Annotated in this window: 46 protein-coding genes and 2 pseudogenes (1 of these 48 only partly in view); 19 read left to right on the forward strand and 29 right to left on the reverse strand. The window is 58.9% G+C overall.

The features are described 5' to 3' along the window. The 6 genes from QE385_RS19590 to QE385_RS19615 form a co-directional block, all read left to right on the forward strand. Positions 1 to 282, forward strand: partial view of a hypothetical protein gene (locus QE385_RS19590; RefSeq protein ID WP_307105153.1) — the 3' portion only. Its footprint begins 60 nt before the window's first position; 282 of the gene's 342 nt are visible here — the last part of the coding sequence; its start codon lies off the left edge, out of view; it ends in the stop codon at positions 280 to 282. A gap of 422 nt (positions 283 to 704) precedes the next feature. Continuing rightward, positions 705 to 890, forward strand: a complete 186-nt coding sequence (locus tag QE385_RS19595; RefSeq protein WP_307105155.1) for a hypothetical protein — start codon at positions 705 to 707, stop codon at positions 888 to 890. 400 nt (positions 891 to 1,290) lie between these two features. Next, a complete protein-coding gene (locus tag QE385_RS19600; RefSeq protein WP_307105157.1) occupies positions 1,291 to 1,872 on the forward strand; it encodes a hypothetical protein in 582 nt (193 codons plus the stop codon). After that, positions 1,869 to 3,407, forward strand: a complete 1,539-nt coding sequence (locus QE385_RS19605; protein ID WP_307105159.1) for a relaxase/mobilization nuclease domain-containing protein — start codon at positions 1,869 to 1,871, stop codon at positions 3,405 to 3,407. The genes QE385_RS19600 and QE385_RS19605 overlap by 4 nt, the downstream gene beginning before the upstream one ends. Further along, the gene (locus tag QE385_RS19610; protein WP_307105161.1) at positions 3,404 to 4,399 is read left to right on the forward strand and encodes a hypothetical protein; all 996 of its coding nucleotides are present in this window, start codon (positions 3,404 to 3,406) and stop codon (positions 4,397 to 4,399) included. Before QE385_RS19605 ends, QE385_RS19610 begins: the two co-directional genes overlap by 4 nt. A 15-nt stretch (positions 4,400 to 4,414) precedes the next feature. Further along, positions 4,415 to 4,642, forward strand: a complete 228-nt coding sequence (locus QE385_RS19615; protein WP_307105164.1) for an SDR family oxidoreductase — start codon at positions 4,415 to 4,417, stop codon at positions 4,640 to 4,642. Positions 4,643 to 4,710: 68 nt separating this feature from the next. Here QE385_RS19615 and QE385_RS19620 read toward each other — a convergent pair whose 3' ends face one another. From QE385_RS19620 to QE385_RS19695, 16 genes are all read right to left on the reverse strand, one after another. Further along, entirely contained in the window at positions 4,711 to 5,136 is a 426-nt protein-coding gene (locus QE385_RS19620; protein ID WP_307105166.1) for a hypothetical protein, read from the reverse strand. A gap of 576 nt (positions 5,137 to 5,712) precedes the next feature. Continuing rightward, complete coding sequence (locus tag QE385_RS19625) at positions 5,713 to 7,623, reverse strand: type IV secretory system conjugative DNA transfer family protein (protein WP_307105168.1); 1,911 nt, start codon at positions 7,621 to 7,623, stop codon at positions 5,713 to 5,715. Positions 7,624 to 7,638: 15 nt separating this feature from the next. Then, positions 7,639 to 8,661, reverse strand: a complete 1,023-nt coding sequence (virB11, locus tag QE385_RS19630) for a P-type DNA transfer ATPase VirB11 (protein WP_307105170.1) — start codon at positions 8,659 to 8,661, stop codon at positions 7,639 to 7,641. Positions 8,662 to 8,665: 4 nt separating this feature from the next. Next, positions 8,666 to 9,964 (reverse strand): type IV secretion system protein VirB10, encoded by a 1,299-nt coding sequence (gene virB10, locus QE385_RS19635; protein WP_307105172.1) that lies wholly within the window; start codon positions 9,962 to 9,964, stop codon positions 8,666 to 8,668. 1 nt (position 9,965) lies between these two features. Then, positions 9,966 to 10,973, reverse strand: coding sequence for a P-type conjugative transfer protein VirB9 (gene virB9, locus QE385_RS19640; protein ID WP_307105174.1), 1,008 nt, complete (start codon positions 10,971 to 10,973; stop codon positions 9,966 to 9,968). 1 nt (position 10,974) lies between these two features. Continuing rightward, positions 10,975 to 11,652 (reverse strand): virB8 family protein, encoded by a 678-nt coding sequence (locus tag QE385_RS19645; protein WP_307105177.1) that lies wholly within the window; start codon positions 11,650 to 11,652, stop codon positions 10,975 to 10,977. A 422-nt stretch (positions 11,653 to 12,074) separates the two neighbouring features. Then, complete coding sequence (locus tag QE385_RS19650; protein WP_307105180.1) at positions 12,075 to 13,109, reverse strand: type IV secretion system protein; 1,035 nt, start codon at positions 13,107 to 13,109, stop codon at positions 12,075 to 12,077. A gap of 68 nt (positions 13,110 to 13,177) precedes the next feature. Continuing rightward, positions 13,178 to 13,447 (reverse strand): hypothetical protein, encoded by a 270-nt coding sequence (locus QE385_RS19655; protein WP_307105181.1) that lies wholly within the window; start codon positions 13,445 to 13,447, stop codon positions 13,178 to 13,180. Positions 13,448 to 13,449: 2 nt separating this feature from the next. Beyond that, complete coding sequence (locus QE385_RS19660; RefSeq protein WP_307105182.1) at positions 13,450 to 14,172, reverse strand: type IV secretion system protein; 723 nt, start codon at positions 14,170 to 14,172, stop codon at positions 13,450 to 13,452. A 1-nt stretch (position 14,173) separates the two neighbouring features. Then, entirely contained in the window at positions 14,174 to 16,540 is a 2,367-nt protein-coding gene (locus QE385_RS19665; RefSeq protein ID WP_307105184.1) for a VirB4 family type IV secretion/conjugal transfer ATPase, read from the reverse strand. Further along, on the reverse strand, positions 16,533 to 16,868 hold the full coding sequence (locus tag QE385_RS19670) for a type IV secretion system protein VirB3 (RefSeq protein WP_307105186.1): 336 nt from the start codon (positions 16,866 to 16,868) through the stop codon (positions 16,533 to 16,535). Before QE385_RS19670 ends, QE385_RS19665 begins: the two co-directional genes overlap by 8 nt. 1 nt (position 16,869) lies before the next feature. Further along, positions 16,870 to 17,193 (reverse strand): TrbC/VirB2 family protein, encoded by a 324-nt coding sequence (locus QE385_RS19675; protein ID WP_307105188.1) that lies wholly within the window; start codon positions 17,191 to 17,193, stop codon positions 16,870 to 16,872. A gap of 21 nt (positions 17,194 to 17,214) precedes the next feature. Continuing rightward, entirely contained in the window at positions 17,215 to 18,519 is a 1,305-nt protein-coding gene (locus QE385_RS19680; RefSeq protein WP_307105190.1) for an LPD7 domain-containing protein, read from the reverse strand. Beyond that, positions 18,516 to 19,133 carry a lytic transglycosylase domain-containing protein gene (locus QE385_RS19685; protein WP_307105191.1) on the reverse strand — a complete coding sequence of 206 codons (618 nt, stop codon included), beginning with the start codon at positions 19,131 to 19,133 and terminating at the stop codon, positions 18,516 to 18,518. Before QE385_RS19685 ends, QE385_RS19680 begins: the two co-directional genes overlap by 4 nt. Beyond that, positions 19,130 to 19,483, reverse strand: coding sequence for a hypothetical protein (locus tag QE385_RS19690; RefSeq protein ID WP_307105193.1), 354 nt, complete (start codon positions 19,481 to 19,483; stop codon positions 19,130 to 19,132). Before QE385_RS19690 ends, QE385_RS19685 begins: the two co-directional genes overlap by 4 nt. Before the next feature lie 23 nt (positions 19,484 to 19,506). Next, positions 19,507 to 20,145 carry a muramidase gene (locus QE385_RS19695; protein WP_307105194.1) on the reverse strand — a complete coding sequence of 213 codons (639 nt, stop codon included), beginning with the start codon at positions 20,143 to 20,145 and terminating at the stop codon, positions 19,507 to 19,509. A gap of 348 nt (positions 20,146 to 20,493) precedes the next feature. On the opposite strand from QE385_RS19695, the gene QE385_RS19700 reads away from it, so the two are divergent. Continuing rightward, entirely contained in the window at positions 20,494 to 21,123 is a 630-nt protein-coding gene (locus tag QE385_RS19700; RefSeq protein ID WP_307105197.1) for a recombinase family protein, read from the forward strand. Here the strand turns inward: QE385_RS19700 and QE385_RS19930 are convergent. Both QE385_RS19930 and QE385_RS19705 read right to left on the reverse strand, forming a co-directional pair. After that, positions 21,103 to 21,267: pseudogene (locus tag QE385_RS19930) on the reverse strand (hypothetical protein); the annotation flags it as partial. The gene QE385_RS19700 and the pseudogene QE385_RS19930 sit on opposite strands and share 21 nt — an antisense overlap. Before the next feature lie 145 nt (positions 21,268 to 21,412). Continuing rightward, positions 21,413 to 21,652 carry a helix-turn-helix domain-containing protein gene (locus tag QE385_RS19705; RefSeq protein WP_307105199.1) on the reverse strand — a complete coding sequence of 80 codons (240 nt, stop codon included), beginning with the start codon at positions 21,650 to 21,652 and terminating at the stop codon, positions 21,413 to 21,415. A gap of 191 nt (positions 21,653 to 21,843) precedes the next feature. Here QE385_RS19705 and QE385_RS19710 point away from each other — a divergent pair. From QE385_RS19710 to QE385_RS19720, 3 genes and pseudogenes are all read left to right on the forward strand, one after another. Next, positions 21,844 to 22,052 (forward strand): annotated as a pseudogene (locus tag QE385_RS19710) (transposase); the annotation flags it as partial. A gap of 670 nt (positions 22,053 to 22,722) precedes the next feature. After that, positions 22,723 to 22,902: a hypothetical protein gene (locus tag QE385_RS19715; RefSeq protein ID WP_307105248.1), complete on the forward strand. Its 180-nt coding sequence runs from the start codon at positions 22,723 to 22,725 to the stop codon at positions 22,900 to 22,902. Then, the gene (locus QE385_RS19720) at positions 22,902 to 23,729 is read left to right on the forward strand and encodes a transposase (RefSeq protein WP_307105244.1); all 828 of its coding nucleotides are present in this window, start codon (positions 22,902 to 22,904) and stop codon (positions 23,727 to 23,729) included. The genes QE385_RS19715 and QE385_RS19720 overlap by 1 nt, the downstream gene beginning before the upstream one ends. Here QE385_RS19720 and QE385_RS19725 read toward each other — a convergent pair whose 3' ends face one another. The 4 genes from QE385_RS19725 to QE385_RS19740 form a co-directional block, all read right to left on the reverse strand. Next, complete coding sequence (locus tag QE385_RS19725; protein WP_307105201.1) at positions 23,730 to 25,094, reverse strand: hypothetical protein; 1,365 nt, start codon at positions 25,092 to 25,094, stop codon at positions 23,730 to 23,732. Positions 25,095 to 25,122: 28 nt separating this feature from the next. Then, positions 25,123 to 25,266 carry a hypothetical protein gene (locus tag QE385_RS19730; RefSeq protein ID WP_307105205.1) on the reverse strand — a complete coding sequence of 48 codons (144 nt, stop codon included), beginning with the start codon at positions 25,264 to 25,266 and terminating at the stop codon, positions 25,123 to 25,125. A 346-nt stretch (positions 25,267 to 25,612) separates the two neighbouring features. After that, positions 25,613 to 26,566: a fatty acid desaturase gene (locus QE385_RS19735; RefSeq protein WP_307105207.1), complete on the reverse strand. Its 954-nt coding sequence runs from the start codon at positions 26,564 to 26,566 to the stop codon at positions 25,613 to 25,615. Between the two features lie 65 nt (positions 26,567 to 26,631). Beyond that, a complete protein-coding gene (locus QE385_RS19740; RefSeq protein WP_307105209.1) occupies positions 26,632 to 27,588 on the reverse strand; it encodes a sulfotransferase family protein in 957 nt (318 codons plus the stop codon). 210 nt (positions 27,589 to 27,798) lie between these two features. On the opposite strand from QE385_RS19740, the gene QE385_RS19745 reads away from it, so the two are divergent. From QE385_RS19745 to QE385_RS19770, 6 genes are all read left to right on the forward strand, one after another. Beyond that, positions 27,799 to 29,355, forward strand: coding sequence for a B12-binding domain-containing radical SAM protein (locus tag QE385_RS19745; RefSeq protein WP_307105211.1), 1,557 nt, complete (start codon positions 27,799 to 27,801; stop codon positions 29,353 to 29,355). A 97-nt stretch (positions 29,356 to 29,452) separates the two neighbouring features. Further along, positions 29,453 to 30,685, forward strand: a complete 1,233-nt coding sequence (locus tag QE385_RS19750) for a glycosyltransferase (protein ID WP_307105213.1) — start codon at positions 29,453 to 29,455, stop codon at positions 30,683 to 30,685. Between the two features lie 13 nt (positions 30,686 to 30,698). Continuing rightward, the gene (locus QE385_RS19755) at positions 30,699 to 31,568 is read left to right on the forward strand and encodes a 3-hydroxyacyl-CoA dehydrogenase family protein (protein WP_307105215.1); all 870 of its coding nucleotides are present in this window, start codon (positions 30,699 to 30,701) and stop codon (positions 31,566 to 31,568) included. 11 nt (positions 31,569 to 31,579) lie between these two features. After that, positions 31,580 to 31,825 carry an acyl carrier protein gene (locus tag QE385_RS19760; RefSeq protein WP_307105217.1) on the forward strand — a complete coding sequence of 82 codons (246 nt, stop codon included), beginning with the start codon at positions 31,580 to 31,582 and terminating at the stop codon, positions 31,823 to 31,825. Then, the gene (locus QE385_RS19765) at positions 31,822 to 32,967 is read left to right on the forward strand and encodes an acyl-CoA dehydrogenase family protein (protein ID WP_307105218.1); all 1,146 of its coding nucleotides are present in this window, start codon (positions 31,822 to 31,824) and stop codon (positions 32,965 to 32,967) included. The genes QE385_RS19760 and QE385_RS19765 overlap by 4 nt, the downstream gene beginning before the upstream one ends. Next, entirely contained in the window at positions 32,960 to 34,033 is a 1,074-nt protein-coding gene (locus QE385_RS19770) for an HAD family hydrolase (protein ID WP_307105220.1), read from the forward strand. Before QE385_RS19765 ends, QE385_RS19770 begins: the two co-directional genes overlap by 8 nt. On the opposite strand, the gene QE385_RS19775 is transcribed toward QE385_RS19770, so the two are convergent. After that, a complete protein-coding gene (locus QE385_RS19775; RefSeq protein ID WP_307105222.1) occupies positions 34,023 to 35,030 on the reverse strand; it encodes a hypothetical protein in 1,008 nt (335 codons plus the stop codon). The genes QE385_RS19770 and QE385_RS19775 overlap by 11 nt on opposite strands. Positions 35,031 to 35,050: 20 nt before the next feature. Here QE385_RS19775 and QE385_RS19780 point away from each other — a divergent pair, with 20 nt between their 5' ends. After that, complete coding sequence (locus tag QE385_RS19780) at positions 35,051 to 37,288, forward strand: GSCFA domain-containing protein (protein ID WP_307105224.1); 2,238 nt, start codon at positions 35,051 to 35,053, stop codon at positions 37,286 to 37,288. Here QE385_RS19780 and QE385_RS19785 read toward each other — a convergent pair. Continuing rightward, complete coding sequence (locus tag QE385_RS19785) at positions 37,248 to 37,913, reverse strand: GNAT family N-acetyltransferase (RefSeq protein ID WP_307105226.1); 666 nt, start codon at positions 37,911 to 37,913, stop codon at positions 37,248 to 37,250. The two genes, QE385_RS19780 and QE385_RS19785, sit on opposite strands and share 41 nt — an antisense overlap. Before the next feature lies 1 nt (position 37,914). Beyond that, positions 37,915 to 39,492: an L-tyrosine/L-tryptophan isonitrile synthase family protein gene (locus tag QE385_RS19790; protein WP_307105229.1), complete on the reverse strand. Its 1,578-nt coding sequence runs from the start codon at positions 39,490 to 39,492 to the stop codon at positions 37,915 to 37,917. Between the two features lie 368 nt (positions 39,493 to 39,860). On the opposite strand from QE385_RS19790, the gene QE385_RS19795 reads away from it, so the two are divergent. Continuing rightward, positions 39,861 to 40,676, forward strand: a complete 816-nt coding sequence (locus tag QE385_RS19795) for a hypothetical protein (RefSeq protein WP_307105232.1) — start codon at positions 39,861 to 39,863, stop codon at positions 40,674 to 40,676. Between the two features lie 6 nt (positions 40,677 to 40,682). Here the strand turns inward: QE385_RS19795 and QE385_RS19800 are convergent, their stop codons facing one another. Together QE385_RS19800 and QE385_RS19805 are read right to left on the reverse strand one after the other, a co-directional pair. Then, positions 40,683 to 41,405 carry a 2OG-Fe(II) oxygenase gene (locus tag QE385_RS19800; RefSeq protein ID WP_307105234.1) on the reverse strand — a complete coding sequence of 241 codons (723 nt, stop codon included), beginning with the start codon at positions 41,403 to 41,405 and terminating at the stop codon, positions 40,683 to 40,685. A gap of 93 nt (positions 41,406 to 41,498) precedes the next feature. Then, entirely contained in the window at positions 41,499 to 42,551 is a 1,053-nt protein-coding gene (locus tag QE385_RS19805; protein ID WP_307105236.1) for an alpha/beta hydrolase, read from the reverse strand. A gap of 210 nt (positions 42,552 to 42,761) precedes the next feature. Here QE385_RS19805 and QE385_RS19810 point away from each other — a divergent pair, with 210 nt between their 5' ends. After that, positions 42,762 to 44,960 carry a TonB-dependent receptor gene (locus tag QE385_RS19810; protein ID WP_307105238.1) on the forward strand — a complete coding sequence of 733 codons (2,199 nt, stop codon included), beginning with the start codon at positions 42,762 to 42,764 and terminating at the stop codon, positions 44,958 to 44,960. 43 nt (positions 44,961 to 45,003) lie between these two features. On the opposite strand, the gene QE385_RS19815 is transcribed toward QE385_RS19810, so the two are convergent. Continuing rightward, positions 45,004 to 45,624: a polysaccharide deacetylase family protein gene (locus tag QE385_RS19815; protein ID WP_373424741.1), complete on the reverse strand. Its 621-nt coding sequence runs from the start codon at positions 45,622 to 45,624 to the stop codon at positions 45,004 to 45,006. 247 nt (positions 45,625 to 45,871) lie between these two features. Further along, positions 45,872 to 46,756 (reverse strand): TauD/TfdA family dioxygenase, encoded by an 885-nt coding sequence (locus tag QE385_RS19820; protein ID WP_307105242.1) that lies wholly within the window; start codon positions 46,754 to 46,756, stop codon positions 45,872 to 45,874. Positions 46,757 to 46,823: the final 67 nt, after the last annotated feature.

Below are 46,823 nucleotides of genomic sequence, written 5' to 3' on the forward strand. Positions count from 1 at the left end.
GACATCCCGCTTCCGACCCCAGCGCAGCTTGCTGCGGCGAAGGAGGCAGGGGAGGGGCTAGGCTTCCGTTCCGAGAAGCCATCGGCGCCGGCTCCGCAAACGCCACAGCGTCGTCCGCGCAAGGCGACCTACACCGACGCTATTCACGTTCGGGCTCGACCAGAGGACCGCGCGCGCTTCGAGGATTTTGTCTGGCGGAATCGGATCTCGAAGGGGGAGGCGATGACCCGTCTGTTGGACTATGCGGAGGCTGAGGAACGACGTCTTTCCAATTCTCAATAGCGCGACAAAGGCGGGCGGGGGAGGGGGCTCTCGACGAGTAAGACCACTCCCGCTCTACCCGGGGCGGGCGGCCGACTGGGAGCTGCAATAGGCAGTGGCCGACCGACGGCGTTTTCTCCAAGGGGTTCGCTATCCGAGCGTCGCTTGGTGCCGACCAGTTCCGCCGACCAGAACGACTTGCGGTGTCCTTCCCTGGCAGGGTTCGATGCCATGGCGTTCCGCATTGCCCTCGATCGGTCCGGGCGCGTTCGATCTCGTTGGGGGCACCTCCGCACTCGAGCGAAACGCGGCGCCAGCATTCCGTGGCGGCCGGTCGACGCGTCACGTCGCGCACACACCCCGAATGCCGCGAGCGAGAGCGGTGAAGTCGAACCAGACGACATAGCCGGCGCCTAAGTCTGAGCCTCGGCCATCGATGACAGATGTCTGGCTACAGCCTTCCCCCCGTGAGTTGCCAGAGCGGCCGCAATAGCGCGGGCGTCGGCGCGGTTGATCTCGGCGATCTTTATGCGATCGAGGGCAGCCAGCAAGACAGGCCGCCCAGCGTCGCGCGCCGCTTCCTCCGCAGCTTTCGCCTGCTCCTCGACGAGAGCGAGCTGCGCGAGTAGGGCTTCCCGCCGGGCGGTTATCGCGGCGAGGCTCGCCGGTTTCGCTTGAGTTCGTGGCATTCGGCATCTCCCTTCTAGATGCGGGTGACGGTAGCGGCATCCTTGGAACACAGAACCAGTAGTCCAACCGGTGCAAGGGTGGCCGTGATGCTCTCAATAGCATCGGCGATGACCAACCGTCGACTGCGAAGGTCACGTTGAAGCGGCCGCCAGAAGTAATGTGCTCGCGAATTTTTGAGTAACCTGCCAACTCATTCCCCCCACTCCGCGTTGGATTGATTTCATTCCAAATTGCTAGTTTTTTACTTGGTCATGTCTCCTTATGAGGGATGGCAGGATATGCCTCATGGCACCAATGTATACATTGGCACATGAGGCGCCGCTGCACGGGGCTCGAAGGATGATCGTCACCACGCGGATTTCCGATCAACTGGCTGAAGAGATCGACCGTGTCGCAGCGGCGAACGGCCAGACCCGTAGTGCCTGGATGGCGAACGCGCTGGCCCGCGCTGCGCTGTCGGATGAAAGCCTGGCGCTACCCGTGATGCCGGTGCAGGGGAGGGGCCATCCTGACGATCATATCCGCGTGACGATCCGGCTCTACCGAAGCGAGATCAAGAGCATCGACGCCGTTGCCGCGCCGATGGGGCTCACCCGGAACGAATGGATCAAGCGAACCTTGCGCTGGCAGCTTTGGGACAAGGCCGCGCTGCTCAGGCTCGCTCCCGCGACCCAGGCGGAGATCGGTAAGATTCGTAAACAGGTTCTCGCGATCGGGCGTAATATCAACCAAGCCGTCCATGCCATGAACGCTGCGAACCAGCCCGAAAGCTCGCTCGACATCGCCCGCATCGCCGAGCCGTTCATGGAGAAATGTGCGGAGGTTAAAGCTGTCCTCTTCGCGACGCGTCGTGTCCTTGCGGCATCGATCGGGGGTGAGATCGCCTACTGGACCGGGCGTCACGAGGCGCCGATCGAATGAGCTTTCGCTTCTCTCCTGGCACCATGGACTCCATGGCGGGCGTGTTCGCTCCGCCCAAGAAGTATCGCCTTGGCGCCGGGGGAGGGAGCCCGAAGGCACCGAAGGCGGGTGGCACGATCCTCGGATTTGCCGTCGCCTCGATGTTCCCGAAGCCGGCAGCGTCGGGTGGCACTTCGCGCCCGAGCTATCAGGCAAAGGCGGCGTTTGGTGGTGGCCCGCAAGTGCGCATGAGCGGCCGCGCCGTCATGACCGCCGAACGCACGGCGCGTCGCGTTCCGGAGGCTGTCGTACGGGTCACAGGTCGCCAGCACGGGGGCGGCCACGTCCTCGCCAACTTCGCCTACATCAGTCGACTTGGTCATGCCGACGGCAAGGAGCTGGGCCTCGAAACGAGCGAAGGCGATGTGCTGCGCGATGGCCGGGACTTGCAGGAGCTCGCCAAGGAATGGCACGATTACGAGATGGATGGTGATGCCCGAAGGAAGGGGGCAACCTCGATCTCCATGATCCTCTCGATGCCGACCGGCACCGATCCCGAGCGACTGAAGAGCGCCGCCCTCGACTTCGCACGCGAGGAGTTTGCGAACCGCTCGTGGGTCGCATCGCTCCATACCGATCGCGACCACCCGCACGTCCACCTGACCATCGCGCGGCGCGATCATGACGGCCGTCGCTTTCATCCCAATCGTGACGACCTGTTTCGTTACCGTCAGCGGTTCGCCGAAAAGCTCCGCGGCCGTGGGATCGAGGCGAACGCCACGCCTGCACGAGCGCGTGGGATCGATCCCAGGCATGAACCGATCGCCGCCATCAAGATGCGCGGGAAAGGGCTCGTCCCCCAACTCGACAAGTCACGCGCGCAGCGGGCGCAGCGGTTTCATGCGCTCAGTACGCCCGACCCGGTCAAGGCATTCCTTGCCGAGCGTCAGGCTGTGGTTCTCGCTACCTATCAGCGCTCGATCGATGAGCTTTCGGCGTCCCCATCCGCAGCGGACCAGATCGTCGCGCAAAGCCTGGCTCGCTTTGTGGAGACGATGCCCGCCCCAGAGCCGAACTGGTCTCGAGCAATGGCAGCGACCGAGGCGCTTGACCGGGATGGCCAGGACGAGCCATCGGCGGGAAGGTCCGTCGCGCGTGGCACCCGCCAGCTCGAGCAGCGCGATCGCGAGGATTCGATGGCCGAGCGGCTTCGCGCACTTAGCGATTCCCTATCCTCGCCACTCTCGAACAATGTCGTTCTCGAGCCACGCAATCCCGGCAGGGAAGATCCGGTTCGATCGAAGCCAACCTCACGGCTGGGCGAGGATCGTTCGCGAGCCGACGATCCCGGCGGTTCTGATGGCAGGGGAGGGCGTCAATCCCGTCCGCCGGGGCTCATGACAGACCGTCTTCGCGCATTATTGGATGAGAAGATCGAGCCGACGAAGCCGCTGGACGCCAACCAGGCGAACGAAACACTGCGGCAGTCCGAGGAGCGTGATCGGGAACGGCGGGAACGGGATCGACCGACCCACAGGGGAGGGCCGCGTCGATGAGTGCCAGCACCGATGAGGTCGCCATGGCTGTTCTATTGGATGCTGTTTCCCTGTTGCGTGGGGAGGTCGCAGCACTCGCACGCAGCAACGAAAGGGTCGAGGCTTCGCACCAGGAGCTGCATCGGCGCCTCGATGCGATCAACGCCGGACAGGCTGCCGTCACCGATCTCGTTCCTCTCCTCGAACTGATCGCGGCACGCATCAACGACGCCCACAGCGCGTCGCAGGAAGCTTTGGCCGGCGTGCGAGACGGCGTCGGTGACGTCCGCGGCGATCTCGCCGGCGTCGCAACCCTGATCGAAAGGCTTCTTTCGGACGCCCGCGTCGACCGGAGGCAGCACCGATCCGATCAACAGTCGACCGCGGCGCTGATCGCCTTTGCCAGATCGGCCATGCTCGGCAACCATGCTCCCCTTCCGGTGAACGTCGAGGACGATCCGCTGCTCGAGCACTATGTCCTGAACCAGCCACCCGATATGGCGTCGACTGATCGAGCGCTGGTGGACTGGCGCGCGTCGGTTGCTGCGGCCGACACCGCAGAGCTTATCGTGCTCCTGAAAAAGCAGGAAACACCATCGCCAACCGACACGCCCCATAGCCGCCTTCTAAGATATCGCCTTGCCGCCATTACCCGGGCGCAGCTCGAAGCGCGCAGCGTTCCCGCGCCAGCTCGGCCCACCACCACGCGGGCGGCGGATCGCTCGGCCGCCAGTTGCCTTGAGCGTTCCCTGGAACTTGCCGATCTATGGCGTGCAGGCGAAAGCCGCGCACTGTACGCCGAAGCGGAGCTGGCTGGCGCGATCGATCTTTTCGTGGCCGCGGAACGACTGGCAGACTCCTCTACGGAAGGTGTCTCACCACCGGAGCTGGTTGCCCTGCATCGCGAATTGGCGGATCGCATCGAGGCAGGCGATAGACCCAAAGTCGGTGTCGGTCGCACCTCCGCATGCTACGAGCCGACAGCCGCGGTCGGTCGGCATCAAAATCGCTAGATCCGTGTCTCCGCATTGGATCGACTTGCAACCCCGCACCTATCCGGCACAGATTCGTCAGGAACTCAGAGAAGTGTCGTCCGTCATCCAGCGTTCGAAACCTGGGCCGTGCAGAACGCACCAGCCGGACGGATCGGCGAACCTGAAGACATCGCTTCCGTTGTCGGCTTCCTTGCCGGGCCGGACGCCGGTTATGTCAATGGCGTCAAGCTATTCGTGGATGGAGGCCTCGCACAGATATAAGCGGATGCTGGCGGCCGGACCTTTGGTCCGCCGCCTTCCCATCGGGATCAAATTCGGGAAGGGGACGGTCAAACGGTCAGCCAGTCGATGACGTCCGCACGACTATAGGTCTCATCAGCAATGAAGTGCCCTTTTCCAGGTAGCTCTTCATAGTCAATCGCCACGCCGATCCGACTGGCGTGACCGCAGAAGTCCCGCATTTCAGACGCGGGCTGATGGTCGTCCGCAGCGCCATGTATAACTTTGATCTGCGTGGCCGGTAATGGCGCGCTTAAAAGGTCCGGTGCAGTTCGGCCGGCCACGATCAAGGCGCGACTGACGAGCGACTGCCCAGCAGCGATCCACGCACCGCGCGCTCCCATGCTGAAGCCGCTGATGGTCAGGCTCAAAGCGTCCTGGCGTGGCGCGAGCAGCGCAAGACTTGAGAACGCTGCGGTAACAAGAGCGCGTTCGCCCCAGTCCCTTCCGATTGGGCAGATGGGTGCCGCGACCATGAATGGCAGTTCCAAACCGCGATCAACGAGGCCCGGCAAGCTCCAGCGCCGGAGCTTGCTATCATCATCCCCGCGTTCTCCGCTGCCATGGAGATACAAATGTGCGCTGGTGTACGGTCGGGCAGGTATCGCCAACCAAGTCGGGAGCGGCGTCTCCTCTACCAGCCTCATGTGCATACAGGTTTATCGCGCCCTTTTGCTCATGGAGCAAGGCTTCCCAGCCTCCCGATTGGGACTGGCCTGCGAGACGGCTGACGGGAGCAAGGCCCATTCGGTAGCAACGAGAGTGACATTTTCCCGAAATCCGTTCCCGATTGGCTCTTCTCGAAACTGGCCCGTGCAAATGAAGAAACGGCTAACTCATGGCTGCCTGATCGGCTTGTCGCTGGCGGTCGGAGCCGTTGGCAGCCAGCGCGAGTACAACGCCTCGTTTGCGAGCAGCGTCCGATGAGGGCGAGCACATTAGCAGCTAGTTTGGGCACGGTCCTACGCGCCAGTGTCAGGTGCTGGACGGTGACGTCATTGAGCCCAACGCCTGCCTTCATCACGTCGGGCATCGATGACGCCCAATATCATTCACGCTGCCTTCTTATGCACCGTGACGATATTCTCGAATAGTTTGGCGACGCGCTGTTTCGGTGGCACAGCCAGCGCCGCTTCTATCGCCACTCGATTCAATAGCGATTGGCCCTGTGTGTTCGCCGCAACGCCAGTGATTTCTTCGATACGGGGCGGAGCACCGGGTGAACCTGATATGGATTCGGCCTGGCTGGCTTCGATCACGCGGAGGCTGTTCGCCGCAACGGCGGGATCAGGCTGGATTTGGGGCATTTGCGGTGCCGGGATGCTGGTGCGGTCGGCAAGCTTCTTTTCGGCGTAATAGCGCACCTTCCTACCGTAGGTCGCGTACATGCCGCGCCGGAAAACAATCAGGTCGTTCTCCGGGAGCAACTCGACTTCCTGCGGGAGCATGAGCGGTCGGCGTTGATCCGAATCCGAGGTCGACCCACCACCGCCACCCCACGTGCCCATCGAACGCGATCGCGCCCTGAAGGTGTAGCTGCCGAGCTGATCGGAGATTTTCTTCGCCTCCGCCAGGCCGGCGGGACGCAGGACGAGGCGAACCGCGCAGTTGCGCTCGATATCGGCCGCCACCTTGTCACCATAGACGCCCTGGATCTGCTCGATTGACTGAAACGCCGGCAGCATCCGCAGACCGTAGCCGGCGACATAGCTGAATGCGTTCGCCAGCACGCTGCATTTGCCGAGGCTGGCGAACTCGTCGAGCGCCAGCAGGACTTTGACCTGGTGCCTGTCGCCTTTCGGCAGCTCGCGCACGTTGCGATCGATGAGTTGCTGGAACAGCAGGCCGTAGATCGGGGCGACGCGGTCGAGATCGTCTGGCGAGACGCCGAGGTAGAGCGAGATCCGCTTGTCGCGAAACTCGCTCAGATCGAAATCGCTCTCCGAGGTCGCGGCATCGACATAGGGGTTCAGCCAGCCATTGATCCTGGAGGTGACGGACTGCCGGATGCCCGTGAACGTGTTGGCCGATGACGAGGTATAATCGAGAATGGCCGACACGCACCCGGTCGACAGTGGCTTGCCGGCCTTCTGGCGGGCGGCGATGATTTTGGGAAAGCGCTTCTGCGCGTCACCCGCGGCGAACTGGCGGTACACCTCGCCTAGCGTGAACGGGAGCGCATCCTCGCCGTCATCGACCGTCGCGGCAATGTATGCCGTGATGCCGAGAAAGGCCGTTCGGGCACCCGCCGCCCAGAATGGGTCGCCCGTCAGCGGGTCGGGATAGAGCATCGCCGCGATCTTCTGTAGCTCGTTGATGACCTCCACCGGGTCACGCCGATCGATATAGCTGAGCGGATTCCAGCGCACCGTCCGGCCGTTCGGGTCCAGTGGATTGAACAGGAGCACCTGCTGGCGCAGCATGTTCATCCGGTAGCCGGCGGTGTTGTCGTAATTCTCCTGCTTGATGTCGAGGACGACGAGAGAGTCGGGCCAGTCGAGCAGGTTCGGGATGATAACCCCGACCCCTTTGCCGGCGCGGGTAGGTGCCTCCAGCATGACATGCTCGGGGCCACCAAAGCGCATGACCTTGCCCCCGAACTTGCCCAGGACAATGCCGCTGGGAGCCAGCAGGTTGCCCTTCCTGACTTCGCCGACCCGCGCCCAGCGCGCCTCGCCATGCAATTTCTGGCGGGTGAACAGCGTCGAGATGATGGTGAAGATCGTCAGCACGATGCCGATGCCGAAGCCGATCAGGAACGGCTTGTAGACGATCGGATAGCGCCTCATGGCCCAGAGCGCGCCCGGCACCTTGTGCCACGGCGTATGGATGTTGAGGAGGTGCGAACTCCACAGGACGACGACAGCGCCGATCGCGGCGCTCATCGCCAACCCGACGATCGCGAGGAACAGGATCGCGCCCGGCTGGGATCCTTCAGTGCTGCGCACCCATTTACCGCTCATGGCCCGCCACCTTTCTCAATCGCGAGCTTTGCTCGCGGGATCGAACCACATCCCGGTCATGCGATAGCGCGCCGATTGCCCATCTCCCGGCGGGATGCGGTGCATCTGCACGACGATGTCCACGAGCGATCGCAACAGCGCCCGGACGTCTTGGCGATCGAGGTCGTTGCCACCCTCGGATTCCTTCACCAGCAGCGTGAGCTGCTCGAACGCGCCCTCCGGCGTGTTGGCATGGATCGTCGTGATCGAACCCGGATGACCGGAGTTGACGTTGCGGAGATAGAAGAAGGCGGTGCCGTCGCGCAGCTCCTGCAAGAGAATGCGATCGGGCCGCATCCGCAGCGCCGATTCCAGCAACTCCTTCGCGCCCGCCTTCTGGAGGCCCTTGCCGTCCTTCGCGTACATCATGTGGACGCGGTTGCGATGAGGTACGACCAACTCCCGCGTGTCCTCGATCGTGAGAATCCGCTCATAGTCGGGGATCAGCTTGATGAGCCCCTTTGAAAAGCTGGTCTTGCCCGAACCGGTCGCGCCCGAAATAAGGATGTTCTTCCGGCTCTCTACGGCCAGTTTGAAGAACGCCTTCCATTCCCCGGCATCGCGCAGCCGCATCAGTTCGGTATCGACCTCGGCATGAAGCCCGTGCGCCCGTACTTCGCTGAACAGGCCCGCCCGCTCGAAATCATCAACGTCCATCGTCACGCCGGACGCTTTGCGGATCGTGATCGAGATGAAGCCTTGCTCCACCGCGGGCGGCACGACGACCTGCGCGCGCTCGCCGCCCGGCAGGACCGAAGAGCAGACCGGATATTCCGAGTTGATGTCCTGCTTCGTGAGACCGGCAATCAGTTTTGCAAGGGTCATGAGCGCCGCGTTGTCCAACGCCGGTTCCTCATGCCATTCCCATCCGCTCCGCGTTTCCAGGCCGATCATCCCCGGCTGGTTGATGACCAGCTCGGTGACGTCCGCGCGCGCGAGGTGCCGCCCGATCGGTTCGGCATTATGCTCGTAGATCAGCGAACTGCCGGTGGACGCCATACGCTCAGCGCCTCAATCCGATCTCATAGACCGAGCGGAAATCGAAGTCCTTCGCGACGAAGATCGCAGCCGTGTCACCCTGGTTCTTCGTCAGGATCGGACGGATCTGCATCGTCTGCTGGAGCACGGTCTGGCCTGTCGTGCTCGGCACCTGCGTCGTGTTGCTGCCGTTGCCGGCGAGCGCGCGCCCGGCGATGTTGGAGGCGTCCTCCAGCACGGAAATCACCAGCCCCAGGCCGAACCGCGCCCAGAATTGCGTATCGACGCCACCCGGCAGACCAGCTCGGCCGAGGCTGTCCGCAGCCGGCGAGCCCAGATCGATCGCGACGCCGCGCGGCGTGAGGGCCCGCGTCCACACGACGAACAGGCGCGCCTGCCCCTGCGTGATGCCGCCAGCATATTGGCCCAGCACCTTCGTCCCCTTGTCGAGAAGGACAATGCGGCCATTCTCCGAATAGACGTCATGATTGATGACGCAGGAGACGAACCCAGCCTGTGTCGAGTTGATCGCCGTCTGGAGCGTGCAGGGGATGACTGTCCCGGCACTCAGGAGGAGGTTGCGATCCCCGACCGTCGTCGCACGTATCGTCTGAATCGCCGAGTGGCCAAGCTGGTCGCTGAAATCGCTCGGCCCCTTCGTCGGTCTGGTCGCTGCGTCGTCCGCCGGATCTCCGAAGCCGCTCGCCCCTACCCGCTGTCGCCTGACGGCGGATTGATCGCCATCGGTCTGATCCTCGGCACCAGCCTGCACCTGGGACACCCCATCGCCTGAAAGGTTGGTGCCGGAGGCCGCTCCCGTGCTGCCGAACGCCATGATCGGCGATCGCCGCGCCGCGTCCGCCATCATGCGCGCCTGCTCGGCACGGCGCTGCGCTGGTGACTGTTGGCCGTTCGACGCCGCTCCGGTGCCCGACGAGGCCGCCACGGTGTTGCCGCTGGCATCGACCGTGGTCTGTCCGGCCGTGCCCGCGATCGGCCGGCCGAAGACGTCGGTCGCCGGCGCCCCGGGTTGGCCGAGCTGACCCGCCAGGGCGGCGCGCTGCGCATCGGGCGAGTTCATCACGTCGTCCACCGACCGCTCGCTCGCCTTGGCCGGCTGCGCCGTGGTCGTCGTCGTCGCGGGGCGATGGAAGACACCATAGCCGATCGCAATGCCGCCCACGGCACTCATCAGGCCGATGCCGGCGCCGATGAGCGCGATGTTGCCCCAACCGCCGCGGCGCTCGACAGCGCCATCCTTCTCGCTCGGGGGGACGGTGTCGGCGCCGACCTCGCCGCCCCGGTCAATCAGGTTGCCGACCATGTCATTGCCCCTTCACTTTGCGCGTCACGACGTTGGAGACGGTGCCCGTCCTGTCGCTGCGATCGTTGCGCGACTGCGCTTCATTGTAGATGCACAGGACCGACGTGCCGCGGCGGAGGCGGAGCTGCCGATAGACGGCATGGATCACGACGAAGTCTTCGCGCACGTCGTAGGGGACGATCGTCTCGGTCCCATCGACGTCAACCGCGAAGATCGACGGGATATCGGCGTGCCCCGGATAGCGCAGCACCGTGAACTCGCCATTGTCGGAGATTTCGGTCGGTTGCAGCGAGGAATCCCCCTGCACGGTGTAGTTCATGTTCCGCACCCCCTCGATCACCGCGTGATCGAGCGCCGTCTGGGCGATGTTCGTCTCGATCGCCTTGGCCGCCTGGGCCTCGGCGATCTGCGCTTGAAGCGCGGCCGCCGCGCGCTCTTCGCGGGGATAGCGGAAGCGGACACCGTACATCTGCTGCCTGCTGCCGAGCGACAGGTTGAAATGATAGGTCCGGGGCGTGCCGCCAGCATTGGTCACGACGATCAGGTTCGTGCTTGCCGCCTTTTCGCGCGGCTTGAGGAACAGGATGTTGCCGACCGGTGCGATCTGCCACGACACGGTGTCGCCCAAGGCTGCCTGCGTCACCGTTTCGCCTGGACCGAACTGGATCTCGATCGCGTGCCGGAAGCTGCCGACGATCGTCACCACCTGGTCGGGATCGTAGTTGACGTTGCGCACGCGCGCATCCTTGGCACCTGACCGTGGCATTTCGGATGCATAGGCTGGATCGGGTGCCAGCGTGGTTGCCGCAGCGCCAACGACAGAGAACGCGACCAAGCGATGCCAGATCGAGCCTACGCCGCGCCAGAACCGGCTCCTGGCCCCGCTGTCCGTCACCACCAGCGCGGTCGACGGGGGCGACAGATGCGCGCCGATCTTCTTGTGGAGCGCCGGCAGGAAGGGGACAACGACCCGTTCGGCATCGTTCGGGGTGTTCGACGGATTGTTCATGTCACGCCTCCGGATCAGAGCGATAATTGACGACCTGGAAGCCGAGCGGATTGAGATTGCGGTCCTTCTCGCTTTCGGGCGCCGTCGTGTATCGGAAGGTCAGGATCGCGACCCAGTTCTGCGCGACCGGCGCGTTCTGGCCTAAGGTGATGATCTTGGTGAACCGCACCTGCGCCACCTTGGGGCTCAGGAAGCTGATCGATCGGATGGCGATCGAGACGAAGCCTTTGGCGCCATAGACGTTCGACGGCGCGTTCTCGTTGCTGGCCTCGACGCTATGCAGGTAGCGGGCGCCTTCGGCTTGGTCGCTCATCAGCATGACCGTATAGGCGTTCTCGCGGGCGGCATCGTTGAGCCAACCTTCCCGCAGCCGCACATATTGCGAAATGAAGTAGCGATTGACCGCTTCCTCATAGGTACGGGGTTGCGGTCCCTTCAGCGCCGTCACGATCTGCGTTTCACCAGAGGTCTTGTCGACCCGGATGACGTAGGGCTGTACGCTCTTCAGCGGGGCGAGCATCGCAACGGCCCCGACCGACACCACCGCGAGTGTGCAGGCTCCGGCCGCTACCCCCCAGGCCAGGCGGCGCGACTGGATCGCGGCCCGCATCCGGTCGTATTCCCATGTTCTTGAGGTCTCGAAATATTTCTCTTTATCTTCGGCCTTGACCGCGCCCATCGCGTCGCTTCCCGTTAGCAGGAGGAATAGGACAGCGCGCGATCCCGCTGGGACAGGCGCGGCGCTGAATGCGGCGTGTTCATCGCACCTGGTCCGGCCGGAGCTGGCGGAACGTTGCTGGTGCCCGGCCCCGACGAAGGCGCTGGCGCTCCTGTCGCCGGTGCCACCATCGACTGGCCCGCCCCCTGCTGCGAGGCTGGTAGCGGGACCGGAAGGCTCGGCAGGATCGTCCCATAGAGGTTGGCGGGCCGACGATGCTTCCCATCACACACGGCAGCCGGCTTGATGTGACTCCCCGCGCAGCCGCTAAGCGCGGCGGCACTTAACGCTGCGATTGTCAGCCTCTTCATGTGGTCTCCGTTCGTACTTGCGCCCGGTGGAGGGGCACGGGTTTGTGGGAGGGAAGGGCAGCCGCGCGCCGATCAGGCGCGCCGTGCTGACCCTCCGGTTGCCGTGGAGCCTCCAGCCTGCCGATTGGCCTGGGTCGCGCGTCGGAACATGAGACGATTGGTCAACATGTTCGCCCCCGTCTGCAGGAAGCCGTGGCCTCCAGACGACGCACCACCCGCAATGCCTGCGGCGATCGTCGGCGACTGGAAGAAGAAGATCGAGCCTACGATGTAAATCGCACTGCACGAGAGTGTCGCTACGATCATTACTGCGGCACTCAACGTCAGGTATGTATTTTCCATCGTTACGAACGCATCGCCATTACCGATGGAACCCAGGATGCCATCCATTGCGGCCTCCTCGAGGCCAGTGATGAACTTGGTCATGATCGCCATGACGACCATCAGCAGCACGTAGTTCGCCGTCTGCTTCAGCCAACCATCGAACAGCCATCGCGAAGAGTTGAAGAGGAGGCAGGCAAGGGCGAGTGGTGCAAGCGCAACGCAGATCGCGACCGAAAGCTTGGCGAAGATGACGATGCAGAAACCGATGGAGGCAGAGAGAAAAGCAAACACGTAGAGGATGGCGATGCAGGCATAGGTGATGACCGAGCAGGTCATCTGGATGATCGGTGTACGAAAGTCGGTGAGGCCCCGCGATGATTGGGCCTGGACCTTCGTATTGGCGTCCACCATCCGCTCTGCGAGCTTGCCCGTGTCCGAGACATAGGTATCGAACGTCGTACCGGGGTTGGTCACCGGAGTGCCGGATCCTGCGGCAATGATCTCGCTCGGCAGGTTCGTGGCAATGTTGACGACGAACACCGAGTAGCCGACGGCACTTGCCGCCGCGAGCGCGAACCCGACCTTCCCCGCCTGAAAAACCAGTTCGCGCATAGGTGCTTGAATCGCACCACGCAGCACGGCAAATCCCAGAAGCAGAAAATAGATCGTCGCTGCCAGCGCGAGAGGCGCAGCAACGAAAGCTACCAGCCCCGACCCGAAGCTCGCAACCGATGTGGCGATGGCGCTTTCCACATACGAATACATCGTCGTGAACAACGTCATGATATTAGGTGGGGCGGAAGTCATTAATCGAACCTATCTGAGACCGATCTGCATAATGGACACGCCGCCTACTTCCGGATTGTGTTTGCCTTGAAGAAGTCGGATGCCTTTTTGCCCTCTGCGGCTTGAGTAACGGAGATGGTGGCGTCCCGCGTCGTCGAGCACTTTCGTGCCTTTTCGTCCGCTTCCAGATGGCTATATTCGCCCGAGTCACATTTTGACTGCCAAGTGGCGAGCATCTCTCGATTATCGATCAACTCCTGTGCCGTCGGAGCCGCAACCTCTTGTTGGCACCCACAGACAGTCAATAGCGCCAAAATCGGGATGAGATTTTTCATGGTTATTTCCTGATCGTATTCGCTTTGAAAAACGCCGCCTCATTTCGCCCAGCAGAGACTTGAGCCGCACTAGCCTGCAGATTGGCTTCGCCGGACTGAGCCATTTGTAGAGCCTGCATCTTCAGCATATCGTTCTGAAGCTGCGCCTGCTCGACGGCGATCCGCGCCTGGAGATCCATGACGTCTTTCGGATCCTTGGCACTCGAGAGCTGTTCGCGAAGCTGGTCGAGCCCCTGCATCCGGGTTTGTGATACGGCCAGCGTGTTTTCGCCCAGCGCGGCCATCGTTGCGGCTGAACCCGTCGCGTCCCTCAAGGCCGCACTGTACGCGGCGTCGGCATCCGACCCTGACGACGACAGCTTGTATCGGGACTGGATATTCGAGGCGAGGCCGCCCAGCGCGCCGAGCTGCGAGAAGTCGCCCTTGAGGAGGGTCGCGGCGTCGATCGTCGTGTTGGGCAGGATGTTGCGCACCTGGCTGTTGAGGAGCTGGGTCGCGATCGCGTTGACGTTCGTGAGCTTCGACAGCGAGTTGAAGGTGTCCGCCGCCTGTTGGATCTGCTGGCGCCCCTGATCGACCATCGTCAGCGTCTGTTTCGCCGTCTGTAGCGCCTGCAAATAGGTCGTCGTGTCGAACACGGGGATGCCCTGCGCCGCAGCGGGTGACGCGAAGGCGGCGAGCGCGACGGGCGCGCTCGCAACCATGATAATGCGCTTGAACGACATGTCAGCTCCTCCTCTGATTGGCGTAGAAGTGCGGCAGCCACGCCGCTGGATCGCTGCCCGCCGCGGCAATGGCCTCCTCCATGGCGACGAGGGTTTCCTCGCGACCCGACAGCACCTTCAGCTCGTTGTGCATGCCGCTGAGGTCGAGCTGCGCGACGACCGACGTGTGGCCCTGTTTGACGAGAAACGTGCGGCTCTCCGGCGTCAGATCCTCTCGGATCAGCCGATATTCCGCCTCCGTCAGGCCCAGCCCGTCGATATAATCCGACCGCTTCGCCTCCGAATTGGGGAGAAGGATCTTGGTCGCCGTCTGTTCGATGATCGCGCTCGCGATCGGTGATCGCAGGGCATCGGCCGGCGACTGAGTGCCGAACACCATGAAGGCGTTGCGCTTGCGGAAGGTCTTGAGCCCATCCTTCGCAAAGGCCCGGAACGCATCATCCTCGAGCGCCTTCCAGAACTCGTCGACGTCGACCACCACGCGCTGCCCGTCGAGCAATTCGTTCACCCGGTGGAACAGGTAGAGCATCGTCGGCGTGCGGATCTCCGGGTTCTCCAGAAAGTCCGTCATGTCGAAACCGACGAACTGCGCCGCCAGCGACACCTCGTCGCGCGGGCCGTCGAAGGCCCACCCCAGCGGCCCGCCCAGGCACCAGCGTTCCAGCCGCGCCCCGATGCCCTCCGCGTCCGCATATCCCAGCATCTCGCGCAGGGCACTGAACGAGCGCGCCTCGGCGGGAAGCCGCATCACGGCGTCGATCCCCTCGTCGATCAATCGCTCTTCGGCGACGCTCAGCGGACGGTTCTCCCGCCGCACGAGCACCCGGATGAACTGGCGCAGGAAGCCGATATTGGCGGCGCTCGCCGTCAAGCCCTTCAACGGGGCAAAGCCGGTCGGCTCGCCGTTGCGCAGGCTGAGGTACGTGCCGCCACAGGCGCGCACGAAGATCTCGGCGCCGCGGTCCTTGTCGAAGAACACCTGTTTCGCGCCGGTCTTCTCGAGCTGCGCCTGGAGGAAATTCTGAAGGACGGTCTTGCCGCCCCCCGTCGGGCCGATGATGAGCGTATGCCCGACATCCGCACGATGGAAGTTGAACCAGTAGGACGACCCGGCGCGGGTCTTGAGCAGCGTGACCGCTTGACCCCAGTGGTTGTCCGACTTGTGACCCGCCGGGAAGGTGTAGAAGGGGCTCAGCGCCGCGAAATTCCGGCTGTTCACCACCGCCGGCCGCGCCCGCATCTTGAAGTTGCCCGGAAGCTGCGCCCAGAAGGCGGCCTCCAGCGCGACGTCCTCCCGCGCCATCACCATGCCGGTGTCGGCCGCGGCCGAACGCGCGATCGACAGCCGTTCCAGCAGCCGCTTCGGATTGTCGTCGATGACCGCGATCGACAGATGGTGTTCCCCCATCGCGAAGCAGTTCTGCATGAGGTCATCGACACCGTCGAGCAGCTCCTCCGCCTGGCTGACGCCGGCATCGTCCGAGGACACCATCTGCTTGTATTTCTTGGTAAAACGCTCGCTCGCGACCGATTTCACCAGCGGCGCGAAGCTCTGGGTCAGCACGAACGGAAAATCGAGTGTCAGCAGGCTGTTGAATTGGCCCGTCCGCGTCGACGCCACATATTCGCGGATGCCGAACATCCCGAGATAATGCGACGTGTGCGGCAGCCGGATCTCGGCCGCTTCACGCCCGAAGACGATGCGCGAGGTATAGAGCGCCTGCCCGAGCCGCCCGTTCAGCAGCGGCACGCGGATGCGGTCGCCGGTCAAGATGAAGTGCAGCACCTCCATCGGTTGCGAAAACAGCACGCCGTTGCGGCTGTAGATCGACAGCGGCTCCGGCGAGACCTGCGCCAGGAGCTTCTCGAAGTCGCGGCACTTGTCGGCCATGATCTTCAGCGCGGCATCGTCGATCTCCGCGCTGGCCGTCCGCTTCGCGAAGAGCCGCATCAACTGATCGGTCGCCATCTTGGATGGGCGCACGACGATCGTGACGTAGAACTCGTTGTGGTAAAGGGTTTTTTCTTTCAGCGCGTCGGCATATTTCTGCTGCAACCCCCGCGCGAAGTCCGAGTAAAACGTGCCGTCGAGCACCGGATCCGTCGCGGTGCGCACCAGATGCGTCCACAGCGCGACCCGATCGTCCCCGATCGTCCGCCAAGCGACGTTGAGCTTGTTGTGCCAGCTATTGAGATCCGAAATGTCGCTCGTCTCGAACGGCCGCCCATCGACGCGGTACATGCGCATGAGCGAGCCGTCTTCGAGCGCCACGACCGTATCGTCGACATGCCGCGTATAGGGGATGAACTTGATGTCATCTTCTTCGCGCCGGGCGATCTTCTTATGCTTGAGCTTGAACTCAGTCATTGCCGAACTGCTTCCGCCGCACGCCCTTGGCGAGACGGACGGGAGAATAGCTCCCGCCGCCCCAGAATTTGCGGTTTTTCGAGATGAAGCCGGTCTTGAACCACAAGCCCCAAAGCCGAAAGGCATTGAAGTCGTAGTGACAGATCATCCGCGCCGGAAAGTAGAGCGCGCCGAACAAGGCCAGCGGGTAGAAGGGATTGTGAAAAACTCCCCAGGTCACCATGCAGACCATGATGATTGGCAGGATCGCCTCGAGCGGCAGTCCCATGAACACCGACGGCCTGGTCAGGGCGAGGAAGACCTTGTCCTCGGCGAGCTTGTCGTCCATGTCAGGCCGACCCGCCCATCCATCCGACGATCGTCGCGGCCGAGAAGATGATGCCGATCCCGATCAGCACCGTGACCGCCTTGCCCCAATCCATCCGCCCGGTCAGTTTGGCATAGCCGACGGCCATGACGGCGATCACACCGACCACCGAGGCGATCGTCACCATCCACTGCCGAATGGTGTTGAGGCCGGTCTGGATGGCGGTGCCGTCCTGCGCGAGCGCCGGCTGGGCGATCGCCATCAGAGCCACGACGCCGGCGACGCCGACGACTTGCCGGGCGCGGGCGTCGGACAGCATCCGTCCCATGTTGCGGGAAATTTCCATACGGGTCTCCATGGCTTGCGATTACCTCTCCAGGTCTGGGGTGATGGGTGCAGGCTCGATGTGCCGGACGGGGGTCGGTTCCCGAACCGACACGTCAAGGCCGCGCCGAAGCACGTCCGAGATCATCTGGCGGCTTTCGAGGGCCGCGGCGGTCGTTTGACCCACGTCACCGTCGAATACCTCGCCGAGGTGCCGTTCCATCACGGACTGCACCTCAAGCGCGTTGGCGAGGCGTGGCTCGGCCGCAATCCGCTCGGCCGTACCGTGCATGAACAGATCGGCGAGCACGTCGCCCTCGTGGCGGCGCTCCGTATCGATGGGCCGGCCGTCATCGCGGCCGTCCGGCGTTTCCGGGGCCGGGCCACGCTCGGTCGCGATCCTCGCCTCCGCATCGTCCCGGTACGCGCGATTGGCTTGCACGTCGGACGCGGGCACCTCCTGCCTCATCTCGTGTCGGTTCGGCCCCGAGCGAAGGAGATCGATCGCGTCGGCGATCTCGCCGTCCCACGCATCCGCGCTGGCCAACCTGCGCAGGTCGTTCGGCTCATGCCCGGCTCTGGAGAAGGCGGCGACCAGCGTCTCGCTTTCGAGCACCCGGTTGAGCGCTTCGCCAAGCGCCTCGCCGTTGGCGGACAGTCGCTCGGACTGAAGCGCCCGTTCCACCGGTGACATATCGTCGCGGACATTCTCCGCGAGCGTTTTGCGGTCCTGCGTATAAGCGCTGAGCGTCAGCAGCAGCCGTTCGTCGTCGGACGACAGCTCGACGCTCACCTCCCGCCCGCCGGCCGGCGCACCGCTCCGCTCGGCATCGCCGGGGCGGACCGCAGGATCGGGCTCCGACACGGGCGGCACCTGCTCCGCGGGCGGCACCGTCCGGGCGGCATCGCGCTCGCGTCGGCCTGCGTCTTCGCGACGCAGCGCGTCCATCTTCGCCAATTCCTCGAACGTCGGCTCATACCCGCGCACGGCGAGCCCTTCGCGCGTGCCCGCTGCCCATACCGCCTTGCGGAACTCGGGTGATCCATCGACATCGATCCCCTCCCAGCCATTGTGCCTGGCGATCGTCACCAGCGCCGCGACGGTCTCGGGATCCTGGCAACGCGCGACGATCCGGTCGCCGTTCCCCAAAATCTCGATTGAGGGATTGTCGCGATCGCCGGGCAGGAACAATCCGATCCGCCGATCGGTGCTGTCGGCGCCGGGGATGATCCGGACTTCGTACTGGCGGCGCAAATCCGCTGGAATCCGGAAACCCGCCTGCTCGACCGGCTCGGTTTGAGGTTCGACATCGCGGCCAGCCCGCGTCACGATGTTCTCGGCGCTCATTTGAACACCTCGATGCTGGTGGAAGCGACCTGCCCGACGACCCAGTTCTCCTCGGCGGCCACCGCCTTGGTCGGCTTGCGGACCGCCGCGGTGACAACCGGAGAAGCGGGGTTGGGCGGCGAGCCGGGGACGGGCGGAGGTGCCTCGATCGCCCCCATGCCGGCAGCGGCCGCCCACACGCGGCCGACATAGCCGTTGCGAAATCCCCGGGTGAGCGTGCCGGTATTGTAGAGCGAATAGGTCGCCGAGATCGCATCCAGGCCGGCGTAGTGCTTGCTCGCAAGGCTGTAGCCGTCTTGCAGCACCAACGACGCCAGCCGCAGGTTCGTGCAGGGCTCGAAGACCTGTTCGACGGTCACGCCGAGACGGGCGAAATTGGCCGAATTGATTTGGGCGAGGCCGACGTCGACGGTGAGCCCCTTCGCCATGTATCGGCGAACCAGCGCCGCGCCCTCCGCGACCGAGCCGGCGCGGACGCGCGGACCATGGTTGACGTTGATCGACAGATCGTCGCCGCCACTCTCCGTCATGACGAGCGGCACCACCGCTTCCGTCGCAACGTCGGGTGCGCATTGCTGCGCCAGCAGCGTGATGGCGGCGACGCTATGGATCATTGTGGCGTCACGGTCTGGTAACGCGTGTCGAGCGCGTAGCGCGACTGGACGCCATCGGCACGCCTCACGGTGAGATTGTAGCCGTGTTTCGTCTTCTTGGTGCTGATCCCGACCCCGGTGCAGGTCGGGAACCCCCCGCCGAGCGCGAGCGCGCGCCACAGCTTCGTGATGGGCGGCACGCATTCGGCGTATTGCGTCGGCGATCCGGGTGTCGCGAGGCAGAGGATCACCTGGCATCCCCAGTCCGACGCGAACGCCGGCTGCGGCGCGGCGACCGCGATGACCCCGGCGGCTGCGAGCGCGATCCCGCCGCTGCTCCCCGCAATCCTTCCCAGCACGCGTCCGATCATGACCCACCTCCCTTGGATGCACGCTACTCAGCCGTCGCGAAGATGTCCCATTGCGGGGGCGGCTCGGCAGCGACCGCAAGGGCTGACGCTGGCGCAGCGCGGCGGTCAGCCTCTTTAGGAACGGCCTGCGCATCCGCGCCGGCGACATTGACGAACCAGTCTTCGGGTCCCTCGATGGGCGACACGCGGTCGATGACCTGATCGGCGCGCGCGAAGGCGATGTGCCAGTGATCGGAGTGCCCCGGGTCGCCCGGACCCAGCAATTCGATCAGCCGCACGCCGTTCTGCCCCATCAAGGCGCGGATCTGAGCGTGGTCGATCGCGTTCACCCCGCCCGCTGGCACGAAGTCGATCGCCTGGCCGTATTTATGCCAGCTGTAGCGGGCGCCATAGGCCGCGTTCATCGGCCTGATGGTATCGGTCACTCGGCCACCGAAGGCGCCACGGACAAGCCGCGCGACATTCGACACGGTCGCCCGGTCAATGAGCGGTCGACCTAGACGACTATCGCCGGTGTGCGCCGCGGCGCCCGCATCGAAGAGGGATGCTGGTGTCACCGGATAGCGTGTGAAATCACGTCCTTCGATATCCAGCGGACCGGCGCCGTGATCGGCACCCCGACTAAGAAGGTCCTGTGCGGCCCCCTTCGCGTCTTCCAGCATGACAGTCTGCGCGACTGACGCTGCTCCGCTTTGGGCTGAAATTGGAGGGGGCAGGGGGGCAGGGTGACAACTCAGCCCCAACCCGGCTGCGGAGAACTGAATCACCTTCGCTGTTAATGCCGACGGAAGCACAACGCCTCACCCGCTCACTACAGTCCACATAAACCATTAGACAAAAATGACGGTTGTGGCAACCTTCGTTTTGGGTCGGTACTGCGGCACCGGTGGCAAGTATGGCAGCCGCGATCGGTTCACCGTGTTGCTCGGACCCCGCACATGCGTTAGAAACTTCCACGGTCTCGCAATGCGGTGCGTACCTGAATGTCGGTCATCGAGAGAGGGTAGGGGGTGGGCAAAGTCGTGGCGTTCCTCGCGGAATGCCAAGGATCGCCAACAATTGATCGCCAACGGGCTTCTATGTCGCCTGAGGCCCTAATTGTGGTCGCAGGCCGCCAGAGCCTGAACAAATTGAGCGACCTGCTCGCGCGTAGTGGCGCGCGGCTGGAAGCTGGCGATCGTGTCCTCGTCTATGACCTGTCTTGCATCACGCTCTCGACCTCGACGCTGATCCGGATCATCGGCAGAATGCTTCGGGCTGGCATCGCTTTCGAAATCGTTTCGGCAGGGATCGTCATCGAATCCGCGCTTGACGACAAGCTTTATCGGCTGATCCAAGCCCTGGCTGGACACCAGCGCCATGTGCACGGGCTGAAAACACATCCTGAAACGGCGTCGCGCGGGCGCAAGCCGCTGCTGAACCCTCAAAACATTGCTGACATAAGGGCGAAGCTCGAGCGCCCCGGCGCAACGGCAACAGATGTCGCGCGCGAACTCGGGGTGGCGCGATCAACCTTGTTCAACTTCCTCGATCGTTACGACCCGGCGCGTAGCGGCGGGCGCAAGAAGATCGGCGAGGGGGGTGCCGAGAACGTCGGCGAGGGCGCTCATCTCCCGGAGAGTGACGCAACTCGAGTCTGATCGCAAAATCTGTTGAACCCGCGAGAGAGCCAACTCGGCACGAACGGCCAATTGATCCACGGAAAGTCCTGATTGCAGCATCAGTTCCTCAATCCGGCGACCTAAGCGATGTCGCAATATTGTAACATCTGTCATCCGAGACATGCCAGTTGACCAATATTAAATCGCATTATATAATTCGCATGTCCGTTTATATTAAATATCAATTAAATATTACGTCAAGCAGTATTATCTCAGAATTTGGAAGTGATTGTAGCTGGATTCGGAGCTATTGTATTCTCTATATTGGCTATGTACGGAGCATTTCCCAAACTTCCATTCCAACTAGCTCGGCGAAATTTGCCATTACCTCCAAGGTCGGATTGGCCTGTCCTCGTTCGACCTGCGACACATAGGGGGCCGTGCTACCGCTCTGCTCCGCGAGCTGAGTCTGGGTCAGTCCTAATTGCCGTCGACGCTCTTTCAGCCGCTTCCCAAACAACTCAGCAGCGGGGATCTTAACGCTATCAGCTACGATGACCTTTTGCATGGGTCTATATTATCAAGGTTTTGCGTTTGATACTATGGCGACCTAACAGGCTAGCAGCGACGCGTTCGCGTCGAAGCTCGCTCGGCTGGGCGAGCAGTGCCAGACCAGCGTGGCGTCATGCACAACCGGAACCGAGCGGCGGTCGCGCATGTGCCCGAAGCCACGTCATTCGCAACTAAGCCAGCGTTGGCGGTAACCGTGCCTTCTTCACCCCTTGGTGCCTGGCCGGGACGACCATCGAAGCTTGGCCGATGTGAAAGGGCATCGCTGGGCTATCGAGGACAGTTTCAAGACAGCCAAGAACGAGTTCGGCCTCAACCACCACGAGACCCGCTTCTGGCATGGATTACTAGGGCACGTCTCAATCGTCATGCTGGCGGCTATCCGTACCCGGGCCGACGTCAAGCCCCCAAAAGAGTGCGGACGAGACTGCAAATCTGATTCAATGGTTTGTTGCGGGAGTCCGTCGCGTCGTCACCAGACTGGGACAGCGCCGTATCGAATCTTACCACTCATCGCATGGTCGTGCTGCCTACGCGCTCACGAAGTTCCCGCACAACGCGCAGATATTCGCTTAAAAAGGCAACTGCGCTGTTAAAGAAATTTTCTTGCCGGGCTAAATCATAAGGGATTCCCATCGCCGCGATTCGCAAATTCCGAAGTCCTGCTGGCGTAAGAGGTGGCAGGTAGGGCCGAGCATTATCAGTAGATCGTCGAGATAGGGTTGTAGCGGCGATCGCGGGTGGTCTGTCGCGTCGGCAGGCCGCGGTACGATTCGGCGTCAGCGCAGCCAGCGCCGTCCGATGCCAGCAGCTTGCAAATCAGCACGGGGTGCCAGCGCCACAGCAGCAGGGCGGCGATCGACGTTCGATGAGGGACGAGGCGTATGCCGGGTTGATCCTGGAGGAATACAAGGCGACGTCCGATGTCACCTTGGACGAATTGCAGGCGCTTCTAGTCGACCACGGTGCCGAGGTCGCATTCGCCACGATATGGCGGCTCTCCGCGCGGCGTGGGATCATGCGTAAGAAAAGGCGGCGCTCGCGACCGACCAGACAGGAGCCTATACCATGCCACAAGCCGTCATCGGCTGCGACCATTCGCGTGCCGTCATCGACATCTGCGAGCTGCCATCAGGGCGGATCCGGCAGATCGCCAATACACCGGATGCCATCGCCATCTGGCTCTACACGCTCGACCACGACATCCGCCTCGTTTCGAGGCGACCAGCGGCTGTGACGGCGATCTGATCGCTGCTCCGGCAGCACGCGGCCATCCTTTCTTCCGGGTCAATCTGCGTCAGGCCCGCGAGTTTGCCAGAGCCACCGGAACGCTCGCCAAGACCGACCGCGTCAATGCGCGTATCATTGCCCGCATGGGCGCAGCCCTCGACCTGCCCGCTACGATCTCGCTCAGCCCCACGCGCATGCGCCTGGCCGATTTTCTGCGCCGTCGCAGGCATTTGATCGAAATGCGCAAAGCCGAAAAGCTGCATCGCCACAGCGCAGGTCAGCCCGAAATCGCCCAAGCCATCAAATCCATGATCACTCTGCTCGGCCAGCAGATTGCCGATCTCGACCGACAGATCGCAGGCTTCATCGCCCAGGATCCGGCCCTGTCCGAACAGGACCGCCTGCTCAACGCCGTCCCCGGCATCGGACCCACCGTCGTCGCCACGCTGCTCGGTGAACCCCTCGAACTCGGCACGCTCTGCCGCCGCAAGATCGCCTCGCTCGCGGGCCTCGCCCCGCACGCCCGCCAAAGTGGCACATGGCGCGGCGCCAGACGTATCTGGGGTGGAGGGCGAAAGGTCGGCGAAGCCCTCTACATCGCCGTCCTCAATGCCTTACGGCGCATTCCCGTCCTCACCTCCATGCGCGACAGGATGCGCGCCAAAGGCAAGGCGCCAAAGACCATCCTTATCGCCGTCGCACGGCAACTCTTCGTCATCCTCAACGCCATGATCCGCAAGCGACAGACTATCGCTCTCACACGAGCGTCACAGTTGCCCCCAGAAATGCTGCGATCTACTTCACAGCCACTGGCTACGATGCAAACTAATCAGAAATTGCTCTAATCACCATGTCGAATGTAGCCGTTGCGCTGTTAGATTGGCACACACCGCAGAGTTCGCCGCTCGCTGGTGCCGCATCGGCGTGCCGCGTATCGCCCAGTCGAAATGGCGGCGCATGATCTTGAGCCGGGCAATGCGCAGCATAGTTTCGACGTCGATCTGTCTAAAGGGGCCGTCTTGGCGGAAACTCGTAGCGGCATGAAAACCCAAGGCGTCGACCGACCTTCGGTTGCCGAGGTCGGCGTCGACCGCGATGGCAGGGTGCGGCTGGACGAAGGTGACATCGGCTGGCGACATTACACGCCCGACATTTAGAGGCGTATTGCGCACCGCGTTGGCGATAGGATTGGGAAACCACCGCTCAGCGCGTACTTGACCAAAGTCGTATATTTGCGCAGCCTTTTGGGACCAAGATCCGCCTGATGTCATTTGCACATTGGTAATTTCGAGGCAGTCGCCACCGCTCGCTCGTATCGCTTCCGCAATTCGCGTGACCATGACGCGCTCTGGTTCGATCAAAGGTGCTACAGGCATGGATTTGTACGTGAGCGTGTCATCGCCCGCGATATCGAGATTGGCGAGGCGAAACGATGTACCAGACCCAGTTGTGCTAAGGCCGAACGAGCGGAGCAAGAGTTCGATATGAAGATCGAGCTTTTCAAGCTCGCTGCCGGCTTTCGGAAGGCTTTCGCTAGGGATCGGTCGAGCATGCGCGCGCCTAACGTGCATCCCAGCTGGGCTCGTACCATGCCATCCGCCGACGATGTCAAATCCAAGATCAAGTACGGCGTAGACCGGGACAATATGATAACCGGGATAGCTTCGGGCAAACAGTGTGTCGATCAGCCAACCGTATAAGAAATCAGCGATCGCGAAGCCTAGATACTCAAGCCCATTCTTGTAGGCCTCGTGCGAGGGGGTCTCGCCCAATTGGACGCCGGCCCCCTTTAAATCAAGAAACTTAGCGCTTCCTGCGGCGTAGTGACCATCGACGGGTACGATTAAAGCCCTGCCATAGGCAGGCGGCCTGTAAGCCACGCGCGTCACGCCATCCAGATCGATACGGGTATTTACCCCATTACCGCGCGATTGCGGTAATGACACAAAGGCAGCGTTGCGGACCAGCCATTGATTTATCGCGGCGGGACAAGGCTTTCCGATCGCTTCGCACGACTTACACCCTGCAAATTTGTCAGCAGGATCTGCAGAGGCGCCAAAGAAGTGGGGAAAGTCGTGGACAATAGCACGATAGTTCGCGCAAACGACCTTGGCCCCTTTGACGTGGGCAGCCGTTTCTTGGCCGATTTCGGCGCTCGAAACTTGGCTGATGTCGTCAATTATAGGTCCCGGGGGCACTCGCGCGAACATCGTTCGAGAAACTCGAAGCGCCGATCGATTAGACCGCCCTTGGCTTTTCCCTGCTCATAGCGAGCATGCCACCGGCAACCGCGTCCATTTCGATGTCGGTAAGCTCGACCACTTTCGACGACGTGACTTCCTCAGTCATTTGCGCAAGTTCAGCTGAGACTACAACGCTCATTGAAACTTCCTTCCAAGGGGTTGCTCCACTCTATTGTGGGGCAATCATCTAATGCAATGCGCAAAAGGGAATGTCAATGAATTTTTAACAGAAGGGGAGTCACGCTGGGAAGGCCAGGGCAATAAAAGAATACTGCCAAGTCATATTTGGCTTATCTGGATGTTTGATATCTGTGGAAGCCAAAAAACGGTTATTATTTAAGATGATGGGCATGTCATATTTTATTGAGTATCTGTGCTAATGTTCGCACCTACTCAAAACGACCGGCTCGAAGAATGCCCCCTGCCGCAAAAGTTCGACCATGTTAAGGTCGACCGAATGCCTGCCGATCGTTGGCCGAACTGCGCTATAGGCGGCGAACCGTGGCGATCACTTCACCAAGCGATTCGCCATAGGTTGCATTGCAGTGCCCACGAGCACGGCGAACGTAATCGTGCAACACGTGTAACCGATGCGAGGGAACGCCTGGATAAAGATGATGCTCAATATGATAGTTGTTGTGATTAATCAGGTAACGCCAAACCGAGTTAGCCTTGTATGACCTCGTGTTTCGGAGGATAGAGGGGCTCATCCTCTCACAGCCAATATGCTCGGGGATTTCGATCAAGAAGTGTAGCGGTTCAGCCACTAGCAGCCATGGTGCTAACCATAAGACGAGCACCAATGTGCTTTCGTACCACAGTGACAAAAATACCGCCGATCCGAACGCAAGCATGAGGAAGAGGTACTCGCGGGCGAACGTCGCGCGCTCCTTTGCCGGAATTTTTTCTGGATACTCGTTTTGAAGCGCCTTGAGAAACGTCACCATAAACGTTGGAATGCGTAGTAGATTCCACGCTCTCACGGCGAAGGCAACGGGATTGGTTAGCATGAAGGGCGCGTAGTTCACGATTTCTTCGTCGTCCGGCCCACCCACGGACCGGTGATGATGTAAATGATATGAGCGATAGTGCGTGTATGAAATGAGCAGGGGCATACCGAGCACCGTTCCGCATAAGCGATTTAGTCGCGACGATTGAAAGAGATTTCCGTGAAGCGCCTCGTGCTGCAGCTCTACACCATGAGCTAATGTCACGCCCAAACCAAAAATCGCCGAGAGAGCGGTCCAAGTATTAGAATGCGCAAGGTAAAGGCAGATGAAAAACGTCAACGAGCCAATATAGGCGCAAACTTTAAAGGTAGATAATGCTGGATTACGTCGAGAAATACGACGAACAAAATCTCTCGATGGCAGTACTCCATCGAAATTACCGGTAGAAATGTTGCGCTTGTACGTTGAATTAGAGTTGGCTATCGTCATGAAATATCTCCGGCCAATGACGATGATTCAACAGCACATAGATCTAGCATTGTCATGTAAGTGAATCACGTTATTCCGAAATCGGTGCCGAACTTCCGTACCGTTCGCAGCTCACCCGCGGTCTGCGCGTCACCGATCCATCGATATGCTGCGTCGAGGACAGATTGGTCGGGGGCAACCGTGCCGCATGCCTTTTCAAGCTCGCGCTCGATTTCGTTGAGCCAAGGCACATTGAGTAGCTCACCGCCATTCTGCTCAGGCCTAGCGCGCCGCAGGGAGGGATCGAGAAACGATTCAACCTGTTCGCTGGGATGTAACGCCAAGCCTAAAACTGCTTCAATGGACACCAATTCTGCTCGCCAGTCCTCCAACAAGCGTCGATAGGCCACGAATTTTCGCGGAAGATGTCGAGTTCCCCGCTCCGCAAGGAGATTGTACTTCAGCCAGAGCTCGGCTGAATGTTTCAGGGAAACGCCCTTCCAGTGATTCAGTGAAATGGCGACTTCGATTGGCGGCCTTACGGGAATAACGATGCGCGGGTCGAGCCCGGCAAGGGCAATGGCATCGAGCCAAATTGGCAAGAGATTGCTTATGCGGGGATCCTTTACGATAAGCGGACAAGAGTCGTTGTTCGCATCGCTATCGATGAGGAAATTGGTGATCTCCTCAACGAACTGCTCTCGGATTGAAGTATCCCCAATGTCGTCCACGCGCAAAGTTGTATCAAAGAAACTGGATCCGCTCGCCGCGAGGATCCGTGCATTGATTCGCACCGCCGCCGTCGGCTCCCAAAAGCCGGTTGGGTTGTGGCGGTTGGCCGGCAGCACATTCTTTGGCAATCTTGCGCCGCATTCGGCGAGTACCCGTGCAGTGGCAGATGTCCCGCTCCGAGCCATACCTAGGACAAGAACAATCGGTTTGCGCGCTTGTATGCGAGCAACCGCCGGTTCGGCTCTGACGCGTTCATCGCTGGGTTGCGTGAATCCGTGAGTACCATCAGTCTTGGGGCGCGCCGATGTCATGGCATCCTCCAACTACAAAGGTAGCGCATTTCCGTTCTAATTCTATCGTTTACTTGTCGTAGGCCACCAATATGACAAGAATGATAAGAAGAACAAAACGGGATTCGCGCTTTCAATATCGCCTAGAATCGCCGACATGCCAAGACAATTACGGTGGTTGACAGAACAATTATACAAAAGCATCTTCGCCATGTAAAAAAGGATGAGGGAATGTTGCATTCCGCCCGGACCGTCGCTGTCGAACAGAAAATTGCAGCGGCGAAGTGCGCGTCGCCGCGCTTCCTTCTTCTATATCCCCCTTTGCAGTTCTCGCATGGTGAGGTCGTCAAGCCCGACGGGTCGCTGAGCCTGGCCTACCTCGCCGCGGCGCTGAGAGAGGCGGGGTTTAATGTCGATATTCTCGACTGTACCGTCGGTTTTGATAGATCGCCGCTTAAGGAGAGCTTCCACAACGTCGTGGAGCAGGACAACGGGCTGCTCCGCGTTGGCCTAGCCGCCGAAAGCATCCTTAAAATCGTTGAAAAGTACGACGTCGTTGGGCTTTCGTCGATTTTCACGCCGCAAACGACGCCATGCCTCGAGCTGGTGTCGCAAATTCGCGCCTGTTTCCCTGACAAGCTTGTCATTGCGGGAGGTGTCAACGCACGCAACCTGCGCGGCAGATTCTTTGCTGCAGGGGTCGACATGATCGCAATGTCAGAGGCAGAGGTTACAGTGACGCAACTCGGCCGGGTGTTGCAAGGACAAGGATCGCTGGCAACAATACCTGGAATCGCCTTTCTCGACGAAGATGGTCACGAGCGAAAGACTGCGATGGCGCCAGCCATTAAGGACCTGGATGGGTTGCCGATGCCTGCGTGGGACCTTTTGCCGATGCAGCAATACTGGGCAATTTCTCGTCCCCACGGCGGCAATTTCCCCGAAGGTCAGACGATCCGCTACGCATCACTGCAGACTTCACGTGGATGCCCCTTCCGGTGCGCTTACTGTCACATTTCGAAGGAGCAGGCTGGGTCTGACTACGGGAATATCGGCGCTTTTCGGATGAAGTCGGTCGAGCGAGTTTTTAGAGAATTTCAGACGCTTAAGGACATGGGCGTAGAATACGTCTTCATTGAAGACGACAGCCTTTTCATGAAGAAGCGCCGCGCGATTGAGATATTTCGCATGGTGCGCGACCTAGGACTCAAGCTGCTTGACGTAAACGGTATAAACATATGCCATTTACATCGAGGCAAGCAAGGAACCGATAAACTTCAAGTAGATACCGAATTAATCGAAGTACTGGCTGAGGCGGGATTCAAGTCCCTGGCACTACCGTTTGAGTCGGCATCGCAACGTCTTGTTAATAAATATGCGTCGTCGAAGTGGAGGATTGCGGACACCAATACCGCAGATCTCATCAGAACGTTTAACGATCATGGCATCAGCGTGTCTGGGAATTACATGATTGGATATCCGGACGAGTCAATCGAGGAGGTGTTTGACACCATCACCATGGCCAAGCGGAATGTCGAGGAGGGACTAGACTACGCCCTATTTTTCGCGGTTGTGCCTTTTCCCGGGTCGGAATTATACGAAATCGCAGTACGGGACGGCCACATCGATCGTGAAATCAATCCAGACCAGATGCGATGGACTAAGTCCATCATGCGCAACATGAAAATAGATCCGTCGACGTTGGAACATTTGCGGCAGCTTGCGTGGTTACTCGTGAATCGCAGTGAATATGTTAATCGAAAGCGCAGTATGATTCCAGAGGTGTGAAAGGATCGACAAATGGTGCAGTATTGTGAGAGTGAAATCGCGCACCAGTCTACGTGCGCGGCGACGTCGCATTGTATTGCACAACGAGTAGCTGCCCATGAAACTAGAACGTGACGGCTCTTCGCCGCAGTCGACGAAAATTGCCCAGAGACGGGCGATCTTCTTCGTTTTCGACGGTGGTGTCGGGCTTGGCCACCTGCGCCGGTTGTGCCGGATCGCCGAGCGGATGCAGGGACCGTTCTCCTGTCTGATCGTGACCGGTCATCGCGATGCGGCAACATGGTTCGTGCCCGAGACGTGCGAGTACGTCCATCTTCCAGCTTGGGACGGGTTGATTGAGGAGAGGGCGCGCTACTGGTCTCGCAAGCCGTTTCTAGAAGTGAGCGTCAAGGAAGCGGTATCGATCCGGCGCACCATGATCGCAGGCATCATGAACGCTTTCCGGCCCGACGTGATATTCGTTGACCATCTGCCGCTGGGTGCACGAGACGAACTCGCCGACGTCATCGAGGGGGCGCCCGGCCTAAAATACCTAGTGACCCGCGGTGTGCTCAACGAAACCGAAGATCTCGACGCGCTGATCTTTGGCGGAAGGGCTGGCGCTGCGCTGGCGATGAAGTACGACCGGATTTTCGTTGCCGCCGATCGCAGGATTGTGCAATTCGGCGAAGGCCGCGATTTGCCCGCCGAAGTTCGTGCGAAGATCGTCGAAACCGGTTACGTCGCCCGGCCGATTTCGGGATGCGCGATCGCTGAGCGACGTGCGGCGAGGGGGCTGCATGGCAACGATGTCTGGGTCGTAGCCTCGGCGGGAGGTGGCCAGACCGGCGAGGAGACGATTCGCGCATCGGTCGCGTTGGTGAAAGACTATCCGAAATTCGCATTCGACATCGTGATTGGGCCCCGGTCAAACCTCCGACTAGATAACCGGGAGCTGGCGGCGAAATATGGATCGCGCGTACGAATCCATCGTACAGCGAATGACATGTCGATGCTTCATGCTGCTGCTGACATTGTAATAACGGCAGGCGGCTATAATTCGATTCTTGAGACGATTCAGGGCGATGCAGCGTTGATCTGCGTGCCGTTGCGTCGCAGCGAGCTTGATGAGCAAATTAAGCATGCACGTAAGCTGTCCGAGTTTATCGACATTCGCGTCGCGTCGACCGTTGCCGAGCTCCCTGGAGAGTTCGCGAAAAGTTTAGCCGGGAGATCGAAGCCAACCCGTGACCGCCGTGGCGAGATAGACATGAGCGGGGCCGAGGTAATAGCAAACATTGCAATGAGCGATTTGGCTTTGTTGCCAGCGTCCTCAAATGCTCGAAGTTAGGAAGCCCCATGTTATGGACCTAAAATTCCCGACCGTTGGCGTCGTTGGTGCTGGCTTGATGGGGCAAGGCCTGGCGCAGGTGCTGGCTGAAACTGGCCACGCAGTTACGCTCGTTGACATTGACGAGTGTGCTCTCGGTGAGGCAAAAACTCGGATAACCCGTTCGCTTAAGCTTGCCGCGATGATGAACCGTATCAGACCGAGTCTTGGAATATATGAAACGGTCGGCCGGATAACGTTTACCAGAGACTTAACGTTACTTGCATCTGCTAAGTTTATCGTTGAAAATGTAACAGAGGACCTTGTAATAAAGAGTAAGGTCTATCGTGCACTAGATAGATTAGTAGGCATCGATTGTGTTATCGCGGCGAATACCTCAGCAATACCGATTGGCAGCTTGGCCGCCTACCTCACCTGCCGTTCACGCTTAATAGGCATGCATTTCATGAACCCGGTCCCCCAGAAAGCCATTGTCGAGGTGATCCGCAGTTCCGATACCAGCGAGGATACGGTAAGGACTGCTCGCGCCTTTCTTGCGGAAATCGGCAAGGATGCGATCGTCGTTAATGACAGCCCTGGCTTTGTCACCAACCGGGTGCTCATGCTGACGATCAACGAAGCAATCGCTTTGGTCCATGAAGGCGTGGCGAGCGCAGCAGATATTGATCGAATTTTCGTCGGTTGCTTCGCCCATAAGATGGGGCCGTTGGCCACCGCCGACCTCATCGGACTCGACACGATAAAGCGGTCGCTCGAAGTGCTTCAGCAATACACAAGCGAATCCCGCTTTGCTCCTAACCCACTGCTAGCCGAAATGGTTGCTGCAGGTATACTTGGTCGCAAGTCAGGGATCGGCTTCTTCGAATACAAGGTAAGGGCTTGAAAGGTGTGCCGATGAACACTCGCGAAAGGATCAAAAGCTACATAGAAGGGGTGGTAATGCAGCTTCTGGATGATGACGAAGACATTTTTGAGCTTGGATTGGTCGATTCACTTTTTGGCCTACAGCTGGTTAGTTTTGTCGAGCAGGAGTTTGGTTTGGAGGTGGATGGAGACGATCTCGATATTGATAACTTCTGCTCTATTGCTGCGCTTGACAGATTTGTTAATAGCAAGATTATCCCGAGCGTTGAGAGATGAACGAAGTCGTTAGTTCTGCTTTCAACGAGGTTGCCGATCGGGCAAGACGCTTTGTCAAAGAACACGTCGAGCCGGAAGCCCGGAAAATCGATCGTGATCAATGCTTTCCCGAAGCCCTCAGTCGCTTAATTGGTAGTGAAGGCTGGCTCGGTATCGCGCTGCCGGTGCAGTGGGGTGGCGGCGGGATCGGACCAAGGGAATATGCCCGCGTAGTCGAGGAGTTCGGTTGGGGCTGCGCCTCCGCGCGGACGTTGCTCACGGTCCACAATATGTCGGCTCAAGCATTGCTCAAGCACGGCACCGAAGAACAGCGGGCGCGATTCCTGCCCGCCTTAGCGAACGGCACTTCGATCATAGCCTTCGCCCTGACGGAACCGAGCGCTGGCAGCGACGCCAACGCAATCAAGGCGAGAGTAGTCGAGGCAGGCGATGCGTATATTCTTGCCGGTGAGAAAGTCTGGTGCAGTTTCGGCGCGATCGCCGACCGCTTCCTCACCTTTGCGATGTGCGACGGCAAACCTTTGGCGCTCATCGTGGAGCGTGACAGCCCAGGATTCGAAATAGAGCGCACGGTCGACGTCTTCGGCACTCGCGGGAGCGAGATTGCGACGCTGCGCTTCAAAGATGTACGGGTTTCGGTAGCGAACCGCATTGGCACGGTAGGTGCAGGCATACGCTTCGTTGCTAATACAGCGCTCGACCACGGCCGCTTTTCAGTCGCTTGCGGATCAGTCGGAACGATCAGGGCGTGTCTCGATGCTTGCGCCGACTATACAACGCAGCGGCATCAGGGCGGCGGGCCAATTGCACAGCATCAGTTAGTACGCCGCATACTGACCGATGGGCTGGTTGCGGTGACCAGCGCTCGGGCGCTCTGTGAACGTGTTGCTGCGCTTCGTGCAACCAAGAATCCACGGGCGGCGGCCGAGACAGCACTCACAAAATATTACAATGCTACGGCGGCGATCAAGGTCGCGAACGATGCCGTTGCGCTCCTCGGCGCCAACGGCTGCTCACCCGATTTTCCAGTTTCGCGATACCTTCGCGATGCAACGGTCGCGGGAATCATTGAGGGTACGCGCGAAATTCACCAGGTTTCGCTCGCATCTTACGCGCTGCAAAGGCCATGGCTCCATGACTAGGGCGGACATTAAATGCCTTGTTTGGGACTTGGATAACACGTTGTGGCAGGGCACCTTGCTGGAAGGCGGCGGCGAGTGTCTATTGCCTGAAGCCGAACGGGTTGTGCGGAATCTCGACCGTCGTGGGATTCTACAGTCGGTCGCGAGCAAGAATGATCACGCGGTTGCTTGGCGGCGCCTGGAATGCCTAGGTATCGCGGACTACTTTCTACACCCGCAGATCAGCTGGCAAAGCAAGGCAAAGTCCATCGCAATAATCGCAGAAAAGCTTGGCCTCGGCCTCAATACGTTTGCTTTTATTGACGATCAACCCGCCGAACGCGCAGAGATCAGCTTCATGCTGCCCGAGGTCAGTGTCTACGATGCCGTTGAACTCCCAGGTATTCTCACGTTGCCCGAGTTTAATCCCAGGTTCGTCACCGTCGACTCGAGTAATAGACGGTCGATGTATCAGGCAGATGGAGCGCGGAAGGCCGCCGAAGAGTCATTCGAAGGCGCGCGGGATCGGTTTCTTGCGTCCCTTGATATGCGCTTGACTGTCCGCCGCGCCAGCCCGCAAGATCTTGCGCGCGCGTACGAACTCACGCTGAGAACCAACCAGCTCAATACCGGTGGACGGACTTATTCAATCGAAGAGTTGGAAACACTTTGCGCCTCGCCCTATCATATCGTCCTAGTTGCCGAGCTCAGCGATCGTTTTGGCAGCAGTGGAACGATCGGCTTGTCACTTATAGAAACGAGTGGAAAAGCCTGGACCATCCAGTTATTCATCATGTCATGCCGGGTACTATCGCGTGGAGTCGGATCGGTACTACTAGGATACGTACTGCGCTTTGCGCGATTACGGGGGGTAACCTTGCGCGCCGATTTTGTTCCTACTGGGCGCAATCAACCAATGCTCGTTACCTACAAGTTCGCGGGATTTCGCCAAGTCGGCGAAGAAGCGGGAGGCGTGTTGAAGCTTGAGCACGATTACAAACGTATGCCGCCAATCCCCATCTACATGACAGTCGTGGATCAGCTGCGTGCATTCCCCGACGAGTCTGGCTTCGCCATCACCAATTAATCGACGAGAGGTCGAACTGCTTGTGCACAGGTCGTGTCGCAAATCCCGCCATGAGATCGAACGCACTACCCATATCGATCGCGACCCCCCCCGCTTTGCGGGCATCGTTACAATAAACCTTTCCAAACAATCCCGCCCCTACCAACACGAGCGTGCCGCGCAGGTCTGCTCGTCTGAGTCTGTCTCGCACGCTGGGAAACATTGCGTAGTGCGAAGCTGCGAGCGATGGCGGGGCGAAGCCTTGGACTGGAACCGAGGCAAACCACGCCAAGCGCGAACCAAGGCGATCCTTAAACCGGGGAGCGAGTTCGCCTCGTCCCGAAATGATTACCACTTTCGCTGCATTCGCGATCAATTCGTCGAAGCGCTGCATCAGATCGAAGTGAATCCAAGCGTTCGTGAACCATTTCGAGCCAGAGTTGCCCGATCGAACTTGCCTCGCAAACAGCGAACGGGCGTAGGTTATACCCAGCGCTGGCGAGGTCTTGCCGCTAACGAGGCATTCGCAGGCAACTGCTCGTTCATCGAAGCGGCCGATCCGGTACCCCTGGATATCGGCAGCAATAATGGCATCGAACACGAGGCGCGAGAAGGGTACAGCGAGGTCAGGCGCAATCGAGCAGCCGTTCTGGCTGCCGAACTCAAAATCGAAGCCGTCGAAGAGAGTCGGAGAAGGTCTGCCCTCTATCAAAGCGATCGCGTTACCCTCGCCGTTTCCCACGCGGACAAGCGACAGCGGATCGCCAACCGCAAGCGCTGCGCTAATCCGCTCCAAGATGGGCGGAGCCGCACGTTCTCCGGACATCTCGAAGAATGCGCAGTCAGCTCCCGCGGCCGTGATCTCACAATCGTCAACGAACAGCCGCTTAAAAGCGGATTTCGCGATAGTTTGGCCATCAACCGTCATTGCCTTATTTGCCACCAAGTCCATCGCCTTGTCGATGATGAACGAATAAAATTGTCGAACCAAAGTTGCAGGCGGCACGATTATCAGCATTGCATAACGAGGAACACGCGATGACAGTTAGGTCGATATCAGGGACGGCAGCTTGGGAGGCGGCGGCACGGGCGCCAAATGCGCGGTGGAAACGGCAGATCGATCGGTTTGCTAAGCCGTTCGTTGAAGCCACAATTACGCCTAAGTTTTCGATGTCAGCTGACGATGCGGTATTCTGTCTCGGATCGTGCTTTGCGCGCAATATCGAGGAGCATCTCCTTCCCTACGGAATTGACGTGCTCAGCCGTGGGATCGTCAGTCCGCCTGAGGAATGGCCCAACCGCGTAAATGGCTTCGTCAACAAGTTCACAGTGCATTCAGTTCGCAACGAACTTGAATGGTCGCTCGAGCCTCCGACACTCGATGAATCCTATTTCGAGCATCATAATGGGGGGTGGCTCGACCTGCAACTCTCGCCGTTCGTCGCGCCGGTTTCACTCGCGCGCGCTATCGAGCGCCGTGATTATCTGATGCGGGACTATTTCGCGCGGCTGCGTAATGCTTCGTTGGTTGTCCTAACGCTGGGTCTTATCGAGGTGTGGTTCGATAATTTGTCTGGCCGGCATCTCAATGCCGCGCCTAGCTTTGCTAGTGTTCGTCGCGATCCGGGGCGTTACGAACTGTGTGTTACTGATGTCGTCGACAATATTGCCGAATTGGAGAAAGTAAGGCGGTTGGTTTTGTGTCATAACAGTCAAGCAAGAATGATCATCTCGGTATCGCCCGTGCCAATGTCGGAGACATTTTCTGGGAGCGACATCATCGTGGCGAACATGAATTCCAAGGCTACGCTCCGCGTAGCTGCGGAGATGTTCGCGCGAACGCATGACGATGTAGACTACTTCCCGAGTTACGACATGGTGGCGATGTCCCCGCGCGGTCAGGCCTACGAAGCCGATTGCCGGCACGTGTCAGATGAAATTGTCGGTCAGGTCGTCCGGACGTTCTTGACCGCGTATCTGGACTCCGAAGTCGCCACCCCCGAATTCTCCGAGCGGTCATACCTGGCCGCCAACCCCGACGTTGTCGACCAATTGCGTCGTGGTGAGTTGGCATCAGGATATGAGCACTGGCGGAAGATTGGCCGCGATCAGGGACGGCCTCTGCAAAATGCGGAGGGCGATGGCCCGCCATCAGTCACTCAAGATCCGGCGAAGACCGGTGTCATTAAGATTGAGGATTTTAAGCGCCAAGCGAAGGAACTGCTCGATCCAAAGTTGTTCGATTACATCGACGGCGGTGCAGGCGACGAAATTACATGCGCGTCGAACAGCAGGGACATAGATGCGATCCGCTTCGCGCCGTTCGCTTTCCGCAATGTGTCGGCGGTCGACATCCGTTGGCAAGGAGCGCTCGGCGAATTTTCGCTCCCTGTCGGCCTCAGCCCTTCGGCATTTCACGAGTTAGTCTGCCCCGAAGGCGAAGCGGCGACAGCTGCGGCGGCGGGGGAAGCAGGCATTCCGATGGTCGTCAGCATGTTGTCGAGCCGCAGTATCGAAGAACTTGCCAGCGCGCGAGGGAAGCGCTCGCTATGGTTGCAAACTTATCTGTTGGAAGATCGGACGCTGACTGAAAGCTTGATTCGCCGTGCCGAGCAAGCGGGTTTCCAAGCCATCGTTTTGAGCGCTGGATGCGCGGCGATGGGGCGGCGTGATCGCAATCTAACCAACGGCTTCACGCTACCGACATCAATTACCGCCGGTAACTTTACCAAAGGTCAGGCAGTCGATTACAATAATCCTATCCATTCGTTTCCAGGCGCCCGACCCGATCCTTCGGCAACTTGGCAAGAAGTTCGCGCGATCGTTGAGATGAGCCGATTGCCGGTAATAATCAAAGGTATCGTGAACCCGGCTGATGCCGCCTATGCGCTAGAGGCCGGTGTGACGGCGATCATAGTTTCAAATCACGGGGGCCGTCAGCTCGACGGAACGATTTCAACGATCGCTGCCCTGCCTTTCATCGTGCGGGCTGTGGGCGGACGCGTGCCGATCTTGGTCGACGGAGGATTCAGGCGCGGCACCGACGTCGTTAAAGCGCTAGCGCTCGGGGCGGACGCGGTGCTGTTCGGCCGTGCAACGTTGTGGGCGCTAGCAATCGGCGGGCAACGAGGCGTTACCAACGCGATCTCGCTCCTGCGCGCTGAGATCGTCAACACCCTGCAACTTCTGGGATGTTCTTCGCTATCAGATGTGAAGGCCAATGGCGAAGCCATACTCATTCGCGAACGCCGGAACCTTTGGGGCGAAACGGCTTAGCAATTGGTGGGTATCCGTCTAGTCTATTGACCAAGCGCTGGCGAACATTGATCCACTCGTTACAAACAATGCTAAACAGAATTGAATCTCTCACCCGGCCATCTTCATAAATTAAATGATTACGGATAATTCCTTCCTGCTTGGCACCTAGCAGTTTCATTGCCGCCCGCGAACTTAGATTGCGGGGGTCGGTTATCAGTTCGACTCGGTTTACGCTCCACACCTCGAAGGCGTGCATCAATGTCAATAACCGCACTTCGAAATTGACGAGGCTGCCACGGGCCTCGGGGACGTACCAGGTAGATCCGATCGCCAGCCGACGATGAATCGCCGCCATGTCGTAGTACCGTGTAGTGCCGATGATTTTCGCGTCTGCTTTACGCCTTACGGCGAAGGGATAATGTTCGGCAGCTTCGCTCCGTCGCAAGCTAGCATCGAACCACGGGTCGAAGTTGTCACCGGCGCCGTTGAACTGCTTGGGGAAGTAGGTCCAGATTGACGGGTCTATCGCCGCCGCCTCACGCAATTGATTACGGTGACTAGGCTCGAGTGGCTCCAACGTCAGCGTTGCGCCGTCTAGCACCTTCGGTCGCGGAAAGGGCCAGCCAGTAAAGTCGCTCGGCAAGTTACGCCGCTCTCGAGCGCACGAGCGAATCGGTCAGGTCGCCAATTGATAAGTTCCAACCTGGCTCGGCGATGTCGGGATATACGTAGAAAAGCGGTTGATCGCCTAGTCCAAAGATACCGGCTGCGTCTTGCACGATGACAGGTATAGCGCCCGCTCCTTCGAGGGCAATCACCGGTAGCGTGCATAGCTGAGTGCGGTTCTTCTTCGCGCGTTTGAAAACTGCCGATCCGGCCCAGGCCTGCACCGAAATCCCGAGTGTCGTGGGTGTGCAGATCGCGATTTGTCCTCGCTTCGCATGGATTGTCCAGCGAATCGCATCCGGAAAGCAAGTTGTAATTGGCTCGTGCGAAAGTTCACGGTCACTTTTGATCTCGGCCATGTAACGAATCGTGGCCTGCCATACTTCGCCCAGCATTGCCCGTCTCAGCGCTTCAAGCGCCGAACCTGATAGACCCCGTCCTGCGCGCGCTTGATACTGTACGTCCTCAAGCGTGCAGGGTGCTGTATTCGAGTAACATTCAAAGAAATGAGCAGCAAGTTTGTAATAGAGATTGTCATAGTTCGATAGTGCCGCCCCAGGCATCAGCGATGCAATGTCCTCAAGGCATTGGTAGCGAATCGTGTACATAAGCGACTGAAATAGCGAACTAAATCGCCCTTCCGGATTGAGCTTTTCCGGATCAGGCTCGAGAAACGAACTCATGCTTAGGCTCTGGCGCAATTGGCCCGGATCGAAGATGGGCCACATGAGATCGGCGTATGTGTCTTCTGCCGTGTCGCGGATTGCTACCTTCTCAGCCAAGAGATCGGGCGGTAGCCGGGTCTGAAGCAGGCCGCGGTAATCTACAATCTCGATGAAATTGGATATCCCTAACCGATCGATCCAAGCCTTGACCCGCTCTCCGTAGCGCCCCACGACTGCGTCGGATACGCCGACCAATGTGTTGAAGCGCCTGCCATCGCATATCACGTAGAATCGAGAGAGCGGCCCATATGATTCTGGTCGCATTTCGCGGTAGAGTAAGTCAATCCCGCAGGAAATCTCAAACAGCTGGAGAAGAAAGTTGACCTCTGCAAGATCTGGACTTGAACCACGGGACTTCAAAGGAGAGGGTAGTTTGAAAGGCAGCGCCGGTATGACGAGCGAAATCAGTTGCCCAGTGGCGATGCGCTGGGCGATCATGTCTGCCAGAAGACGGCGCGAATGGAACTTCACCGTCTTTCGAGAAAAATTGCGATCGAAAATGAATTCGGCCACAAAGTGCGCCGCATTTAGATCGCTTGGCCGCGCCACACCATATTCACGAAAATATTCCGCAGCGCGCAATTTCGCACGTGTCGCGCGGTGCTCTGAGAAAGATTTTGAGGCCTTGAGTAAAACTGCCAAAAATTGATCTACAAACTCCGGGGAAACTATCACCTTTTTCTTCTTGAAATCCTCGTCGCTATACAAATTGAAGTTTCTGTCGCTAGAAAATCTCTGCATAAAATGTGAGCTTATAACGGCCTCGTCGATTTTATCGAGACCGGCATTGTACTTCGAGCCATCGTAGGAATTTTGCTCTGGAGTTAGCATCGTATGAAGATCACCTTATAACAGGCAAGTCTCTATAATACCCACGTTATGCCAAGCATAACCTAGCGAGGGAGGGTGTCAAGGTGAAACTGATTGACTGTGGCACCAACTACTGCTGAATTCGCCGTTGGTCAAAAAAACGGTTGCGGATAGAGGAATTGTCGAGCAAAAACTGATGTATAACTATAGTGAAGTGTCGCGATCCCCGGCGTTCTGGCGATATCCGCCGGAATGTTAATTATTTGGCCGTTCACCCTAAATTGCGAGGTAAGATTGAGCCGTCGGTCAAAAAAACCGCTTGATCCAGGTGTTGCTCGGCGCATTCGGCCTTCGATCAGTGATTTCGGCTGGGCGAAAGTCTTGCGCGCATGACGGTTAAGGTCGTTCTCGCTCGCCGTGCTTCGCCCGCTTGGCAAGGCCTCGCGGTTGATTATGAAACGGATGGCTTCATAGCGGCGGAACGCTATTTCCCATTTCATGACACTCGTTTCGATCGAAGGATTCCGCAGTTCATCGAGCGCTGGAACGTACTTTCGCGGGTGTCGTACTTTGCCTGTCGCGCCGAGCTATGCGCTATCGCAAATGAAAACCTTGCCCGCGTCGAGGGCGCGGTTCGCGTTGATAGCTTGCAGATTAGTGATATTGTGAACAACCTGCCTCCGGATGACATGCTGCTCTTCTACCATGACGACGATGATTGGTTCTCCCCGGATTTGGGGGCGTATGTAGCATCAATTAATATCAACTTGGTCGACGCGGTAGTATTTCCATTTGTCCGGCTTGCGAGCAACGTCACGACCTTTACGGTCACCGGTTCCATGGCGGCAGATGGCGTCGGCAAAGCCGAGGCGTTTCGGTATCGCTATTGCACGAACAATCACGGTTTGACGCGCCGTGCCTTATTGAAATGCCCGGATCTCGTCGAGCATACTGATGCCTCGAGGGCTGCCGAAACCCTCGGCTTTGTGGATCTCCACCTCGATCGTATTATCAGTGTGACGAGTAAAACCCCGTGCTCTGCCAGCTGGCTTTCGCAACTTCCCGAGTCACGCACCGGTTTTGCCAAATATATCTCTCGCTATATAGAAATCCTTGAATCTATAGTAATACCTCCAGGCCTATGTTGGGCCGAGCAGCCATTAAGAAGAACGCTGGACCTATTTCGTAAGGTTAACCGGGCGTGAGGCGCATCATCGCCAGATCGGTCGGTTATTGACGATATCCACTATCTTATCTCGTTTGACGTAATAATATACCGCGAGCGACGCACGATACTGGTCCGGTGGGCATAGGTTCGGTCTTGGATGGCCGTGGAACGTTGTCCGATCTGTTTGGAAGACGATCAAGCGGTTGAAAAGGGGAGCGATTGAGGTCTCACATTGCTGGCAATCACGTGACCATAACTCAAGCTCACCGCCAAAATGCTCTTCCCAGTTCGGGTTGATGTAGAGAATGAGGTTGATCGCCTGATCATACGCGCCAGGATCCGGATGGCGAATTGGATCAGCGTGCACTCGTAGCGCGGCGCCTTGTCCTGAACAGTGCACTCCGCCGCCGCTGAAGCTTGGGTCAATGACAAGATCCCCGGTGCCCGTAAGCGCACTGAGCTCCGTGACGAAGCGATCACAAGTCAAGGTTGCAAACATGCGTCGAATTGGCTCGGGCATTCGCGCGACATCGGACAGGCCCCGCTTCTTGAATTTCACATTGCATGTTTCGGGTTTGCCACCGCCCCACCGAATCCAGGCTTCATCGCTCGCCTGCGGAATCTCGTCGTACAGCGACGAGACGACTTGCGGCGGAAAGATGTTGTCGAGAACGATGTGCGGGAAAGGTGTTGCACTGCGGAATCGTTGATGGAGGTCCGCAAAATCACTAGGCCAGTGCCAGCGCATTTCGTCGAAGACTGTCATAGTTAAATTCCGATCGTAAATTGCGCAATACGTCTTAGCATTGCGCAATTTTTAGTGCAATCGTAACGCGGCGGCTCTATAGGCTAAGCGCTCTTAACCGATAATATCTATCGAGCGCAGCCATGACTGGAGTAACGTCGGCCATGGGGCGGAGGCGTTCTTACCCTTGCGCAAATTGAACCCGTGTCCGCCCCGGGCGAAAAGATGGACTTCCGCAGGAACGCCTTCTTGGTCTAGAGCATTGGCATAAAGCAGAGCGTTACAGATATCGTCGACTTGGTCGTCCCACGCCTGCGCGAGGAAGGTCGGCGGGGCAGACCTACTTACGTGCAAGTCAGGGTCAATACGGCGGCCAGGACGGCAAATGTGGCCAGGATAGAGGGCTATGGCAAAATCGGGACGGCTACTCACTTGGTCAATCTTGTCAACGGGGCGGTACGCGAGCTTAAAAATGTTGCTAACCTGGGCCGTGAGATAGCCGCCAGCAGAAAAGCCCATCGCACCAATCTTTGTCGAATCGATTCCCAGTTCGGTCGCGCGCGACCGAACGAGGCGCAGCGTGCGCTGAGCGTCCTGCAGAGCATTGGGCGACGCTGGCACCACCCCGCAGTTGCAGTTCTCGTCCCAATGGTGCCCCGTGTAGGGCACTCGGTACTTAGAGAGAATGCAGGTGATACCCTGCTCAGCCAGCCATTTGCAAATCTCGGTACCTTCGGATGTGATGACGACGGCGGAAAAACCGCCACCCGGAAAGACCACTATCGCCGCACGGGTGCTGTGTCCCTTGGGCGGGAAGATCGTCATCGTTGGGATCGAGACATTGAAGACCGCTTGAGAGGTGTCGCCAGCCAGTGCCTCAGGCGTCCAGCGGGTCAGCACCGTCTCTGCCTTGCCGCGTTCGAGCGAGGAGTTGGGGGCGGCGCCTGGCCAAATTGGCTCCTGCACCAAGCCGGCGGGCGGGGTCCAAACGCCAACGAGCTGGCGATCCGGCTGGGCGGCGCTTGTCTGCTTTGATGGTAGGGCAGCCTCACGATGTTTGGGGGCGACGAAGGCCGCAAAGCCAACGCTGAAGATAAGCGCCAAGCCAGCGACAATATAACGGCGGAGCGAAATTGGGCAAACTCCCGAAAGGCGGATGTTGTTCACCTTTATTCTCGTTCGCATGAGTATACTGCCGTCTACCACGATGTCCATAGTCGGCGGGGGGCTGCGTGCAATTGGTTAATTACCCTAGGCGCCGTAATCTGGGAAACAAACGTGCTGGAGGCTTGACCGGATGATTCCATATTCGCAAAAGCCGGCACTTGAATCAAATTAAATATTTTACACTTGGAAATTTGGGCAAGTGATTTATAGATGTTCAGCGCATTAGGCTTCAAAAGTCTAAATAACGCCTTCAATTTGTGGGGATTTGTTGGTGTGCCGTTGCGTGACAAAAGGTATAAGTGCGCAATTACGTACGGAGCTTGGGCTTGGCTCTCATTCTCGGCTGTTTCCCAGGCCTGCGCGCAGGACGTTGCGCACAAACATGCCGAACCGGAAATCGTCGTCACTGGATCGACGCCTCCTGTCGTTCAGAAAGACGACCGAACGGTTTATAACTTAGATGCGAACCTTCAGGCAACAAGCGGTAGCGTAGCCGACGTTCTGGCGACATTGCCTTCAGTCAGCGTTGACGCCAACGGCGGGGTCAAACTTCACGGTGACGGCGTGCTCGTGCTCGTTAACGGTCGGCCGTCGCCAGCTATGCGCGGTGGGAATCTGGGCGCCGCCTTGCAATCAATGTCGGGCAGCACGATCGCGCGCATCGAGGTGATCACATCACCGGGGCCGGAATATAGATCAAGCGCGGCGACGGTAATCAACATCATCACTAAAAAACCGTCCGCCTCGGCTTCGAAAGCTGACCTTTCGGCCAATCTCGGGACGCCGCACAAGCGCAGAAATGCGTCTTTTGACGGTTCCATCGGTGCCGGTAAATGGACGTTTGGCGGGACCTTAAGCTATCGAGAAGATATCCGGGCCGATCTCATCGACGTCGATCTGCGCACTTTCGATATCGGCGGCACGCAGGTGGCAAGGCTGATCGAGCACCGATCGACCTTCTTTCCGTACCGTAACTTAACCGGAGGCCTCTCCGCTGATTACGCGCTCTCCGATCGCACCAAAGTGAGTGTGTCTGCGGAGGGAGCGCTGCGATACCGGCCTCGCCGCTATTCTTCGACAACGCTCATAAGCCGCCTAGCGGGTGATCCAGGGACAACCTTTCAGACCCACGATATTGCCGAGCAACATTATAATTACTATACTTTGACAGGTGAGTTTAGTCACGCGAGGCTGCTGACCGACGACAAACTTTCGATCAAAGCCTCCTACCAGAACCCTATCACTGACCGGGTTTCGTCAGACGTCACGGCCTACGATGGCGACGCGCCCTCGCGATTGATGCAATCGTGGCTGCAGGACGGTAAAGTGTATACGACGGCGCTCGACTATCAGGCCAACCTGTCATCTTCGTTGGAACTAAAAGCGGGAGCTGAAATAGAAAACTCGCGTGATGTTATCAAATTCTCTCAGTCTACCCTGTTAAGTAGTGAAAATATTGGTTTGGCCGTTGCATCTTTGACAGGCATTCGTGAGCACTACTTGGCTGCATATGCTGAGTTAAAGAAAGAGATCGGTCACTGGTCCATCCGTAGTGGAATGAGGTTCGAAGACGTTGACCGGAATATACGGCAGGTTGACGCAGGATCGTCTGTCACTAATGGTAGCACTTCATGGAGCCCGAGTGCGGTCGTTAGTTCTCACCTAGGCATTAACGATTCGATAGCGTTCGCTTACAACCGGCGCGTCAATCGTCCCGACGTCGACCAGCTCGCCCCAGTTCGATTGGTAGTCAATACGGTCACGAATGTCGGAAATCCTGCGCTCAAACCGGAAAACATTGATAAATATTCTGCTAAATACGAGCATAATTTCAATATTGTCGATTTTGTAGCCGAGGCCTACTTTAAAACGTCCCGCGATGAGATTGTAGACCTTCTAAAATTATCTGACCCAACGCAACCTTATCTTACCTCGACATTTCAGAATGCCTCTAAGGGTAGAAATTTCGGAGTTGATACATCGTTGAACATGCGACTATCGAAGAAAGTAAAGATTGACGTTGGCGCAGATGTATTTCATGAAATTAACTCAATAATAATAGATCGTTACATATATGATCTCCAGAGGAATAGTTTTATTATAAAAGGGGACTTGACGTGGAACTTCAAATCAAAAGGTAAGGTGCAGATCGGATCTCAATTATATAGTCGCTCGCTCAGCTCAAACGGAGTAAGCGATGCATATTCTTCCATTAATCTGTCGGCGAGCTACGATATTTTGCCTCGGAGTGAGCTCGTGGCCAACTTCACGAACATCTTTGGCCAGATAAATAATGGGGATACCATTACCTCGAATACGTTCGTTCGACGGACTGCGCTGATCGTTCCAGGTCAAATATTCTTCATCGGCTTAAAGTATAAGTTTGGACTCAGCTCAGGCGACAAGTGACCGCCACGTCGTTCATAAGCTCGGTACCGTGCTAGCGTTTCAGTCAGGTTTCCTGAAGCGTCGGTGTCAAGTTTAAGCGAAAAAGGCTGCTCGGGTCTGCTGCCTTAGGCGGAAGGCCGGAATCGACCTGATAGACAGTCCCGGAACAAGCCGGCCGTGCGTCGGGATGGAGGCGTTCGATGCCGAAAGGAACAGCATAGTCCCGCACGGGCTGCTTTGAGGTCGACCTGAGCCAATCACCAGCGGCAATTATGCTGTCGCGCTGCTGCTCGGCATTTAAAGCACTAATGCACTGATGGTCCCATCCATGGTTTCCTATCCGCACCCCCGCTTCGCATAGCTGGTCAAATTCGTCTCGCGACAAAGAGCGTGCGTGCTCGCCAGTTTGTGCCTCTCCTGCCCCGAGAACCGCCTCGACTTCGTCCAGCAGCCATTGCGCTTCAGCCTCAGTAGCAACCAGCAACTGCGGCCTTACTGCAAAGCGAAATGTGCGCAGTTCTTCTTTGTGATCGAGTTGATATGCGACGCCTTGGAAGTTGCACCTTCGGACCGTTCTTCCGTCGACTAGAGCGTCGAAACGGCTGAACCAATAGTCGTTCCCGGAAATAACTTGTGATGGGTTGACGAAGAGAGTGATCGCATGACCAAGTTCGCGCGCGATCATGCAGGTTTCATAGGCAGCCCGCGTTGAGTCATCAACTGTAAGGACATCGCCTCGGCGATCCGATTCGGGGTCAACGAACTTGGCTTTGCGAGCGGTTAGGTATTTGCGAAGCGCTCTCTCGGGTACGTAGTGTCGCATTGACTGCAGAGCCCTCGTCCAATGCGTGGAGCTACCGTGCAGGATGTAGGTCAAGCGGTTCATCTCGGTCCCATACCTTTTGGCTTTGAGCGTTCCGCATGCGCATGCGTCATGCCGCGTGAATCGTGCTACGAAACATGGTTCGGCTTTCCGAAGGATCGTGGCCGGTCGATGAATGAAGCATGCGCAGGTTGTCCCACACGATGATGTCAGACGGCGTCCATTCGTGAAAGTAGGCTAGCGTGTCGGCGAGTTGCCAAATCTCGTGTGCGATCGCGTCGAGTAGCGCATCGCCCTCCGGCTTCGGGCGCCCAGCGATCCCCGTAGCCATCCATGGTGAGAAATGGAGGATTGGCTCACCGGACGTACAGTACCGGATTGCTGGATGGCTGGCTACACGCGGGGTCGACGGTGGTTGTGCTGACTGTCTTTGAGGCAAACTCACGAGGCGAAATCCCGCAGGAACGCCGTAGCGAAGGTCGGCCACCGAAAGGTTGTGCTGGTACACGATCTCGCATTCGGCGATCGCTTCGCGCAACGGTTCCGTGAGGTGGCGATAGAGTTCGCGTCCGTCTAGAAATCCGGTCATTCCGCCTGATTTCGGCTGCTCGCCGCATCGCAAGGTTCGTGCACAATTTGGTTTATCATTGTAGCACTGATCGTAGTGCCAAGGCATCCACCCGGCGAGTCGCCGTCCTCCGAATTCGACTACTGTGGCGGCGCCGGGCGAGCTCGTCATTTTTCCGATCGCAGGGACCTGGCTCCCGCGAAATCTCACGCTTTCGGTCTCAGGGTAGGCTTTCACAAAGCCAAAAGCCTCGCTCAAACTAGCCTGCAGAATATGATCAGGCTCCACGTTATGGATTATCAGCAGACCTCTGTCGGCAAGCAGGTGCCGCAGTTGTTTGCGCGTGGTATCGTCTTGCAGACGAGCTATGTCGAGCCCTCCGACGCGGGCGCCGAAATCATGGGCATCAATGGGGCTGATGTGCATTGCCATCCTTTTCGTTCGTGCCTGAGCAGGCTCCCGATCGTTCGGCTTTCAATCCGGTCTTCGGTTC

The sequence above is a fragment of the Sphingomonas sp. SORGH_AS_0950 genome, from assembly GCF_030818415.1.
Taxonomy (GTDB): Bacteria; Pseudomonadota; Alphaproteobacteria; order Sphingomonadales; family Sphingomonadaceae; genus Sphingomonas.

What these genes read in the sequence shown, in the direction of transcription:
- QE385_RS19595 (WP_307105155.1), top strand. Translation starts at nt 705, where the DNA reads ATGTCTGGCTACAGCCTTCCCCCCGTGAGTTGCCAGAGCGGCCGCAAT.
- QE385_RS19600 (WP_307105157.1), top strand. Translation starts at nt 1,291, where the DNA reads ATGATCGTCACCACGCGGATTTCCGATCAACTGGCTGAAGAGATCGAC.
- QE385_RS19605 (WP_307105159.1), top strand. Translation starts at nt 1,869, where the DNA reads ATGAGCTTTCGCTTCTCTCCTGGCACCATGGACTCCATGGCGGGCGTG.
- QE385_RS19610 (WP_307105161.1), top strand. Translation starts at nt 3,404, where the DNA reads ATGAGTGCCAGCACCGATGAGGTCGCCATGGCTGTTCTATTGGATGCT.
- QE385_RS19620 (WP_307105166.1), bottom strand. Translation starts at nt 5,136, where the DNA reads ATGGTCGCGGCACCCATCTGCCCAATCGGAAGGGACTGGGGCGAACGC.
- QE385_RS19625 (WP_307105168.1), bottom strand. Translation starts at nt 7,623, where the DNA reads ATGAGCGGTAAATGGGTGCGCAGCACTGAAGGATCCCAGCCGGGCGCG.
- virB11 (WP_307105170.1), bottom strand. Translation starts at nt 8,661, where the DNA reads ATGGCGTCCACCGGCAGTTCGCTGATCTACGAGCATAATGCCGAACCG.
- virB10 (WP_307105172.1), bottom strand. Translation starts at nt 9,964, where the DNA reads ATGGTCGGCAACCTGATTGACCGGGGCGGCGAGGTCGGCGCCGACACC.
- virB9 (WP_307105174.1), bottom strand. Translation starts at nt 10,973, where the DNA reads ATGAACAATCCGTCGAACACCCCGAACGATGCCGAACGGGTCGTTGTC.
- QE385_RS19645 (WP_307105177.1), bottom strand. Translation starts at nt 11,652, where the DNA reads ATGGGCGCGGTCAAGGCCGAAGATAAAGAGAAATATTTCGAGACCTCA.
- QE385_RS19650 (WP_307105180.1), bottom strand. Translation starts at nt 13,109, where the DNA reads ATGACGTTGTTCACGACGATGTATTCGTATGTGGAAAGCGCCATCGCC.
- QE385_RS19655 (WP_307105181.1), bottom strand. Translation starts at nt 13,447, where the DNA reads ATGAAAAATCTCATCCCGATTTTGGCGCTATTGACTGTCTGTGGGTGC.
- QE385_RS19660 (WP_307105182.1), bottom strand. Translation starts at nt 14,172, where the DNA reads ATGTCGTTCAAGCGCATTATCATGGTTGCGAGCGCGCCCGTCGCGCTC.
- QE385_RS19665 (WP_307105184.1), bottom strand. Translation starts at nt 16,540, where the DNA reads ATGACTGAGTTCAAGCTCAAGCATAAGAAGATCGCCCGGCGCGAAGAA.
- QE385_RS19670 (WP_307105186.1), bottom strand. Translation starts at nt 16,868, where the DNA reads ATGGACGACAAGCTCGCCGAGGACAAGGTCTTCCTCGCCCTGACCAGG.
- QE385_RS19675 (WP_307105188.1), bottom strand. Translation starts at nt 17,193, where the DNA reads ATGGAAATTTCCCGCAACATGGGACGGATGCTGTCCGACGCCCGCGCC.
- QE385_RS19680 (WP_307105190.1), bottom strand. Translation starts at nt 18,519, where the DNA reads ATGAGCGCCGAGAACATCGTGACGCGGGCTGGCCGCGATGTCGAACCT.
- QE385_RS19685 (WP_307105191.1), bottom strand. Translation starts at nt 19,133, where the DNA reads ATGATCCATAGCGTCGCCGCCATCACGCTGCTGGCGCAGCAATGCGCA.
- QE385_RS19690 (WP_307105193.1), bottom strand. Translation starts at nt 19,483, where the DNA reads ATGATCGGACGCGTGCTGGGAAGGATTGCGGGGAGCAGCGGCGGGATC.
- QE385_RS19695 (WP_307105194.1), bottom strand. Translation starts at nt 20,145, where the DNA reads ATGCTGGAAGACGCGAAGGGGGCCGCACAGGACCTTCTTAGTCGGGGT.
- QE385_RS19705 (WP_307105199.1), bottom strand. Translation starts at nt 21,652, where the DNA reads ATGCAAAAGGTCATCGTAGCTGATAGCGTTAAGATCCCCGCTGCTGAG.
- QE385_RS19715 (WP_307105248.1), top strand. Translation starts at nt 22,723, where the DNA reads ATGCCACAAGCCGTCATCGGCTGCGACCATTCGCGTGCCGTCATCGAC.
- QE385_RS19725 (WP_307105201.1), bottom strand. Translation starts at nt 25,094, where the DNA reads ATGTTCGCGCGAGTGCCCCCGGGACCTATAATTGACGACATCAGCCAA.
- QE385_RS19730 (WP_307105205.1), bottom strand. Translation starts at nt 25,266, where the DNA reads ATGAGCGTTGTAGTCTCAGCTGAACTTGCGCAAATGACTGAGGAAGTC.
- QE385_RS19735 (WP_307105207.1), bottom strand. Translation starts at nt 26,566, where the DNA reads ATGACGATAGCCAACTCTAATTCAACGTACAAGCGCAACATTTCTACC.
- QE385_RS19740 (WP_307105209.1), bottom strand. Translation starts at nt 27,588, where the DNA reads ATGACATCGGCGCGCCCCAAGACTGATGGTACTCACGGATTCACGCAA.
- QE385_RS19745 (WP_307105211.1), top strand. Translation starts at nt 27,799, where the DNA reads ATGTTGCATTCCGCCCGGACCGTCGCTGTCGAACAGAAAATTGCAGCG.
- QE385_RS19750 (WP_307105213.1), top strand. Translation starts at nt 29,453, where the DNA reads ATGAAACTAGAACGTGACGGCTCTTCGCCGCAGTCGACGAAAATTGCC.
- QE385_RS19755 (WP_307105215.1), top strand. Translation starts at nt 30,699, where the DNA reads ATGGACCTAAAATTCCCGACCGTTGGCGTCGTTGGTGCTGGCTTGATG.
- QE385_RS19760 (WP_307105217.1), top strand. Translation starts at nt 31,580, where the DNA reads ATGAACACTCGCGAAAGGATCAAAAGCTACATAGAAGGGGTGGTAATG.
- QE385_RS19765 (WP_307105218.1), top strand. Translation starts at nt 31,822, where the DNA reads ATGAACGAAGTCGTTAGTTCTGCTTTCAACGAGGTTGCCGATCGGGCA.
- QE385_RS19770 (WP_307105220.1), top strand. Translation starts at nt 32,960, where the DNA reads ATGACTAGGGCGGACATTAAATGCCTTGTTTGGGACTTGGATAACACG.
- QE385_RS19775 (WP_307105222.1), bottom strand. Translation starts at nt 35,030, where the DNA reads ATGCTGATAATCGTGCCGCCTGCAACTTTGGTTCGACAATTTTATTCG.
- QE385_RS19780 (WP_307105224.1), top strand. Translation starts at nt 35,051, where the DNA reads ATGACAGTTAGGTCGATATCAGGGACGGCAGCTTGGGAGGCGGCGGCA.
- QE385_RS19790 (WP_307105229.1), bottom strand. Translation starts at nt 39,492, where the DNA reads ATGCTAACTCCAGAGCAAAATTCCTACGATGGCTCGAAGTACAATGCC.
- QE385_RS19795 (WP_307105232.1), top strand. Translation starts at nt 39,861, where the DNA reads ATGACGGTTAAGGTCGTTCTCGCTCGCCGTGCTTCGCCCGCTTGGCAA.
- QE385_RS19800 (WP_307105234.1), bottom strand. Translation starts at nt 41,405, where the DNA reads ATGACAGTCTTCGACGAAATGCGCTGGCACTGGCCTAGTGATTTTGCG.
- QE385_RS19810 (WP_307105238.1), top strand. Translation starts at nt 42,762, where the DNA reads ATGTTCAGCGCATTAGGCTTCAAAAGTCTAAATAACGCCTTCAATTTG.
- QE385_RS19815 (WP_373424741.1), bottom strand. Translation starts at nt 45,624, where the DNA reads ATGATCGCGCGCGAACTTGGTCATGCGATCACTCTCTTCGTCAACCCA.
- QE385_RS19820 (WP_307105242.1), bottom strand. Translation starts at nt 46,756, where the DNA reads ATGCACATCAGCCCCATTGATGCCCATGATTTCGGCGCCCGCGTCGGA.